At 31.5% G+C, this 57671-nt stretch carries 61 protein-coding genes and 2 tRNA genes (2 of these 63 cut by a window edge); 41 read left to right on the top strand and 22 right to left on the bottom strand.

Annotated features, from left to right (window positions below; translation table 11 throughout):
- Positions 1-797 carry the 3' portion of a GMC family oxidoreductase N-terminal domain-containing protein gene (locus tag MR875_04635; GenBank protein ID MCI6994127.1) on the top strand. It extends 412 nt beyond the left edge of the window, so 797 of the gene's 1209 nt are visible here — the last part of the coding sequence; its start codon lies off the left edge, out of view; it ends in the stop codon at positions 795-797.
- Positions 798-801: 4 nt separating this feature from the next.
- Here MR875_04635 and pyrI read toward each other — a convergent pair whose 3' ends face one another.
- Genes pyrI through hisA form a run of 5 tightly spaced genes read right to left on the bottom strand, consistent with a single transcriptional unit; the run spans position 802 to position 4032 of the window.
- Positions 802-1278: an aspartate carbamoyltransferase regulatory subunit gene (gene pyrI / locus MR875_04630; protein MCI6994126.1), complete on the bottom strand. Its 477-nt coding sequence runs from the start codon at positions 1276-1278 to the stop codon at positions 802-804.
- A 5-nt stretch (positions 1279-1283) separates the two neighbouring features.
- Positions 1284-1778, bottom strand: a complete 495-nt coding sequence (locus MR875_04625; protein MCI6994125.1) for a flavodoxin domain-containing protein — start codon at positions 1776-1778, stop codon at positions 1284-1286.
- Positions 1779-1798: 20 nt separating this feature from the next.
- The gene (argC, locus tag MR875_04620) at positions 1799-2821 is read right to left on the bottom strand and encodes an N-acetyl-gamma-glutamyl-phosphate reductase (protein ID MCI6994124.1); all 1023 of its coding nucleotides are present in this window, start codon (positions 2819-2821) and stop codon (positions 1799-1801) included.
- Between the two features lie 16 nt (positions 2822-2837).
- Positions 2838-3281, bottom strand: coding sequence for an FAD synthase (locus tag MR875_04615; GenBank protein MCI6994123.1), 444 nt, complete (start codon positions 3279-3281; stop codon positions 2838-2840).
- Positions 3282-3294: 13 nt separating this feature from the next.
- Positions 3295-4032 carry a 1-(5-phosphoribosyl)-5-[(5-phosphoribosylamino)methylideneamino]imidazole-4-carboxamide isomerase gene (gene hisA, locus MR875_04610; GenBank protein MCI6994122.1) on the bottom strand — a complete coding sequence of 246 codons (738 nt, stop codon included), beginning with the start codon at positions 4030-4032 and terminating at the stop codon, positions 3295-3297.
- Positions 4033-4176: 144 nt separating this feature from the next.
- On the opposite strand from hisA, the gene MR875_04605 reads away from it, so the two are divergent.
- Positions 4177-4881, top strand: a complete 705-nt coding sequence (locus tag MR875_04605; GenBank protein MCI6994121.1) for an ABC transporter ATP-binding protein — start codon at positions 4177-4179, stop codon at positions 4879-4881.
- Positions 4882-4885: 4 nt separating this feature from the next.
- Positions 4886-7144 (top strand): ABC transporter permease, encoded by a 2259-nt coding sequence (locus MR875_04600; protein ID MCI6994120.1) that lies wholly within the window; start codon positions 4886-4888, stop codon positions 7142-7144.
- A 39-nt stretch (positions 7145-7183) separates the two neighbouring features.
- Here the strand turns inward: MR875_04600 and MR875_04595 are convergent, their stop codons facing one another.
- Positions 7184-7903: a DUF4012 domain-containing protein gene (locus MR875_04595; GenBank protein MCI6994119.1), complete on the bottom strand. Its 720-nt coding sequence runs from the start codon at positions 7901-7903 to the stop codon at positions 7184-7186.
- Between the two features lie 256 nt (positions 7904-8159).
- On the opposite strand from MR875_04595, the gene MR875_04590 reads away from it, so the two are divergent.
- The 3 genes from MR875_04590 to MR875_04580 all read left to right on the top strand — a co-directional run bounded on the left by MR875_04590 (position 8160) and on the right by MR875_04580 (position 12384).
- Positions 8160-8534: a metalloregulator ArsR/SmtB family transcription factor gene (locus MR875_04590; protein ID MCI6994118.1), complete on the top strand. Its 375-nt coding sequence runs from the start codon at positions 8160-8162 to the stop codon at positions 8532-8534.
- An 18-nt stretch (positions 8535-8552) separates the two neighbouring features.
- Positions 8553-10913, top strand: coding sequence for a cadmium-translocating P-type ATPase (gene cadA, locus MR875_04585; protein ID MCI6994117.1), 2361 nt, complete (start codon positions 8553-8555; stop codon positions 10911-10913).
- A gap of 100 nt (positions 10914-11013) precedes the next feature.
- Positions 11014-12384 carry an MATE family efflux transporter gene (locus MR875_04580; protein ID MCI6994116.1) on the top strand — a complete coding sequence of 457 codons (1371 nt, stop codon included), beginning with the start codon at positions 11014-11016 and terminating at the stop codon, positions 12382-12384.
- Here MR875_04580 and MR875_04575 read toward each other — a convergent pair.
- The 5 genes from MR875_04575 to MR875_04555 form a co-directional block, all read right to left on the bottom strand.
- Positions 12381-12995, bottom strand: coding sequence for an ATP-binding cassette domain-containing protein (locus MR875_04575; protein ID MCI6994115.1), 615 nt, complete (start codon positions 12993-12995; stop codon positions 12381-12383). The two genes, MR875_04580 and MR875_04575, sit on opposite strands and share 4 nt — an antisense overlap.
- Entirely contained in the window at positions 12985-13944 is a 960-nt protein-coding gene (locus MR875_04570) for an ABC transporter ATP-binding protein (protein MCI6994114.1), read from the bottom strand. Before MR875_04570 ends, MR875_04575 begins: the two co-directional genes overlap by 11 nt.
- A 9-nt stretch (positions 13945-13953) precedes the next feature.
- Complete coding sequence (locus tag MR875_04565) at positions 13954-14811, bottom strand: ABC transporter permease (GenBank protein ID MCI6994113.1); 858 nt, start codon at positions 14809-14811, stop codon at positions 13954-13956.
- Positions 14804-15796 (bottom strand): ABC transporter permease, encoded by a 993-nt coding sequence (locus tag MR875_04560; protein MCI6994112.1) that lies wholly within the window; start codon positions 15794-15796, stop codon positions 14804-14806. The genes MR875_04565 and MR875_04560 overlap by 8 nt, the downstream gene beginning before the upstream one ends.
- 72 nt (positions 15797-15868) lie before the next feature.
- Positions 15869-17488 carry an ABC transporter substrate-binding protein gene (locus tag MR875_04555; GenBank protein ID MCI6994111.1) on the bottom strand — a complete coding sequence of 540 codons (1620 nt, stop codon included), beginning with the start codon at positions 17486-17488 and terminating at the stop codon, positions 15869-15871.
- A 360-nt stretch (positions 17489-17848) separates the two neighbouring features.
- Between MR875_04555 and MR875_04550 the strand changes: the two genes are divergently transcribed.
- Positions 17849-18409, top strand: a complete 561-nt coding sequence (locus MR875_04550; protein MCI6994110.1) for a GNAT family N-acetyltransferase — start codon at positions 17849-17851, stop codon at positions 18407-18409.
- On the opposite strand, the gene MR875_04545 is transcribed toward MR875_04550, so the two are convergent.
- Positions 18404-19096: a hypothetical protein gene (locus MR875_04545; GenBank protein ID MCI6994109.1), complete on the bottom strand. Its 693-nt coding sequence runs from the start codon at positions 19094-19096 to the stop codon at positions 18404-18406. The two genes, MR875_04550 and MR875_04545, sit on opposite strands and share 6 nt — an antisense overlap.
- Positions 19097-19193: 97 nt before the next feature.
- Here MR875_04545 and truA point away from each other — a divergent pair, with 97 nt between their 5' ends.
- The 4 genes from truA to MR875_04525 all read left to right on the top strand — a co-directional run bounded on the left by truA (position 19194) and on the right by MR875_04525 (position 23581).
- Positions 19194-20063 carry a tRNA pseudouridine(38-40) synthase TruA gene (truA, locus tag MR875_04540; protein MCI6994108.1) on the top strand — a complete coding sequence of 290 codons (870 nt, stop codon included), beginning with the start codon at positions 19194-19196 and terminating at the stop codon, positions 20061-20063.
- A gap of 98 nt (positions 20064-20161) precedes the next feature.
- Positions 20162-21484, top strand: coding sequence for a UDP-N-acetylglucosamine 2-epimerase (non-hydrolyzing) (gene wecB / locus MR875_04535; protein MCI6994107.1), 1323 nt, complete (start codon positions 20162-20164; stop codon positions 21482-21484).
- The gene (locus tag MR875_04530) at positions 21468-22556 is read left to right on the top strand and encodes an ATP-grasp domain-containing protein (GenBank protein ID MCI6994106.1); all 1089 of its coding nucleotides are present in this window, start codon (positions 21468-21470) and stop codon (positions 22554-22556) included. Before wecB ends, MR875_04530 begins: the two co-directional genes overlap by 17 nt.
- Before the next feature lie 2 nt (positions 22557-22558).
- Positions 22559-23581 carry a H4MPT-linked C1 transfer pathway protein gene (locus tag MR875_04525; GenBank protein MCI6994105.1) on the top strand — a complete coding sequence of 341 codons (1023 nt, stop codon included), beginning with the start codon at positions 22559-22561 and terminating at the stop codon, positions 23579-23581.
- A gap of 34 nt (positions 23582-23615) precedes the next feature.
- Here MR875_04525 and MR875_04520 read toward each other — a convergent pair whose 3' ends face one another.
- Positions 23616-24182: a CDP-2,3-bis-(O-geranylgeranyl)-sn-glycerol synthase gene (locus tag MR875_04520; GenBank protein ID MCI6994104.1), complete on the bottom strand. Its 567-nt coding sequence runs from the start codon at positions 24180-24182 to the stop codon at positions 23616-23618.
- A 90-nt stretch (positions 24183-24272) separates the two neighbouring features.
- On the opposite strand from MR875_04520, the gene MR875_04515 reads away from it, so the two are divergent.
- The 8 genes from MR875_04515 to MR875_04480 all read left to right on the top strand — a co-directional run bounded on the left by MR875_04515 (position 24273) and on the right by MR875_04480 (position 30671).
- A complete protein-coding gene (locus MR875_04515) occupies positions 24273-25829 on the top strand; it encodes a radical SAM protein (protein MCI6994103.1) in 1557 nt (518 codons plus the stop codon).
- 87 nt (positions 25830-25916) lie between these two features.
- On the top strand, positions 25917-26402 hold the full coding sequence (gene hacB / locus MR875_04510) for a homoaconitase small subunit (protein MCI6994102.1): 486 nt from the start codon (positions 25917-25919) through the stop codon (positions 26400-26402).
- Between the two features lie 13 nt (positions 26403-26415).
- Positions 26416-27054 (top strand): hypothetical protein, encoded by a 639-nt coding sequence (locus tag MR875_04505; GenBank protein MCI6994101.1) that lies wholly within the window; start codon positions 26416-26418, stop codon positions 27052-27054.
- 1 nt (position 27055) lies between these two features.
- Positions 27056-28333, top strand: coding sequence for a tRNA (N(6)-L-threonylcarbamoyladenosine(37)-C(2))-methylthiotransferase (locus MR875_04500; protein ID MCI6994100.1), 1278 nt, complete (start codon positions 27056-27058; stop codon positions 28331-28333).
- Between the two features lie 199 nt (positions 28334-28532).
- Complete coding sequence (locus tag MR875_04495) at positions 28533-28733, top strand: histone family protein (protein MCI6994099.1); 201 nt, start codon at positions 28533-28535, stop codon at positions 28731-28733.
- Positions 28734-28889: 156 nt separating this feature from the next.
- Positions 28890-28961: transfer RNA gene (locus MR875_04490), tRNA-Val, on the top strand.
- Positions 28962-28964: 3 nt separating this feature from the next.
- Positions 28965-29037: transfer RNA gene (locus tag MR875_04485), tRNA-Phe, on the top strand.
- A 98-nt stretch (positions 29038-29135) separates the two neighbouring features.
- Complete coding sequence (locus tag MR875_04480; GenBank protein ID MCI6994098.1) at positions 29136-30671, top strand: SulP family inorganic anion transporter; 1536 nt, start codon at positions 29136-29138, stop codon at positions 30669-30671.
- Between the two features lie 23 nt (positions 30672-30694).
- Here MR875_04480 and deoC read toward each other — a convergent pair whose 3' ends face one another.
- On the bottom strand, positions 30695-31417 hold the full coding sequence (deoC, locus tag MR875_04475) for a deoxyribose-phosphate aldolase (protein ID MCI6994097.1): 723 nt from the start codon (positions 31415-31417) through the stop codon (positions 30695-30697).
- 54 nt (positions 31418-31471) lie between these two features.
- Entirely contained in the window at positions 31472-33136 is a 1665-nt protein-coding gene (locus MR875_04470) for a tRNA uridine(34) 5-carboxymethylaminomethyl modification radical SAM/GNAT enzyme Elp3 (protein ID MCI6994096.1), read from the bottom strand.
- Between the two features lie 99 nt (positions 33137-33235).
- Here MR875_04470 and MR875_04465 point away from each other — a divergent pair, with 99 nt between their 5' ends.
- Entirely contained in the window at positions 33236-33520 is a 285-nt protein-coding gene (locus MR875_04465; GenBank protein MCI6994095.1) for a PRC-barrel domain-containing protein, read from the top strand.
- Positions 33521-33536: 16 nt separating this feature from the next.
- Positions 33537-33833: a DUF2098 domain-containing protein gene (locus MR875_04460; protein ID MCI6994094.1), complete on the top strand. Its 297-nt coding sequence runs from the start codon at positions 33537-33539 to the stop codon at positions 33831-33833.
- Positions 33834-33845: 12 nt separating this feature from the next.
- Here the strand turns inward: MR875_04460 and MR875_04455 are convergent, their stop codons facing one another.
- Positions 33846-35915, bottom strand: coding sequence for a DEAD/DEAH box helicase (locus MR875_04455; GenBank protein ID MCI6994093.1), 2070 nt, complete (start codon positions 35913-35915; stop codon positions 33846-33848).
- Positions 35916-36053: 138 nt separating this feature from the next.
- On the opposite strand from MR875_04455, the gene MR875_04450 reads away from it, so the two are divergent.
- The 16 genes from MR875_04450 (at position 36054) to MR875_04375 (ending at position 51265) form a co-directional block, all read left to right on the top strand.
- Entirely contained in the window at positions 36054-36317 is a 264-nt protein-coding gene (locus tag MR875_04450; protein ID MCI6994092.1) for a thioredoxin family protein, read from the top strand.
- Between the two features lie 31 nt (positions 36318-36348).
- On the top strand, positions 36349-37425 hold the full coding sequence (gene cbiD / locus MR875_04445) for a cobalt-precorrin-5B (C(1))-methyltransferase CbiD (GenBank protein MCI6994091.1): 1077 nt from the start codon (positions 36349-36351) through the stop codon (positions 37423-37425).
- A 28-nt stretch (positions 37426-37453) separates the two neighbouring features.
- Positions 37454-38536 carry a glycosyltransferase family 4 protein gene (locus MR875_04440; GenBank protein ID MCI6994090.1) on the top strand — a complete coding sequence of 361 codons (1083 nt, stop codon included), beginning with the start codon at positions 37454-37456 and terminating at the stop codon, positions 38534-38536.
- Positions 38536-39402, top strand: coding sequence for a shikimate kinase (locus tag MR875_04435; protein MCI6994089.1), 867 nt, complete (start codon positions 38536-38538; stop codon positions 39400-39402). Before MR875_04440 ends, MR875_04435 begins: the two co-directional genes overlap by 1 nt.
- Positions 39399-40664, top strand: a complete 1266-nt coding sequence (locus MR875_04430) for a succinylglutamate desuccinylase/aspartoacylase family protein (protein MCI6994088.1) — start codon at positions 39399-39401, stop codon at positions 40662-40664. Before MR875_04435 ends, MR875_04430 begins: the two co-directional genes overlap by 4 nt.
- A gap of 109 nt (positions 40665-40773) precedes the next feature.
- A complete protein-coding gene (locus MR875_04425; GenBank protein MCI6994087.1) occupies positions 40774-41067 on the top strand; it encodes a hypothetical protein in 294 nt (97 codons plus the stop codon).
- Positions 41068-41195: 128 nt separating this feature from the next.
- The gene (locus MR875_04420) at positions 41196-42068 is read left to right on the top strand and encodes a succinylglutamate desuccinylase/aspartoacylase family protein (protein MCI6994086.1); all 873 of its coding nucleotides are present in this window, start codon (positions 41196-41198) and stop codon (positions 42066-42068) included.
- A 76-nt stretch (positions 42069-42144) separates the two neighbouring features.
- Positions 42145-42486, top strand: a complete 342-nt coding sequence (locus tag MR875_04415; GenBank protein ID MCI6994085.1) for a chorismate mutase — start codon at positions 42145-42147, stop codon at positions 42484-42486.
- A complete protein-coding gene (locus MR875_04410; protein MCI6994084.1) occupies positions 42473-42670 on the top strand; it encodes a 30S ribosomal protein S17e in 198 nt (65 codons plus the stop codon). The genes MR875_04415 and MR875_04410 overlap by 14 nt, the downstream gene beginning before the upstream one ends.
- Before the next feature lie 176 nt (positions 42671-42846).
- Positions 42847-44067 carry an aspartate kinase gene (locus MR875_04405; protein MCI6994083.1) on the top strand — a complete coding sequence of 407 codons (1221 nt, stop codon included), beginning with the start codon at positions 42847-42849 and terminating at the stop codon, positions 44065-44067.
- Positions 44064-44957: a 4-hydroxy-tetrahydrodipicolinate synthase gene (gene dapA / locus MR875_04400; GenBank protein MCI6994082.1), complete on the top strand. Its 894-nt coding sequence runs from the start codon at positions 44064-44066 to the stop codon at positions 44955-44957. Before MR875_04405 ends, dapA begins: the two co-directional genes overlap by 4 nt.
- A 12-nt stretch (positions 44958-44969) precedes the next feature.
- Positions 44970-45791: a 4-hydroxy-tetrahydrodipicolinate reductase gene (gene dapB, locus MR875_04395; protein MCI6994081.1), complete on the top strand. Its 822-nt coding sequence runs from the start codon at positions 44970-44972 to the stop codon at positions 45789-45791.
- 9 nt (positions 45792-45800) lie between these two features.
- The gene (gene asd, locus MR875_04390) at positions 45801-46850 is read left to right on the top strand and encodes an aspartate-semialdehyde dehydrogenase (protein MCI6994080.1); all 1050 of its coding nucleotides are present in this window, start codon (positions 45801-45803) and stop codon (positions 46848-46850) included.
- Positions 46851-47080: 230 nt separating this feature from the next.
- The gene (locus tag MR875_04385; GenBank protein ID MCI6994079.1) at positions 47081-48331 is read left to right on the top strand and encodes a hypothetical protein; all 1251 of its coding nucleotides are present in this window, start codon (positions 47081-47083) and stop codon (positions 48329-48331) included.
- A 261-nt stretch (positions 48332-48592) separates the two neighbouring features.
- A complete protein-coding gene (locus MR875_04380; protein MCI6994078.1) occupies positions 48593-50203 on the top strand; it encodes a TCP-1/cpn60 chaperonin family protein in 1611 nt (536 codons plus the stop codon).
- 45 nt (positions 50204-50248) lie between these two features.
- Positions 50249-51265 carry an adenosylcobinamide amidohydrolase gene (locus MR875_04375; protein MCI6994077.1) on the top strand — a complete coding sequence of 339 codons (1017 nt, stop codon included), beginning with the start codon at positions 50249-50251 and terminating at the stop codon, positions 51263-51265.
- Here MR875_04375 and MR875_04370 read toward each other — a convergent pair.
- Together MR875_04370 and xseA are read right to left on the bottom strand one after the other, a co-directional pair.
- Entirely contained in the window at positions 51255-51473 is a 219-nt protein-coding gene (locus MR875_04370) for an exodeoxyribonuclease VII small subunit (protein MCI6994076.1), read from the bottom strand. The two genes, MR875_04375 and MR875_04370, sit on opposite strands and share 11 nt — an antisense overlap.
- Positions 51473-52729 carry an exodeoxyribonuclease VII large subunit gene (gene xseA / locus MR875_04365; protein ID MCI6994075.1) on the bottom strand — a complete coding sequence of 419 codons (1257 nt, stop codon included), beginning with the start codon at positions 52727-52729 and terminating at the stop codon, positions 51473-51475. Before xseA ends, MR875_04370 begins: the two co-directional genes overlap by 1 nt.
- A gap of 115 nt (positions 52730-52844) precedes the next feature.
- On the opposite strand from xseA, the gene MR875_04360 reads away from it, so the two are divergent.
- Entirely contained in the window at positions 52845-53075 is a 231-nt protein-coding gene (locus tag MR875_04360) for a PRC-barrel domain-containing protein (GenBank protein MCI6994074.1), read from the top strand.
- A 9-nt stretch (positions 53076-53084) separates the two neighbouring features.
- A complete protein-coding gene (gene pyrE / locus MR875_04355; GenBank protein MCI6994073.1) occupies positions 53085-53609 on the top strand; it encodes an orotate phosphoribosyltransferase in 525 nt (174 codons plus the stop codon).
- Positions 53610-53643: 34 nt separating this feature from the next.
- Here the strand turns inward: pyrE and MR875_04350 are convergent, their stop codons facing one another.
- Genes MR875_04350 through MR875_04335 form a run of 4 tightly spaced genes read right to left on the bottom strand, consistent with a single transcriptional unit; the run spans position 53644 to position 56086 of the window.
- Complete coding sequence (locus MR875_04350; protein MCI6994072.1) at positions 53644-54150, bottom strand: MogA/MoaB family molybdenum cofactor biosynthesis protein; 507 nt, start codon at positions 54148-54150, stop codon at positions 53644-53646.
- Between the two features lie 12 nt (positions 54151-54162).
- Positions 54163-54486, bottom strand: a complete 324-nt coding sequence (locus tag MR875_04345) for a winged helix-turn-helix domain-containing protein (protein MCI6994071.1) — start codon at positions 54484-54486, stop codon at positions 54163-54165.
- A gap of 14 nt (positions 54487-54500) precedes the next feature.
- The gene (locus MR875_04340; protein MCI6994070.1) at positions 54501-55298 is read right to left on the bottom strand and encodes a DUF1724 domain-containing protein; all 798 of its coding nucleotides are present in this window, start codon (positions 55296-55298) and stop codon (positions 54501-54503) included.
- Positions 55295-56086 carry a DUF1724 domain-containing protein gene (locus MR875_04335; protein MCI6994069.1) on the bottom strand — a complete coding sequence of 264 codons (792 nt, stop codon included), beginning with the start codon at positions 56084-56086 and terminating at the stop codon, positions 55295-55297. The genes MR875_04340 and MR875_04335 overlap by 4 nt, the downstream gene beginning before the upstream one ends.
- Positions 56087-56310: 224 nt before the next feature.
- On the opposite strand from MR875_04335, the gene MR875_04330 reads away from it, so the two are divergent.
- Together MR875_04330 and MR875_04325 are read left to right on the top strand one after the other, a co-directional pair.
- Entirely contained in the window at positions 56311-56817 is a 507-nt protein-coding gene (locus MR875_04330; protein MCI6994068.1) for a ribonuclease VapC, read from the top strand.
- Positions 56814-57671, top strand: partial view of a DUF2117 domain-containing protein gene (locus tag MR875_04325; protein ID MCI6994067.1) — the 5' portion only. It continues 261 nt past the right edge of the window; only the first 858 of its 1119 coding nucleotides appear in the window; its start codon is at positions 56814-56816; its stop codon lies off the right edge, out of view. Before MR875_04330 ends, MR875_04325 begins: the two co-directional genes overlap by 4 nt.

Below are 57671 nucleotides of genomic sequence, written 5' to 3'. Positions count from 1 at the left end.
AATGTGGAAAATGTGCATATGGCTGTCCAGTTGATGCTAAAATTTCTGGAAAGGACTTTGTTGATGAAGCAGTTGAAAATGGTGCAACATTGATTTGTGATGCGGAAGTAACTGAAGTTATTTCTGAAGATGGAAAAGTTTCTGGTGTAAAATACATTAAAGATGGTAATGAAGAAACCATAAAAGCGGATAACGTTGTATTATCTGCAGGTGCAATTAATTCTGCTTTAATTTTAAGAAAATCAGGATTCCCTGATGCTGGTAAAGAAATATTCTTTGATCCATTTGTAAGTGTTGGAGGATACATAAAAGACATCAACTTCAATACTGAAGTTCAAATGGCAGGGATTATCGTTGGTAAAAACTTTGTATTGGCACCTCATTATTCATCATTCATCCCAGGTCAAATTGATGATGAAAATGTAACTGAAAATGATATTTTAAGTATCATGGTAAAAACTAGGGATGAATGTAAAGGTTACGTAACTGAAGATGGTGATGTTGTTAAAATCAATACAATTGAAGATATACGATTATTATCTGAAGGAGTAGCTACTGCTGGTTTTGTTTTAGAAAGAGCAGGTGTTGACCCTAATACTATTGGTTCAACTGTGTACAGAGGAGCACATCCTGGTGGAACTGCAAAAATTGGTGAAATTGTAAACAGTAATTTAGAAACAGAAATCGATAATTTATTTGTTTGTGATGCAAGTGTATTGCCAATATCTCCAGGTAAACCTCCAATATTAACAATACTTGCATTATCTAAAAGATTAGCAGATTATTTAAAAAACTAGAAGATTATTCAATTTGTTTGTAAATATCTTCTGTTTTTATTAATTTTTCACAATAGTGGCATCTAACTACTGGAGGATTGTCAGTAACAACATTAAATATTGGAGTTATTGGTTCATTCTCATAGTTAGTAATGCATTTTGGATTTGTACACTTAATGATTGAAGTAATCTTTTTAGGTAGTACAATCTTATTTTTTTTAATAGGTTTAAAATCCCTAATAATATTAATTGTAGCTTCTGGTGCGATTAAAGCAACTTGATTAAGTTCTTCGTGATCTAATTCCCTATTTTCAATTTTTAAAATATCTTTTCTACCAAGCTCTTTTGAAGATACATTCATAGCAACAGTGATATTTTTTGTTTCATTGTCAGGAAGGCCTAAAATTTTAAGAATGTGCAATGTTTTGTTTGCGGTAATGTGGTCAATTACAGTACCATTCTCAATAGCTTTAATTTTTAATTCAGATTTATCGTTAACCATTTAATCTACCTTGTATACATTTTTAAATCTTTCATTTCAATGATTACCTCAGTATCATTAATCAATTTTTCATTGGTTTTGTCTTTAGTAGCAATTGCAAAACTTTCAATCACTCTTGCTCCACGCATTTTTACTTTTTCTTCAAGCCTTTCAATATTTGTTTCACCACGGCTGCTGTCCATGGTAGCAAACAATATGACGTCTTTTCCAGTTAAATTACATCTGTCAATTATTGTTAGAATAGCAGGTGTTGGATTTCCTGCCCAAGTTGGTGTTCCAAAAATGATTGTATCGTAATCGGTCAAATCAACTTTTGCTGGAGCAATGTCTGTTTTACTTTCTCTAAATGCATTAATTGATGCAAAAAGTTTATTTTTAAATCCTTTACGGTTTTTCAAATCTTTAATTCTTAATACATCTGCCCTTAGATTTTTTGCTAAAGTATGAGCTACTAATTCAGTTTTTCCGCTTTGTGAATAATAAATTATTAATGTAGCCATTATATTCGCCTCGATTTATTTTAAGGATGAAGACCTAAGTGTTTTAATCCGGCTTGTTCTTCAAGTCCAAGTATAATATTCATATTTTGAATAGCTTGTCCAGATGCACCTTTTACAAGGTTATCAATACATGATAACATCACGAGTCTGCCAGTATCGTCAATTTCAAATCCGCCAATGTGGACAAAGTTTGATCCTCTAACTGAGCTTAAATGTGGAATTTCTCCTTCATCCATAAGTTTGATAAAGTATTCGTTTCCGTATTCTTTTTCATATAATGCTCTGATTTCATCAGGAGTAGTATCTAAATGTTCTTCTTTTAAGAAACTGTGGCTTGTAGTTTGAATTCCTCTAATAACTGGTATTAAGTGTGGTGTAAAAGATACTTTTACATCATCAAATCCATGTAATTCCTGTTTAATTTCAGATGAATGTCTATGTGCAGAAATTTTATATGGGTTTGAATTGTCTGCAATGTTTGGATAATGTGTAGTTCCGGATGGATTTACTCCCGCTCCACTAACTCCAGTTTTCGAATCAATTACAATTCTTTCAACTAAATCATTTTTAACAAGAGGATATGAAGATAAAATTGCACCAGTTGGGAAACATCCGGGATTTGCTACAAGATCTGCTTTTTTGATTTCATCTCTGTATAATTCAGGAAGTCCAAATGCTCCTTTATGTTCTTTATCAGTGTGTTCCATTCCATACCATTTTTCATAAACTGCGGTATCTCGGTATCTGTAATCTCCACTTAAATCAACGACTTTTGCTCCAGTTTCTAAAAGTTCTGGAACAATCTTCATTGATGCTCCATGGGGTGTTGCAGTAAATACTACATCAGTATCGATGTCTGATGGCTTTTTGTCTTTAAATACAAGTCCAGTGTCCCTAACATGTGGGTGGGTCTTATGGACTGGCTGTCCATCTAGTTTTCTTGATGTGATTTCGGTTACTTCAACATCAGGATGTACACTGAGCATTCTTAAAAGTTCTCCTCCAGTATATCCACTTGCTCCTACAATTGCTACACTTTTCATTTTAATAATCTCCTAATTAGTCTAATTCTCCAGTTTTATCTTTAAAATCTGTATGTTTTATTCTTTTAATAATTTTACAGGTGCTGTCAAGTTCTCCAAACATATAATCGTTAACACGCATTGCTTTAGCGTTTATTCCTCTTTTATCTAATGCTGCTTGCAACTTTAAAACATCGTGGTCCTGGTCTGAACCGATTGCGATAATGTCGGGTTTGATTTCTTCAACAATTTTAAACATATCTCCAACATGCCCCAAATATGCTTCATCAACAGGTTTAAGGCTTTTGATCATTTCTAATCTTTGTTCTTGGGGTATTATAGGTATTCTTTTTCTCTTTTCTACAGTTGAGTCTCTAGCTATTACAACTGCAAGTACAGCATTTTCTCCACCTAATTCTTTAGCTTTTTCGAGGAATAATACATGTCCTGGGTGAAGTATATCGAATGTTCCGGTCGCCATTACTTTCATTAATTTACCTCTTTTGATATTTTAAAGCTTCAGTCAAATCAATTTTATCTTTATAAAGTGCAGAACCAATTACAATTCCATCTACACCACTTTCATTTAATTTTTTAATATCTTCTATTGTTGTAACTCCTCCAGAGTAAACAATAGGTATATCTACTGATTTTTTAAGTTCAACTACTGGGTCTGTGTAAAATCCGCCAAGAAGTCCTTCAACATCAACATTTGTAAACAAGATACTTCCCGCTCCATGCTCTTTAAATTCTGATGAAAGTTCAACAGGACTTTTATCAATTTTTTCTTGCCATCCTTTAATAACTACTTTATTATCTTTACTGTCAAGTGAAATCATTATTCTATCTGATCCATATTCATCAGATAATTTGGTAATAGTTTCGGGGTGTTGGATACCCATTGTTCCAATAATTAATCTTTCAATATCAAGATTAAGTAATTGACGAGCATAATCTAGGCTTCTAATCCCACCACCAAGTTGAATTGGGACACTTACTTCTTTTAGAATTTTTTTAATAATATCAAAACTAGCAACACCATTTATTGTTCCATCTAAATCAATGACATGGATGTTTTTAGCTCCTAAATCTTCCCAATGTTTTGCAACAAGTTCTGGATTTTCAATTTCTACCATTTCACTTCCAGGTTCGCCTTGAACGAGTTGAACACATTTTCCATTCTTAATATCAACTGCAGGCATTATTAACATTTCATCTTTTTTGAATGACATTTACACTTTTCCTGTAATATTTTATTATAATATAATTATGTTTTGAAATCTTTTATAGTTTTGTTTGATATGGTTATTATAATCAATTTTGGTAATTTATATAATACAAGTCGAAGTGATATTATATTGTTGGAAGGTAGTTCTATGAATACAATAATCGAATTTAAAAATGTGAAAAAGGAATATCAATCTGGAGACCACATTTTAAAAGCTATGGATGATGTTAATTTTACTGTTGATGAAGGAGAATTTGTTGTAATTCTCGGGCCGTCTGGTGCGGGTAAATCAACATTATTAAACCTTTTAGGCGGTTTGGATACTGTCACATCAGGTCAGATTATTGTTAATGGAAATCATATAGAATCATTTGATGATGATGAACTAACACAATACCGTGCTAGAAATGTCGGTTTTATTTTTCAGTTTTATAATTTAATCCCAAATTTGACTGCATTGGAAAATGTGGAATTGATGGGAGATATTGTTGATGTGGATATCAATGGTTTGGATGTTCTAGAATCTGTTGGGCTTAGAGAACATGCTAATCAGTTCCCTGCACAGTTGTCTGGTGGTGAACAGCAGAGGGTGTCTATTGCAAGAGCAGTTGCTAAGCAGCCAACTATGCTTTTATGTGATGAACCTACTGGTGCATTAGATTCCAATACGGGTGTTTTAATTTTAAATTTACTTCAAAGCATGAGTAATGATAATAATACTACTGTAGTCATTGTTACTCACAATGCAATTTTGGCTGAAGCTGCGGATAAGGTTATTAGAATTAAAAATGGTCAAATTGAACGTATTGTCATTAATGAAAACCCTAAAAAAGTTGCAGATTTAGAATGGTGATATCATGTCATTATCTAAAAAAATGTTAAGAGATATTAGAATAAATAAAACTCAATTTATTGCAATATTTATGATGGCTTTTTTAGGTATTTTTGCTTATTGTGGGATTTGCGCTGAGTATTATGGTTTGGAACAGACAAGTGCAGATTTTTATAATGAAACAAATCTTGCTGACGGTTGGATTTACAAAACTAATTTTGATGATGTTGATTTGGATAGGATAAAGGGGTTCTCCGAACAATCAGAAAGACAGGCAGTAATTTCGTCAGTTGGTGAATTTGACAATGATCCTGATATAACGTTGCATTTTGTTGAAAATAATGGAATTTCAAAATTTTTAGTCCATGAAGGTAAAGAATTTGATATAAATGATGATTCTGGTGTCTGGTTGGATAAGCGTTTTGCCGATGCAAGAGATTTGAATGTTGGGGATAACATTACTTTCAAATTTAATGGAAAATCTATTGAAAAAGAAATAAGAGGTATTGGTTATTCGCCTGAATATGTTTATGAATCTTCAGCAACTTCAATAACTCCTGATTTTGAGAATGTAGGTTTTGCATATTTATCTTATAAAGCATATCCTGATGATATTGAGTATAATAGGATGCTTGTCAAGTACAATCAATCTGATGATTCATTTAAGGAAAAACTTGACAATTCCATTAGCTATCTATCATTTACAAAACAGGAAGATCAGTCTAGTGTGGCGCAATTCAGTGAAGAGATGGCACAACATAAGATGATGGGGGATATTTTTCCAATTTTATTCATCTTAATTACATTTTTAACACTTCTAACAACAATGACAAGGATTGTGACATATCAAAGAACTCAAATTGGAATTTTGAAGGCTGTAGGATTTAAAGATACTACAATCATATTGCATTATGTATCATATGGTTTTGTCCCGGTTTTGATTGGATCTGTTTTGGGACTTGTCACAGGACCAATGATTATTCCTAGAATGTTTTATCCATCAATGACTACTCGTTATACATTACCAGCATGGAATCCTGGTTTTGACATGATGTTTGTTTATGTTACAGCTGCTCTTGTAATCTCTTCAGTTGTTGTCACTTATTTGACATGTAGGAGTATTTCAAAAGAAAATCCTGCTAACACTATAAGGCCAAAGGCACCTAATGTATCTTCAAATGGCTTTTTTGAAAAGTCAAATCTTTGGAAACATTTAAGTTTTAATTTACGTTGGAATTGGAGAGATGCAAGAAGAAATAAATTCCGTGCATTAATGGCTATTATTGGTGTAATGGGATGTGTTGCATTATTAATCGCAGCATTTGGTATGAATGACAGTATGAATGATTTGGAAACATGGGAATATCATGACATTAATCATTTTGAATCAAAATTAGTGATTTCTAGTAATGCATCTCAGGAAGAATTATATTATGTAATTAATGGAACTAATGGTAGTTTTATAATGCAAATGCCTATGGAAATTAAATCCAACAACCAGGAGAACACGGGTGTACTTTTAGTTTCAAATAACACTGATTTGATATCTTACACGGATAGTAATAAAGATCCAATTGATATTGAAGAAGGTGATGTTTCCATATCAATAAAGTTGGCTCAGGAATTAAATTTGGATATTGGAGATAAAATTAAATGGCATATTGTTGGAAATGATAAATGGGTTAAATCGAAGATTGGTCAAATTCATGCGGAACCGGTTTCACAAGGTTTGATTATGTCTCCAGATACTTTGGAAGATGAAGGTCTAAACTTTACACCAACAAGCATTTTAACTTCTGAAAAATTTGGTGAAAATATAAATTCAATTAAATCAGTATCAACACTGGAAGATATGGAAGAAAGTTGGAATGAAATGACTTCTTCTGTTATGATGATGGTGGATGTAGTTCTTATTGTTGCAAGTCTTTTAGCAATTCTGGTTTTATATAATTTGGGGATATTATCATTTACAGAAATGGAGAGGGAGGTTGCAACTTTAAAGGTTTTAGGTTTTAAGACTAATTTCTTAAGAAGGTTGTTGTTAACTCAGAATTTAATATTCACAGCTATTGGTTTTATATTGGGCATTCCTCTTGGTTTTTATTTTATGACATTGATGCTGGATGCTACAGGTGAATCTTTGTATTATGTTCCAACATTGACTTTGGGAAATATACTTCTTTCAGCAGGAATAACATTTGCCATATCTATTGCTGTCAATTTAATGTTTTCAGATAAAATAAGAGATTTAAATATGGTTGAAGCTCTAAAAGATGTAGAATAAATAAAAAAAGTTCTTTAAAGAATAAAAATTCTTTAAAGATTATGCTATACTTTCAAATCCTTTTGTTGCAAGTAATTTTGTAAATGATCCTTGTGGTTCCATTACAATATTTCCGTTAGAATATTCTTTCAATGCTGTTTGAACCATGGTACTTTTCTTAACTGGGTCTTTAGCAGCATTTGCAAGTGCTTTAGCCAATACCATTACTGCATCAGCTCTGGACATATTACCTTGAACATTATCATTTCCTGCATATCCATTATAAGCATCATTTTGACGAATAATTGATGTTGCAGTTAAATTATCATATGTAACACCATTTACTTCAAGTGGGCTAATTGAATTGATAATGTTGTCCATACTCTCATCATAAACAACAATTACTGCATCAGCATGCATTCCTGTACGAGCTTCTACAATTTCTTTTGCATTTTGCATGCCTTCACTTAGTCCATTCCATAGGCAGTCGTGAAGCATCATTGCACCTTGAAGGTCTCCAGGTGCTGACTTTGTAGGGTGACTCATTCCACCAGGGTAGATTGGAGTATAATTCTTAAGAGAACCGTTCTCTAAGTGAACCATGAATGCCATGTCTACTCCACCATTGGATTGCTCGTATTTGTCAGATGCTAATACTAATATGTTTTTGCTTTCATGGGATAAATCAGGTGTCATAAATAATGTACCTGCAATAAAAGCTATTAATCCTAAAAGAATTACAAGAAGGATTGCAATTATTAGTTTTTTGCTTCTTTTCATTTTTAATTCACGAACCTAAACTTAAATTTAGTATATTTATTTTTAAGATAAGTTTAAAAATAAATCTTATATAAATTATATTTCAATTAAATTATATATATTTTAAGAATATCTATGTCTTTTTTATTATTTTGAATATGGTCTGAAATTTTGTTTTTTGAATAATTTTCAAAAACATATCACAATATCATGATATGACAACATTTAAATACATAAACATATCATAATATGTAAATATATAATATGTGTGATAACTATGGAAAATAATAATCTTGAAAATAAAAATGATGATATGTGTGAAGTATTCAACTCTCATGATGATGTCGTTTGCCGTGTAAAAGAACGTATTCCTGATGAAAATGAATTTAATGAATTATCAGAATTTTTTAAAATATTTGGAAACCCAACAAGATTAAAAATTATTTCCCTACTTAGTATTGAAGATTTATGTGTTTGCGATATATGTGAAGCACTTGATTTGAATCAAACAACTGTTTCAAATCAATTAAGAATATTGCGTGCAAATAATATTGTCAAATACCAAAAAGAAGGTAAAATGGCAAGATATTCTCTTACAGATCTTCATATCGAAATGATTTACAAAGTAGGTTTAGAACATATATTAGAATAATTTTTAATTGGTGATACTATGGTGGATAATAGATGTTATGATGCTGATTGTGAGGAAGAAAATTGCCGCAATCCAGAACATTACAATTACATCTGTTTTGATCCAAATTGTGATGAAATTCAATGTAAAGATTCCAATCACTATGATAAACAGTTATTAAGAGATTATCAGAAAAATACAGATTTAAGCATTCATGACCATAGAGAAGAAATAGATTATGATGAAGATGTTGATATAAGTCTTTGTGGTTGTCCTGATTGTGCAGATGATCATGATCATAGTCACAATGGACATGAGCATCATCATGAGCATGGGCATTCTCATAGTCACGATGATCATGAGCATCATGAAGCGGATTCTTGTTCTGATGAGGACTGCGGGTGTCATGACCATGATCACGATGATATTGATATAAGTCTTTGTGGTTGTCCTGATTGTGCTGATGATGATTCTGGACATGAACATCATCATGATGGTGAATTGCTTGCTGAAGGAAAGCCATTAATTACTAATAGGCCAATTCAAATTATTGTTGCAAGTGGTATATGTTTTGCTGCAGGCCATATCCTTGAATGGATGTCATTTAATCCAACATTAACCACAATAATTTTTATGATTGGTGCTTTGATTGCAGGTTATGAGATAGCTATTTTGGCATACAATTCATTAGTTAAAAGACATACTATTGGTCCAGCAATGTTGATGTGTATTGCATGTGTAGCTTCATTCATCATTGGACATCCTGAAGAAGGTGCTGCTGTAACATTCTTATATTATATTGCAGAATTCTTGGAAGACTATGCTGAACATCGTGCTAAACGTTCAATCAAATCTTTGGTTGAAATTGCTCCTGAAACTGCAAGAGTTAAAGTAAATGATTCAGAAGAGTTAAGAAATGTTGATGATGTTGAAATAGGTGAGATTGTCATTGTAAAACCTGGAGATAAAGTTCCTTTGGATGGTGAAGTTGTTTTGGGTTCATCATCAATCAACCAGGCTTCCATTACTGGGGAAAGTGTTCCGATTTTAAAGGAAGTTGGTGATGAGGTATTCTCTGGTACTGTCAATGAAGATGGATACTTAGAAATTGTTGTAACTAAAAAAGCTAAAGATTCTGTAATATCAAAAATTGTCACATTGGTTAAAAGATCTCAACTCAACAGGTCTGAAACTGAGTCTTTAGTTGAAAAAGTTGCTAAATATTATACTCCAGTCATGATGGTTGCAGCGGCATGTGTTGCATTTATTCCACCATTGTTATTTGGTCAAAACTTGATTGATTGGGTTTATAAGGCGCTTTCATTACTAGTAATTTCTTGTCCGTGTGCATTTTTAATATCAACACCTGTAGGTATGGTATCTGCTATTACTTCTGCTACTAAAAATGGTGTATTGATTAAGGGAAGTACATATGTTGAAGAAATGCGTGGTGTAAAAGCAGTAATCTTTGATAAAACTGGTACTTTGACTGAGGGTAAATTGGTTTTAAGCGAAGTTGAAGTATTGGATGAAAAATATTCAAAAGATGAAATTGTAAAAATTGCAGGATCTTTGGAAAATCAATCTTCACACCCAATTGCACAGGCTATTGTAAACTATGCTTTAGAGAATAATATCTCATTTGAAGAAATTGAAGAATTTAAAAATGTTCCAGGTAAAGGTATTGTTGCAAGTATCAATGGAAAACAGTTCTATGCAGCTAATGAAGCTTTAATTGAGGGTAGTTCATTTGATATTTCAAGAGATGAGATTAACAAATTCTCTGCTGAAGGTAAAACAATAATATTTGTAGGTAATGCTGAAAAGGTATTGGCTATTATTACAGTATCAGATAAAATCAGAGAAAACGCTTCTGAAGTAATTGCTGATTTAAAAGAGCAAGGTGTTCAAACTGTAATGCTTACTGGAGACAATAAGATTGCTGCTAAAAGTGTGGCTGATGAAATTGGAATTGACTACGTGTATTCTAATTTGATGCCGGAAAACAAGTTAAATATCCTTGATACAATCAGAAACAAGTTTGGTGATGTTGCTATGGTTGGTGATGGTATCAATGATGCACCTGCGTTGGCACGTGCAAATATTGGTATTGCGATGGGTGCTGCAGGTTCTGATGTAGCTATTGAAACAGCTGATGTTGCATTGATGCAGGATGATATCTCAAAACTCCCATATTTATTTTCATTGTCTCACAAAACAATGGGAATCATTAAACAGAACATCACTGTAGCTATTGCAGTTAAATTATTGTGTGTAATACTTGCGATTTTAGGTATTATCACATTGATGATGTCTGTAGGTTTTGGAGACTTGGGATTAACAATACTTGTTATTCTAAACTCATTTAGAATTGGAATGGTGAAAGATCCACTATTCTAATTATATTTTTCTTTTTTTTATTTTTGATTGTCACAAATTGAACAATTAGGAAATTTTTAAATAAATAATTTTATATTTTATTAACATTTAATATTTAGTTATGTTAAGTAATGATTTAGTAAATAGTGTAGATATAATGCTTCAAGACCCTAAAAAAGCATTAATAAAAATGTCTATACCTTTGATTATTTCATTGCTTATTACCAGTTTTTACAATTTGATTGATGCTGCATGGGTATCTGGTCTTGGGGCTGATGCACTTGCGGGTGTTGGATTTTTCACACCAATATTTATGATTTTAGTAGGATTTGGAAATGGATTAGGTTCTGGTGCTGCTTTTGCAATATCAAAATATTTGGGTGAAGATAATAAGAAAAAAGCGGATAATGCTTCTGTTCATTCAATCTTTATCGATGTTATTGTTTCATTGATTATAACTGTTTTGGCATTGATTTTCCTAAATCCTATTTTGAATGTGATGGGTGCAGGTCAAACTATTGGTTATGCTACTGATTATGGTGTGATAATCCTTTTAGGATCAATTTTCATTATATTTTCCAATGCATTATATGGTATTTTCAGAGGTGAAGGTGATACTACTCGTCCTATGTATGCAATGATTGCTTCTGCAATATTAAATATGATTTTGGATCCTATTTTCATTTATACTTTGAATTTAGGTGTTAGGGGAGCAGCTATTGCAACAATCATTTCATCAATATTTGTAATCTTAATTTTATTATATTGGTTTTATGCTAAAAAGGACACTTATATTAAACCTAATTTATCCAATTTTGATTTTAAAGGGGATATTTCATTTGATGTGGTTAAAGTTGGAATTCCTGCAAGTATTCAGCTTTTAAACAATGCTTTCTTTGCAGCGGTTTTCTCAGCATTATTGACTTTTGTAGGTTCAACTGATTCAGTTGCTGTCTACTCAACAGGCTGGAGAATCGTGATTATTGGAACAACACCTATACTTGCTATTGGAACAGCTTTAATCAGCGTTATTGCTGCAAACTATGGTGCTCGTAACTATATGAATATCAAAATAGCTCATAGATATGCAATGAAGGTTTCAATTGTTCTTGGAATTGCTGTAGCTATTTTGACTAATGTATTTGCAGGAGATATTGCATCGGTATTCACTTCTTCTGGAAGCAGTGTAAGGATTGCTCCAGAGCTTACAGCATTCCTGGCATGGATTGTAATTTATTATCCGACAATGGGTGTTGGTGTTCCATCAACTTATGTTTTCCAGGGTGTTGGAAAAGGAATCACTGCCATGTTTCAGACAATAATAAGAGAAACAGGTTTTACAATTTTCTTTGCAGTATTGTTTGGTGTCGTATTGGGTTATGGTGTATGGGGAGCTTGGATGGGAATTGTTTTAGGTGAAATTGTTTCAAATAATCTGACTATGGTCTGGGCAGATTATTTAATTAAAAAATTAATAGATATTAAAGGCTAGATGCCATTAATATCTTTTAGATAAATTATTTCATCACAGATTTCTTCTACAAGGGGTATGTCGTGACTTACGAGCAGCATTCCCATTTTTCTTTTTTTGACAATATCAATAACTGAAGTTATGATTTGTACTTGTGTTATTGCATCAAGCATTGTTGTCATTTCATCAGCTATTAAAAATTGTGTTTTTGGGTTTAGTGACCTTAGAACGGAAAATCTTTGAAGTTCTCCTCCAGACAATTCTTGAGGAAACCTTGTAAACCAGGATTTTTGGATACCGAATTCTCTTAATAATTCATCATTAGGCATCCATGATTCTTCTAGAATATTTGTCATTTTCCATTTTGGATTCATTACTTTTTCAGGATGTTGGTAAATCAATTGAACTGGACAGAATTCATTTTTAGGTAATTCCTTACCATCTAATGTGACATTACCTTCAAATTTTTGCACATATCCAGAAAGTATTTTGCATAATGTTGACTTTCCACTACCACTGTCTCCAACTAAAGCAGTGATTTTTGAGTTGTCTATGCATATGTCAATATCTTTTAATATGTATTTGTTAGTTGAAGGGTATTTATATGAAATATTGCTTCCTTTAAGTTCCATCTTCAATACCTCCTTCATATTTAAAACATCTGACTTTTTTATTTCCGAGGTCAATTAATTCTGGTCTTTCTTTCCTACATTTTTCCATACGCATTTCACATCTGTCGTAGTATGGACATCCTACAGGAATTTCTCCATGCAATGGTTGATGTCCTCTAATTAGGTTAAATCCATTTGCAGGCAATGCTTTGTATAATGCTTTTGTGTATGGGTGTAAGAGGTTTTCCCCATCTCCTGAAAAGTCTTCTTTTTTAGCAATTTCAATTACATATCCAGAATAGAAAATTCCGATTCTATCGGCTACTTCTAATGCTGCATGAATGTCGTGTGTAATTAAAAGCACTCCAATTCCATCTTCTTTCATGTGTTTGAAGTGATTAAGGGTTTCTTTGACTGTATTTTGGTCAAGTCCAGGTGTTGGTTCATCCGCCACTACTAATTTTGGATTGGATAGTAATGCAGTTGATACGAGCACTCTTCTGGCCATTCCTCCGGAAAGTTGGAATGGATACATATCATCTACTTCGGGACCAAGATTATAATGTTCAAAGATTGCTCTTTGTTTTTGTTTCTTTTCTTTTTTTTCTTCTTCTGTTTCAGTTTGTCCAATTGCTTGTTCTGAAATTTTCATTAATGGATCTAAGAAGTTCACTGATTGTGGGATAAGTGCAATTTCTCTTCCACGTATTTCTTCTTTATCTTTCTGGGATAGTTCTTTTCCTTGGTATTTGATTATCCCATTTAAATTTGCATTTTCAGGTAGTATTCCAAATATTGCATGTGCAAGTAAACTTTTACCTGATCCACTTGAACCTAAAATTGCTAAAATTTCTCCTTCAGATATATCTAAAGTCAAATCGGTGATAACTTTCAAATCTCTTTGATTCAAACCTTGGGTATATTGAATGAATGAAATTGAAACATTTTTCACGTCTAATAATTTCTCCATATTATCACCTTATTCATTTGCACTTGTAGGATCAAGTATTTTCTTAATATTTTCTCCAGCGATATCAAATAATAATACTAATATCAATAATGATAATCCTGGGAATAATGCTAACCACCAGTTACCTGTTGCAAGATATTTCATTGATTCTGATAAAATAATACCGATTGCTGGTTCGTGTGGGGATAATCCAAAACCTAAGAATGTTACACTTGCTTCATGCATGATTGCATGTGGGAAAATCAAAATTGTTCCAACAATGATTTGTGTAATTACTAAAGGTAGAATGTGTTTTCTTGCAATCCATATTTTTGATTTTCCAAATCTTTCAGATAATTTAACATAGTCTGAAGTTTTGATTTGTTTAATCTCTGCTCTTAAAATTCTTGCAAGGCTTGTCCAATGAGTTACTGCCACTCCTATTGTAACACCAAATGCTCCTCCACCGAGTGCAATAGATATTAAAATAATTAATAAGATATGTGGTACGGATAGGAATAAATCTATTAACCAAGACATGAATGAGTCTAAATATTTATTTAAACTACCTAAAAATGCCATTCCAATAGCAATTAAACTACTTAATATTGAAGCTCCGGCACCAATCTGTACACTTAATCCTAATCCTTTTAAAGTACGAGTAAACATGTCTCTACCCATCCAATCAGTTCCAAATAAATGTTCGAATGATGGTGGACTGTTCATAATGCTGAAGTTAGTTGTAATGTCAGTTGAATTAATAAATAAACTGCAAATTACCACTAGTAATAAAAGGAAAAGTGTTAATCCGATAGTTAATAATGTTTTTGTTCTTAAATTCATTTTTGAAAGTGGATTTAATGTGTTCTTTTTTGTTTTATTAACCATCATCTTCACCTTCTTTTATTCTTGGATCAACAAAATTATATATTATGTCTGCAATTAAGTTACCGCAATATACGAATATTGCACTAAATATTACAATTCCAAGTAATAATGGTACGTCGCTTCTAAGTCCTGCTGAAACTGCAGCTTGTCCGATTCCAGGGTATGTGAAGATTTGTTCTACTAAGACTGCTCCACCAAATAATTCTGAAAATCCTAAAAATTGTAATGTGACTGCTGGAAGTAAAATATTTCTTATTCCATGTCTTTTAATTAAGTTCCATCCATTTTCACCTCTTGCTTTTGCAAACAAGAAGTAATCGCTGTTCATAACTTCAATTAATTTATCTCTAGTAAATAATGCAATTGATGCAACACCGACAATACTTAATGTAACCATAGGTAATATCAATCTGTTTAACCATTCCCAAATTGATACATTTTCACTTAAAGTTCCAATTGGAACTCCTAATCCAGTTGGGAACCAACCAAGGTATACACTGAATATCATAAGTATAATTAATGCAATCCAAAATGTTGGTGCGGATTGCAAAATGTAACAGTAAACTTTTATTGCTTTGTCTATTATTGTGTCTTTTTTGAAACCAGCTATAACTCCTAAAATAAATCCTAAAACTCCTGAAAATATCCATGAACTTAACATCAATACAAGGGATGCAGTGAATCTTTCTTTAATGACGTCAATAACTGGCATTCTAAATATTAATGATGTTCCGAAATCTCCATGAACCATATTTCCAAGCCAATTAATCATTTTGGTTGTAATAGGTTCATTTACACCCCAATAACTTTCTAAAGCAGCTATTTGTTGTTGTGATACAATCATATTGCTTATGTATGATTTAACAGGATTTATTGGGGACATATCTATTAATAAAAAGCTCAATAATATGACAAAAATGAGTAAAATTATAAATCTGACGATTTTTTTTCCTAAAAATTTGAGTAGTTTTTCATGTTTTATCATATAATATAACTCCTGAAAAGAGAAAAAGAGGTGGAGTTAAATAATTTATTTAACTCCTTTGTTTGTTTTTATTTATTCTTCGATGGAAGAGGTACGGGACCAATCATAGATGTTTCCAAAGATATCTCCACCATGAGGTTGTAATAATGCAGTATCATTAGAGATATCTAAGCTTTCATCTACAAAGTATCCGTATTTAATTTCTCCAACCCATAACCATGCAGCATCGCCTTCAGGTGCAATACCATTGCTTCCATCCCAAATTGCGTTAGACCATTCGGAATATGATGAGTTACGGTCAGATTTCATAGCGGTATCAATGTGTTTATCTACAGCACTGTTGTTAACAAGAGCTGGGTTGTTGTTTCCTACTCCTGCTTGATCGCTGTAATATTCAGACCAAATAGTTGATGGGTCAGTTGAACCGAATCCCCATACGATAGGGTCAGTATTTTTAATTGCATCCATTTCATCCCAGTTTGAACCAGTTGCATTAATTTCAATACCAAATTCTTTTGCTTGTTCTGCAACTGTTACTGCAATTGCTTGTCTTTCTGGTGCATTAGATGGGTAATAAAGGTTAATTGATGCTTTTTGTCCATCTTTTTCTACGATTCCGTCACCATCGGTGTCTTCCCATCCACCTTTTTTCAAGATGTCTTTAGCTTTGTCAACATCTGCATCATCAATTGCGGATTCGTTGTTTGCCCAAGGTAATTGGTGAGCAATACCGTCGTAGTTAGGTACTCCTAATCCATTTAATGCTCCTTCAGATATTGAAGTTCTGTTAATGCCGTAGTTCAATGCTTCTCTGATTGATTTGTCTGTAGTAATGTTGTTACCCATTGCATTGCCATCTTCAGTTGTTTCACCAGTGTTGTTTTGTACTGGTAATGAGATTCCTCTTACATCAATGGTGTCCATGAGGTACATTGTGTATCCATCTACAGTTTCATTTGCATAGGTTAATGGTACTGCGGATACATCAACTTCATGATTTTTAGCAGCATTAAATGCAGCTTCATTTTGTGCGAATAAAATAGTTAATTTATCAAATTCTGGTTGTTTTCCATAGTAATCAGGGTTTTTCTCTAAAATTACTTGTTGACCTTTGTCCCATTGTACGAATTTGAATGGTCCTGATCCTACTGGATTTGCACCGTAAGTTTCATTGTTGTATGAGTCGGAAGGTACGATACCAATGTATGCAAATTTATCTACGAAAGTTGAGTCTGGTCTGTTTAATTCAAATTTGATGGTTTGATTGTCGACAGCAGTTACATTTTCCATGCTGCTTAAATCTAAACTTGCTCCACTTTTTTGTGCTTCTTGATAAGTGAATACTATATCATCTGCATCTAATGTGGTGTTGTCTGTGAATTTAACATCGTCCCTGATTTTTACAGTATATTCTGTGTAATCACTGTTAGCTTCCCAGCTGGTTGCTAAATCATTTTCATAATCCATGTCTCTTGTCATTTTTAACAATGTGGATTGGATTAGTGGTTCTGAGTAGTAGTTCCAACCAAGAATTGGGTCAAAACCTGATTCAGGTTCTCCTCCGTGGCTGTAAGCAGCTACTACGAGTTCGTTGTCTGCTCTTTCGGTAGATGATCCTCCCATGAGGATTGCTCCACCTATAATTGCAATTAAAACAACTGCAATTATTCCAATAATGTATTTTTGTTCCATTCTATTTCTCCATAAATTCTAATTGTCATACTATTTTTGAATTACGTAATAATAAAAATAATAACAATCAAATATAATGTATTATTTTAAACATTATTTAAATTTTATTATTTTTTTTTTAAAAAGTATTACTATTTTTTAAGTTATTTAAAAATCTAGTAATACTATTTTATCAAATGTAAAGTTTACTTGACTATTTGGTATTTTTATTGAATTTATGAGGATGTTAGAATACAATAATAAATTTTATATACTATTTTCTACTCAATCTATTATAGTTATGCAAATATTATAAAAAAGTATTACTTATCTATTAAATTTACTTTAATTAGTAATACTTTTATTCTGGGGGTGTTATTTATGGATATTAAAATTGAAGAGTTGGGCAAAAATCTTGATAAAATTCCACATGTTCAAGAATTTTTATTTAAAATGATTAAAAAAGAGTTCGGTTTTGATTATATTCCAAAATGGCATCAGGACATTGTGAATATGGATGAATTTTACATTAATCCCTGTAGGAATAATTTTTTCATTGCTTATACTGAATCTGGTGAAATTATAGCAACTATTGGTATTAGAGATTATGACAAAGATTTCCCACAATTCAGGCATTTATATTCAAAAGAAAATACTTCAAGTATTTGGAGATTGTTTGTTGATGAAAGATTTAGGCGTTGTGGTTTAGCATCTAAAATGTTTTCTATTGCTGAAAATTTTGCAAATGGAATGAATTATGATAGTATTTATTTGCACACTCATAAAACGTTAAATGGTGCTTTGGAATTCTGGACTAAAATGGGTTTTGTTATCACTATTGATTCTGGAGATGAACTTGAAACAGTTCATATGGATAAGAAAATAATTGGGTTGAAAATTAATTATTTATCAAATAACTTTTCACATGCTGTTAAACTATGATTTTTTAATATATTTTTGTGTAAATCTGCATGCATAAATGCATTTTCCACAAATTGTGTATGCAGTTCCTAAATTTTCTTTTGACACTTTAAGTGCATATTTCTCGCATTTTTTATCATCATAAAAGTCATTTCTTTTGAGATTGCAGTTCCATTCTATTCCACTTATTGCTCCACCAAGACATGCATCCATACAATCAGTACATTTTCCACATTTTGATTCAAGTATTGGTTCTCCTATCTCTAATGGTGCATCAGTCAAAACTGAAGACAATCTTAAAGCACATCCATGATTCTTTGTAATGAATAATGCTGATTTTCCTATCCATCCAAGTCCTGCGCGTGTTGCGATTGTTTTGTGTGGCAGTTCAAATGAATTGTTGTCACCAAAGTCAGTTCCAAGTCTTTCTCTTGTCTGCGCATATGCATTATGACCTTTTTTAATTATGAATTCTTCACATTTAATGCTTAATTCGTCTAATTTTGAATTTATATTGTTGTATTCGTTTAAATAATCTAATGTTGGGGCATTCTGCATGTTTTTAATGATTTTCTTTGGATAAGTTATGTAAAAAACGATTCCGGTGTCCAACCCCTCTTTTGTTGTAAAATTGGTGATGTCTGCAAAGCCAACTTCACATGCTCCATTTCTAAGTAAAAATTCGTTTAGTTCTTGAGTTAAATCCATATGGATAATTGTTGTTTTATATTATATATTGGTTGTGTCATATTTTTTTGATTAAATTCCTAAAAATTTATTTTATATTGTGTAAAATATTATATTGATGAAAAGAACAGCACTAAAAATTGGATATATTGGAACTAATTTTCATGGTTTTCAACGTCAACCCGATTTGAGAACTGTTGAAGAGGAATTAATTTACCATTTACGTAAATTAAATTACATTGATGACTTGAAAAAGTCCAGATTTAGAATAGCGGGTAGGACTGATGCGGGTGTTCACAGTTTGGGTAATGTAATTAGTTTCCAGTCTGAAAAGGACGTCAGGGTAAATGAAATTAATAATTCTCTCCCTGATGATATTCAGATTCTTGCAATGGCTCCTGTACGTTATGCATTCAAGCCAAGATATGCACAAATGAGACAATACAGATATACTTTATTCCAGGATTTGGATATTGATAAACTAAGAGAATGTGCTGAAGTCTTTAAAGGAACTCATAACTTTACTAATTTTACAAAAAGGTTCCAAAAAACAACTACCAGAACTATTGCAGATATTAAAATCAATAAAGTTGATTTGGATGATTATCACAAAAAAGAATTCCCGAATCTTCATGAAACAATATCTCCAATCTTTGTTGATATCTATGGGGAATCATTCCTATGGAATATGGTAAGGAAAATGATGAGGGTTTTTGTTGATGTTGCTGTTGGCAAAATGGATTTGGATGAAGTTGAAAGATTGTTGGATCCTGTTGAAGGGGAACCAAGAGCCAATATTAAAGTCATGGAAGCGGAATATTTAATTTTAATGGATATTCAATATGATGGAATCAAATTCAGATATGATGATTATGCCTGTGAGAGATTTAGGCGTGATTTGGCAGATTCTTTAGCAGATTTACAAAAAAGATATGCAATCAGAGAATCCATGATAAAAAGTTTGCAGGATTTGCATAATTTGGAATAGTTATCATAAAATTTTCATAATCAAAATTTTATAATGTGATGTATTATCTTAAAAATTAAAAAGAATTTTTAATGATTATATGTAAATATAATAATATTATGAAAATAGCAACTATTTTGGGAACTAGGCCTGAAATTATTAAAATGGCTCCTATCATTGATGAGATATCCAAAAGGGATATTGATCAAATTGTTTTGCATACTGGTCAACATTATGATAAGGAGATGTCTGATACATTTTTTAAAGATTTGGATATTCAGACTCCGGATTATAATATTCATGTAGGTTCTGGAACACATGGAAAACAAACTGGTTTGATGATGAAAGGCATTGAAGAAGTTCTTCTTGATGAAAAACCAGATATTGTATTAGTTCAAGGAGATACTAATGCTGTTTTAGCGGGTGCTCTTGTTGCATCCAAATTACACATTGCAATAGGTCATGTTGAGGCAGGACTCAGGTCATTTGATATGACAATGCCTGAAGAGGTAAATCGTAGGGCTGCGGATGTATGTTCGACAATGTATTTTATACCAACTATTGAATCAGCTATTAATCTTTTAGCTGAAGGATATTCAAGAAAAAACCTATTTGTCACAGGAAACACCGTTGTTGATGCTTGTTTTAGACATTTGGAAATTGCCAAAAAAAGAGGAATTGAAGAAGAAACTCTTAAAACTTTAAACATTGAAACAATGGAAAATATTCTGACTTTAACAATGCATCGAGCAGAAAATGTTGATGTTAAGGAAAGAGTTGTAAGTATCATCGAAGCATTAAAAGAATTGGATGATATGAATATTATTTTCCCTATTCATCCAAGAACTAAAAACATGCTTGAAAAATTCGAGTTATTCGATGAATTAAATAATCTGGAACATGTTCATATTATAAAACCATTAGGATACTTGGATTTCTTGCAATTGACTTCTGCATCAACTTTAATTTTAACTGATTCTGGAGGTCTCCAGGAAGAGGCAATAACATTGAGTGTTCCTGCATTGACTTTAAGGTATAATACTGAAAGACCAGAAACTGTAACTGCTGGTGGTAACATTCTTGTTGGATCTAATAAAGATGCAATCTTGGAAAATGCACGTAAAATTTTGGATGATAAAGATTTTGCAGATAAAATGAAAAATGCAGTTAATCCATATGGTGATGGAGATTCTGCAAAATTAACTGTTGATGCAATAGAAGAATATTATAATAAAGGATTATTGGATATTGAAGCACCAGAAGACATAATGACTTCATTTTCAAGAAAAATGAAAACAGTAACTGATGATATTTCTGTTAGTGAATTTGAAGGTATGGAAGATGCACTTGTTCATATGGTCTTTGATGGGGAAAATATGAGGTTCCCTACAGATGATTTAAATTTAAATGGTATGGTGGTTAGTTATGACAAAAGAGAATGATTCAATTTTAGTATTTGAATATTTCACTGCTTCTGGTGAAAAAGATAAATGTATTATTTCAGAAGCTGAAGCATTAATATTTGCACTTTTAGATGATTTGAAGGAGTATAATGTGGATTTGGTCATCAATGACTCATACAGTGACATCATAAAAAGGTATGATAATGTTAATCCAATTTTAATTAATCAGGATGTAGTTTCTTGGCTTGAAGTGAATGCAGATAAATTTAATAGTGCTATTTTCATCTCTGCAGAAAACAATAATAATTTATACAACATTGCTAAAATTCTAGAAGAAAATGATGTGAAAATATACAATTCTTCAGCTGAAGCTTGTCTTAAGGCATCTGATAAGTATGAAACTTATGAATCATTACCAATGGAAATTCCTCAACCAAGATCATTTAGATTTAAAATAGATTCAAAAGGGTATTGGAAAAGGGCAATTGAAAACTTGCATGAAAAATGGCAGTCTGCAGATCCATTAACTCCACTTAAATTAATTATTAAGCCATTAATGGGTGTAGACTGTGAAGATATTGTTGTAATAGAAAAAATCGAAGATTTGACTTTGGATTTGGATAAAATATTCAAGCCGGGTTCACGTGTTCTTGTTCAAGAATTTATCGAAGGAACTGATATTAGTGTCAGTTTAATTTCCGATGGTAAAAAAGCTATTCCGATAAGTCTAAACAGACAATATGTTGAATTAAAAGATGATAAAGGAACATATCTCGGAGGTAAATTACCTTTTGAAAGTGAATTTAAAGAAGAGGCTTTTGAAATTGCAAAAAATGCTGTTGAAGCAATTGAAGGTATGAAAGGTTTTGTTGGTGTTGATATGTTAATCAATGCTGATGAAAAAGATGTTTATTCAGTTTATTTATTAGAAATAAACTCCAGATTTACAACACCTTATGTTGGATTAAGCAAAATTGCTAATTTCAACATTGGAAAAACAATTATTGACTTAGTGGATGGTAATGTTAATATTGATGAATTGGATGTTTCATTAGATGGTGAAATTGAATTTAAGAAATCTGGAGATTCATTAGAAATTAGGAGACTATAATTATGAAAGTAGCAGGATTTGATATTGGTGGAGCAAACACTGATTTGGCAATCATTGACTTTGATGGAGAAGATATTAAAAATATTGAAGTTGATTTTGCATACCTCCCAATGTGGAGTAATAATGATGATTTATCAAGAGTTTTAATTGAGTTGATTGAAAAAATCTGCCCAGTGTCTGAAATTGATGCTGTAGGTATTTCAATGACTGCAGAACTTGTTGATGCTTATGACACTAAAAAAGATGGAGTCTTGGATGTAGTTAAAAAATGTGAAGAAACCTTTGATTGTCCAATAGCTTATGTTGGTATTGATGGGATGTTGTCTAAAGAAGAAATTGAAAAAACTCCTCTTAAAGCTGCTGCTGCTAATTGGATTGCTACAGCTCAAATTGCAACATTGATTTCTGATAACTGTATATTCATTGATACTGGAAGTACCACAACTGATATTATTCCAATCAAGGATGGAAAAGAATGTGCAATAGGTAAATCTGACTTTGATAGGTCTGCTACTGGTGAATTGGTATATACTGGTACTTTAAGAACAAACCTTGCAAGTTTCCTTGATAATGTGGAATTAAATGGAAAAGAATATCGTGTAGCTAGTGAATTATTTGCACAGACTGCAGATGTTTATACAGTTTTGGACTTAATCACTGAAGAAGACTATGTCTGCGATACTTTTGACGGTGAAAGCAAATCAAAAATAGACTGTGCTAAAAGAATAGCTCGTGTAGTATGTGCTGATTTGGAAATGTTGACAATGGATGAAATTATTGAAATGTCTAAATTTATCCATCAAAAACAAGTTGAACAAATTGCTGACGGATTAAAACAAGTTGTTGAAACTCAAAAATTAGATTTAATCGTTACAACTGGTCTTGGAAAAGATATTCTAGATAAAAAAGCAGCTGAACTCTTAGGTTTGGAAGTTAAATCTATGGGTGATATATTAACTGATGAAGAATGTGTTGTTGCACCAGCTGTTGGAACTAGTGTAATGATGAATAAGTATTTAAATTAAAAGATTTCCATCTTTTAATCTCTTTTTTTTAAAATTAGTACCAGACATCTTTTAGACCAAGTAAATAAGCACCAGTATTTGCTATTAAATGAATAACTAATGTTAATACTATAGCGATTGCAATAAATAATAAATTGATTTTTACAACCAATGAAACTAAAACTAATGCAATTATTAGGAAGTCTAATTGATCTAAAATAGGAGCAGGTTTTCCACGGCCAATTCCAATTCTTCTTTTTAAGAAACTTCCTAATGCATCACCAAGAAGTGCTCCAAAACCAAGTAAAAAACCTATTAATATTCCATTCGGAATGTCTGTTACAATGGGAGTTATTATTACTTGTCCATATGTAGAAATTATGTATGGTGCAAGATATCCTTGAATAATTCCAGTTATAATCCCAATAACTGTTCCTGCAATTAATCCTCTCCATGTTACTCCATCTCCAATCCAACGAATACCATTTTTATCAGATTTTCCAAAATCTACAGGTACTCCTCCACCGAACAGTAGTCCAGCACCATTTGAAAAGTATGATGGGAGTATAAAGTATAGTGTTGTAACACATGCAATTAGTAATATTTGAATATCAATGGCCATTTATTTGTCTCCACGTTATTTTTTTGTAAAAACTACTATATATTAATTAAGTTTAAATATTACCTTAATTTAAATATAATAATAATATATATGATAGTCCATTATTCAAATTATGGATTATATTTGAGGGTGATTTTTTTGAAAATTAAAAGTACTAAAAGTTTATGCCCAGTTTGTAATAAACCATTAGATGCGGAAGTTTATGAAGAAGATGGTAAAGTATTCATTAAAAAGACTTGCGATGAACATGGTGAGTTTATTAACACTTATTGGGGTAATGATGAGTTGTATCATAGAGCTGATAACTATGTTGCAGCTGTATCCTCTGTTGAAAATCCTTGCGTTGAAGATACTGCAAGTTGTCCAAGTAATTGTGGATTATGCTCTAAACATGAATCTTCCACTGTATTGGGATTAATTGATGTAACTAATAGGTGTAACTTAAGATGTCCTGTTTGTTTTGCTAATGCTGCTGTTGCAGGATACTTATTTGAGCCTACTCAGGATGAAATTAGACAAATGCTTAAAAACTTGAGAAACTTAAAACCTAATCCAACCCCTGCTATTCAATATGCTGGTGGGGAACCTACTGTAAGAAAAGACATTGTTGAACTTGTTGCAATGGCAAAAGAGGAAGGTTTCACTCACGTTCAAATAGCTACTAATGGTATTAGATTAGCTAAAAGGGAAAACTTGGCAAAAGATTTGAAAGCAGCTGGATTAAACACAGTTTACCTTGCTTTTGATGGTGTAACTCCTGAACCTTATATTAACAATAGAGGCAAAGACTTACTTCCATTTAAATTAGAAGCTATTGAAAACTGTAGAAAAGCAGGTTTAGGTATTGTTCTTGTACCTACTTTAATCAAAGGTATTAACGACCACCAAATCGGAGATATTATTAAGTTTGCATTTGACAATAACGATATTATTTATGGAGTTAATTTCCAACCAGTTTCATTCTCTGGAAGAACTCCTGCTGATCAAGTTGAAGCTCAAAGAATTACTATTCCTGATTTTGTTAACATTATTGAAGAACAAACTAAAGGTCAAGTTAAAACAAATGATTTCTATCCACCATCTGCTGTTGAACCAATCGCAAGATTCATTTCAGCTCTTGATGGTGAAGACAAACCTTCAGTTAACTTAAACTGTCACCAACACTGTGGTGTAGGTACTTATGTATTCAGAGAAAAAACTGAAGGACCTGGAAGAGATAATTTAATTCCGATTACAAACTTTATTGATGTTGAAGAGTTATTTAAAAAATTAGATGAATATGCAGATAAACTCATTGAAGGTAAATTTGGTGCTCGTCAAAAAGTTATTGCAAGTATGACTAAAAACCTTCCAAAATTAATTCATCCAAGCAAAACTCCTGATTACTTAGATATTAAAAAGATTTTTGTAGATGTGTTTACTAGAAGGTCTTACAGTGCATTAGGTGACTTTTCTAAAGATGCAATGCTTATTTCATGTATGCATTTTATGGATCCATTTAACTTTGATGAAGATAGAGTTAAAAAATGTGTTATCCATTATGCAACTCCTGACGGTAGAATCATTCCATTCTGTACTATGAATTCAATGTATCGTCAAGATGTTGAACAGAAGTTTGCAAAACCTTTGAAACAAAAAAAAGAATAATTTAATTTTTTAAATAGCCTTAACTTATTTTGTATTTGGGTAAATCCCAGATACTTATTTTTTTAATTTATTTTTATTGTGATATTTATGGATATTATTAAAGGAAAAACATGGACTTTTGGGGAAAATATTGATACTGATGTTATCATCCCTGGAAGATATTTAAGAACATTTAATCCTCAAGATTTAGCAGATCATGTATTGGAAGGAGAAAGGCCAGATTTCACAGCTAATGTTCAAAAAGGAGATATTATTGTTGCTGATGAAAACTTTGGTTGCGGATCCTCAAGAGAACAGGCACCTGTAGCTATTAAAACTGCTGGTGTTAGTGCAATTGTTGCAAAATCATTTGCAAGAATTTTCTATAGGAATGCAATCAATATTGGATTGCCGGTTATTGTTAGTGATATTGAAGCTAAAGACGGAGACATAATTAGCATTGATTTATCAGAAGGTACATTAGTTAATGAGACCACTGGTGATAGTGAAACTTTTGAACCGTTTAAAGAGTTCATGTTAAGTATATTGGAAGATGGTGGATTAGTTAACCATTATCTTAATGAAACTGATTAAGGAGGCATAAAAAATGGAATGTCCGATTTGTGGTTCTGATAATGTTGAAATTTTAAATGCAAAACAGAAATCATCTAAAACAAAAATCATGGAAGAGTACTTATTAAGATGTGAAGATTGTAATCATGTCTTTAGAGATGTCTTTTCTGCAAAAAAACCTAAACCTTACAGATTAATTATTTCTGAACACGACAAATCTCACAATACTACAATTGATTTATCTCCAAGTGATGAATTGAAAAGTGGTGATGTGTTGCTTTCTGATTTAGGTCAAGTTGAAGTAACTAGTATTGAAGTTGGAGATAAAAGAGTAAACAAATCAAAAATTGAAAATATCAATACTATATGGGCTACATCCACGGAAATTCCTGCACGTATTGGTTTTTCAGTTGATTTGCATGGTGAAGTCGATTCCTATAAATTAGATTTGGATAGGGATTTTGAAATCGCTCCTGGTGATGTAGTCAAAATAGACAAACACATTGTTAAAGTTCATGTTATTAAAACTAGGGATAGAAAATTAACTTCTGGATTTGCAAAAGCTCATGTTATTAAAAGAGTTTATTCAAAACCAGTTAGATTTAATAATTTTGATTATGATTTAACTAAAAATATATTTAAGAAAACTAAAAAACCTTCTAGAGTAGAATAAAATGAAAGTATATATTGAATCTTACGGTTGTACATTTAATAAAGCTGATGGACAGATTATTGCAGGTAATCTTCAGGAAAACAACATGGATATTGTGGATTCCATGGAAGAGGCAGATGTTATTATTGTAAATACCTGTTATGTTAAATTACCTACTGAAAACAAGGTCACTTATAGAATTCAAAAGCTTCAAAAGGAATTCCCAGATAAAAAAATCATTGTTGGAGGATGTATGGTTGAAATAGATCCTGAAAAATTAGATAAAGTAGCTCCTAATGCTTCATGGATTGGACCTCATCAATTAAATAAATCTGCAGATGTCGTTGAAGCTACATACTGTGGCGATGTCGTTCGTGAATCTGGATTTTCAAAAGAACCTAAAGTAAATGTTCCTAAAGTTATGGATGATAGTTTAGTTCATATTATCCAAATCTGTGAAGGTTGTTTGGGGGCATGCACATTTTGCTGCACTCGTTTTGCTCGTGGACCATTAAACAGTTACCCAATTGAGGACATTAAGCAAGAAGCGAAAAGAGCTATTGAAAATGGTGCTTGTGAAATTCAGCTCACTGCACAGGATACTGCAGCATTTGGTCGGGACAGTGGTGAAAAGCTATCAGATTTAATTAAAGAAGTGGCTAATTTAGATGGTGATTTCCGTATTCGTGTTGGAATGATGCATCCTAAAAATATTTTAAATGATGTTGATGAGATAATTGATGCTATGAAACATCCTAAGGTATATAATTTCATTCATTTACCTATTCAAAGTGGAAGTGATAAAGTTTTATCTGAAATGAGAAGAGGTCATACTATTGATCAATATCTTGATATTGTCTCAAAGTTTAAAAATGAAATTCCTGATTTGACCTTGGCTGTGGATATTATTGTTGGTTATCCTACTGAAACTGATGATGATTTCAATCAGACTGTTGAATTGCTTGAAACAATAAAACCAAGTTTAATTCATTTATCAAAATATCAGCATAGGAAAGGTGCAATTTCTTCATCTCTTAAAGAAATTCCTCATGAAGTCATGAAGAAAAGATCAAAATTCTTATCTGAGATTAAATCAAAAATTACTGAAGAAGAAAATAAAGAATTAGTCAATTCCAATCAAAAAGTGTTAGTTATTGAAAAAGGTTCCAAAGGTGGATTTGTTGCAAAAACAGATTCCTATATTCCAGTTATTGTTGATGATGCAGAATTAGGATCCTTTGTTAATGTTAAAATAACTGATGCGACTGCTACTTATCTCAAAAGTGAATTGATAAAATAATTTTTTTATTTTTTTATTTATCTTATTTTTCATATTAATGTTAATTTTTTCCTTAATTTTTTTGTAATGCTCATAATATTTTCTTAAATTTAAAAGTATATTCTAATAGGTGATAAGTTATAATATAAGCGAGAAATAGCCATTATTACCGATACCTTTATATACTATTGTGTACTATCTTTTAATTGGAGGTGTAATTATGAGTGAATTACCAATCGCACCAGTCGGTCGTATCTTAAAAAATGCTGGCGCACAAAGAATTAGTGACGATGCAAAAATTGCATTAGCTGAAGCATTAGAAGAAAAAGGTGACGATATAGCTAAAAAAGCTGTAAATTTCGCACGCCACGCTGGTAGAAAAACTGTTAAAGCTGAAGATATCAAATTAGCAATCAAATAGATTTTCTAATTAGTTATTTTTAAAAAGCTTTTAATAATAAAATCTATTGGCCATTTTTCTGGTCAATTTTTTTTATTTTTTAAAATTTTGCTACCTGTTCTGCATGATTTAGAAAACTTTATATACTTCTTAATACAAACTATAGTATGTTGTGTAGGACCGGTGGTCTAGGGGTATGATTCCTCTTTGACGTGGAGGAGATCACGAGTTCGAATCTCGTTCGGTCCATATGCCATGGTAGTTCAGATGGGAGAACGCTAGACTGAAGATCTAGATGTCGCTGGTTCAAGTCCGGCCCATGGCATTTACTTTTCTAACTATTTTTATTGTTATTTTTTATTTACATATTTATTTTAGGTTTATTTATTTTAATTGATATTTTAATATTTTGGAGAGATTTTTTTGTTTAATTTCAATGATAATTTTAAAGATTATGATTCAGTAACTATAAAAAATGAACTGCTTGCAGGATTAACAACATCTCTGGCATTAATGCCTGAATGTATTGCATTTGCGATTGTTGCTCATTTATCTCCTTTGGTGGGATTGTATACAGCAGCAATTATCTGTTTGATTACTGCAATTTTGGGTGGTCGTCCTGGATTGATAAGTGGTGCTGCAGGAAGTGTTGCTGTAGTTAGTGTTGCTTTAGTAGTAAATTATGGTGTTGAATATTTATTTTTAGCTGTTATTTTAATGGGAATTATCCAGATTCTAGTTGGTTATTTTAAACTGGCAAAATTTATTCGTTTAGTTCCTCAGCCTGTTGTTTATGGTTTTTTAAATGGGTTGGCAATAATAATTTTTTTATCTCAATTCAATCAGTTTAAAACAGCTGCAGGAGCATGGTTAAGTGGAACTCTTCTTATAATTATGTTAATCTTAGTAGGAATTAGTGCTGCAATAATGTATTTTTTACCAAGATTTACAAATAAAGTTCCAAGTGGTCTTGTAGCTATTGTTGTCGTTGCTGTTATTAATTTTGTTTTTATGTTAAACACTAAAACTATTGGGGATATTGCAAGTATCTCTTCAGGTCTTCCTAGTTTTCATATTCCTATGGTTCCTTTAACTTTTGAATCATTGGCTATTGTTTTACCTTATGCGATATTAATGGCATCTGTAGGGTTAATTGAAACATTACTGACAGTTAATGTTGTTGATGAAATGACAAATACTCGTGGTCGTGCAAATCGTGAAAGTATTGGTCAGGGTGTTGCAAACCTGTTATGTGGATTTTTCCAAGGAATGGGTGGATGTGCAATGGTTGGTCAAACAATGGTTAATTTGGAGTCTGGAGGTTTAAAACGTTTAAGTGGGGTTATTGCAGGTATTTCAATATTCGTAATAATTATTTTTGGTTCTTCAATTGTAGACATTATTCCTATGGCAGCATTGGTTGGTGTTATGTTTATTGTTGCAATTAACACATTTAAATGGTCAAGTTGGAGAATGCTGAAACATGTTCCTCGTGTTGATCAAGCAGTAATGGTTATTGTAACTGTAGTTACTGTTGTTTTGAATAACTTGGCCATTGCTGTTTTGATTGGTGTAATAATATCTGCATTAAACATGGCTTGGGAAGGTTCTAAAAGAGTAAGTGTTGTACCTTCTTTTGATGAGAAAAATAATGTGCAATACTATGAAATTAAGGGACCACTGTTCTTTGCAAGTACGGCTAATTTCAAGTTAGCATTTGATTTTAATTTAAATGCTGATGTTGTTGTTATTAACTTTTTAAATTCAAGAATTGTTGACCAGTCTGCAATTGTTGCAATTGATGAAGTTTCAAATAGATATCGTGAAAAGGGAATTAAGGTTTTATTAAGTCATTTAAGTTCAGACTGCTATGAACTTTTGGATGGTGCAAACGAGTTTATGGAAGTTGATATCCTAGAAAATCCTTATTATAGGATTCCCTCCAATGAATTAGATTAAAAATGGTGATGGTATTTTTTAATCTATAAAGTGATTGGTTTTGGTTTTACCTGTGTGTTTTCTCTTAAATCTTTATATCTTTTGACAATTTCATAGCCATGATCACTACTGATTTTGTCTGCTCCGCCAGTTAAAATTTGGTTAGCAAATTTATATTGGGTAATTCCACCACTTATTTCAATTTTGACTGTAGGAGCATATTTTTGAATAATGTTTATATCATTGACATGTTCAAAAATGTGACTTGGGGACAAAAAGCCGGTTGCAGTTTTTACAACATCTGCTCCACCTTTTTCAGCAGCTTTTGCAGCATTAGCTTTTTGATAGTCTTCCAATGCTTTTGTTTCAATGATTACTTTTAAAATTTTGTCTCCGATTGTTTCTTTTATTTGTTTGATTTCATTTTCAAGTAGTTTGTAGTTTTCATCTTTTAAATGACTTAAATTAATAACTACTTCAAATTCGTCAACGCCTTTGTCCAATAATGATTTTGCTTCAGCTACTTTTCCATTAGTATCTTCAAAACCTAATGGGAAACCGATAACACTTCCAACTTTGATATTGGTATCTTTTAAGGTTTCTTTTGCAAGTGTAACATAGGTAGGGGAAACAACAACAGAATTGAAGTTGCATTCTTTTGCTTTTTCAAGGAACTCCACCATTTCACTTTCAGTAATCATGTTATTTAAATTAGTGTAATTTATTAGACTTGCTAATTCTTTTGAGTTTTTTATATTGTATGCCATATTATCACTCTCTTAATTAGTTTGTATTTGTACGAACATTGTATTTAAATGTTGTTATATTATTCTTTTCTTCATGTATGGTCCGACTTTTTCATAACCGAATTTACGATAATAATTTCTTGTTCCAATTCCACTGATTATTGCTATTTCTTCTTTTCCATTGTCAATAGCTAAATTTTCAGCTTCTTTTAGAAGTCTTTCTCCAAATCCAGTATGTTGGCCTATTTGAGGATTTTTATTCCCTATTTTTATCATGTTTCCATAAACATGCAATTCCCTTACGAGTGCTGTTTTATCAGTAATTTCTTCTCTGAAATGATCTGCAGAGGGGAAACGTAATCTTAAGAATCCAGCAATACTTTCCTCATTAATGTCCTCTATGGACAGGAAGTTCTCGACTCCTCCACATGCATTATAATTCTCTTTAAATAATTCAAAGTCATCCAATCCATATTGTTTTGATGTTTTTTTATGTCCAATTTCACGACAGCGGATGCATTGACAGTTTATGTGTTCTTTGTCTAATCTGTTGTAGACAAGTTCTCCTAAATTTGATTTTTTAACACCTGCCTCAATCAATGTTGAAGGGATGTCTCTTTGAATTCTCATTGTTCTGACCCATTTCGGAAGAATCTTTTTAATTTTAACAATTAATTCAACGGCTTCTTCATCGGTATATGGTGCGTATTTCCCTTCGGCCCATAAGTCATATAATTCACTGTCTTTAGTAACAAGACAAGGATAAATCTTCAACATGTCTGGTTTAAAATTATCATCGGTGAACAACTGTTTAAACATTTTTAAATCTTGTTTTTCATCTGAAAATAAACCAGGCATCATATGCATTGCAACTTTGATTGCAGAATCTCTTAAAAGCTGATTCGCTTCAACAACATCTGCAATTTTATGTCCCCTTTTTATCTTTGTGTATAATTCATCAGATAATGTCTGGACACCAAGTTCAACTCTTGTAACACCAAAATCAAGCATTCTGTTGATATGGTCTTTTTTACAATAATCTGGGCGTGTTTCAAAGGTCATTCCAACACATCTTACTTTGGAATTTTCATTAGCCTTTTGAACATCATCTATTAAAACATAATCATTTGGAGCATAAGTTTTCAAAACACCTTTCTCAAATGACCTTATCTCATCATAGTCTAAATTGTAGTCATAATTTGTCGGTTTATTTTCAATTATTAAACCAAAATCAGTCATTGCTTTAAGGCATTGTGATACAAACCATTCTTGATAACATAAATCCCTTGAAGGAAATGTTCCGCCCATTATGATTAATTCAACTTTATCAATGGGATGTCCAATCTTTTTTAGCTGTTTTAATCTATTGAAACACTGAACATATGGATGAAATTCATACATTCTTCCCCTAAGTGCAGCAGGCTCTTCACCAGTATAGCTTGGAGGTGCTATGTCACTTTCAGGACAGTAAAAACATCTTCCATGAGGACATTTATGTGGATGGCACATCACAGCAACAATTGCAACACCGGACATGGTTCTTGTTGGTTTTTTCTTTAATATTCCAGAAACAAGCTCTTTTTCTTCAGGTTTTGCAAATTCCAAAATGTCTGCATTACTCATGAACCTGGATAATTTTAAATCACGGCAAAGTTGCCTTTTTTCAACTTCAAGATCACGGCGTGTGGCAATTTTACCATTAAGAATGTCATTTATTATTGTTCGACATGCTTTTTCCATTATTTCTTACCTCATTTATTAATAGTTAATTTTATATTATGATTGTATTTAAATATTTGATGATTTAAATATAATAGTATAAATTTCTTAGGTGAAACTATGCAAATTAAAGAATTTTTAGGTTCTGTTGTTTTAGATAAAAACGCATACGAAGTTGGTAAAGTAAGTAATGTTGAATTTGATCCAGCAACTGGTAAAATTGATGAAGTTACTTTAACTTTACAAAAAAATATCTTTTCTAAAGATGAACTTGTAATTAGTTTTGAAGATATTCAAACTATCGGTGCTTATGTTATCTTAAACAAAGAAATTCCAAAAGAAGCAGAAGAAGCTGAAGAAGTAGAAGCTGAAGCTGTTGAAGTTGAAATAGAAGAAGACGAATAAACATAAGGTTTTCAAAATGGTTTTAGATGCAAGAGATATAGAAATTCCTTTAAATTCTCATGTAAGGTATGTTGATACTGGAACCATGGGTGAAGTTGTTGATGCAAAAACAACTGATGGCATTGGTTGGGTTAAAATCAGTAAAACTGGTTTATGGTATAAATCTAGCCATGTTGAATTATTAGAGGAAAAAGATATCAAAAAGAGTTCTTGGGGCGCTGGTAGAGATCTTGATGTTGAAGATTTAAAAGAAAAATCAATGGGCTTCGAAGAACTTGAATTATCCAGTGATGCTGGTAATGGTGGAGGTTAAATCCACCTTTTTTTAATTTTTTACAAATAACTTTATTTTTTCAGCAAGTTTCGGTCCTATGCCATCAATTTTTTGCAACTCTTTTTCAGAAACATTACTTAAATCATTTCCAAATATTTTTACAAGATTTCTAGCTCTTTTTCTACCGAGTCTTTTTACTCCAATCACTAATGGGATAATATCTGGTTTAACTCCATAGTATAATCTAGCGGAAAGAATATCGTATTCTTTTAGATTAGAATAGTCGCCCAATACTTCAGAAGTATTTTTTGCGAATTTCACAAGGCGTGATGCTTCATAAGCAGACCTTCTGGTTGAAGCTGAATAAACATTGTACTTGTTTTCTATATCAAATTCACTTCTTTCATTAATCCATTCAATCAATGAAACTGTTGTTGCTTCAATGTTTCCAAGGTCAACAGCAAATAATCCACATTCAGATAATTTTTCCTGTACGGGGTCTTTTGATTTTCTTCCTTTGAATGTGATTAATGGCAAGTCGGGAGTTTCAGCTAATGCATAAATGAATTCTTCTACATTAATTTCACTAATATCTGAAACATATTCTTTAATTTTAACTGCTGTTTCTACTGCATAATTTGATTTAGCAATTAAGTTACCGAATTCAGTTGTTTTAAGTCCTTCTGGTGTTGCCCTTATAATTCCATTTTGAAGTAAAAAACTTAATGCATTTTCAAGTTCATATTTTAGACTGTCTGCTGCAAAAAATGCCATTGATGGATTGTTGTTCATTTGATAGCCATAAAGTGTTTTTCCAAAGAACTCAGTAAGTTCATCTAGATTTTTAGAAAGGGAAGATGCTATCTGTGCAATTATCTGTTTGTAAATTGCATCTTTATTGTCAACCAATTTGGAATTTGTTTGCTCAATCTCTCCTTCAACATAATATTCTTCTAGATTCTGGGCTTCATCCATTGTTTTTGCAATAAGATAAGAGTATCCAACATCATCGTATTGTGGCCTACCGGCCCTTCCAGACATCTGTTCATAATCAAAAACAGGTATTGGTTGTGGGCCTTGGCTAGTCCAACGTGTATGGTCTCTTATTACAACAGTCTTAGAAGGTAAATTCACACCATACATTAAACTAGGTGTGGCAGTAATCATTAAAATGTTCCCATTTCTAAATTCATCTTCAATTATCTCTTTCTGTTCATTAAAAAGCCCTGCATGGTGGAATGCAACTCCTTTCTCAACAGATTCAGCTAATTTCACACAGGTGCTTGTTGGAAGTGATCCTTTTTTTTCAGGAACTGCCAATAACTTTTCTGCAACTTCCTTGAATCTTTGCTTTTGATCTTTGCTGAGTTTTTTATTAATTTTCTTAGCAACATATGTGGCTAAGCTCTCTGTAAATCTTCTTGTAGAAACGAATGCTAATGCCTGTGAGTTATCGTTCATTGCCTTTTCTGCAATTTTGACGATAACATCATTTTTATTTTTTGTATTAAACATCTCAGCATCCAGTACTTCCTTATGTAATGGTACTGGTCTGTAATCGTGTTCTACACATGTTCCTTCAAGCCATCCTTCAATTTCTTCAATATTTTTTAGGGTAGCTGAAAGTGCGATTATCCTCATGCCGGGATTAATTATTTTAGCTCTTGTAATGGCTGCTTCAAGTGTTGGTCCTCTTGAATATTCTCCAATCATATGGAATTCATCAATAATTAATGTATCAACATCTCTAAGTACATTCCAGGAAAATCTAGTAAGTGCATCAAATGACTCAAAAACCATGACTGATAAATCTGCGCTAGATGGATGTTTTCCTACATTGATTCCATGTTCTTCAAATGCTTTAAATTCTTTGACTTTTTCATTTTGAATTGAAAGAAGTGGTGCTGCATAGACTGCTTTTCCACCATTTAATATGGTTTTTAAAGCAGGTAATACTCCTAAAACTGTTTTACCACTTGCAGTAGGTATTGAAATTATATAATTGGATTTGTCATCTAAATATCCGGATTCAATCACTGCTTTTTGAGCAGGATTAAAATCTTTAATGTAGGGATATGCGCTATTGATTATTTTTTTAATATCAGTATCTAAATTTTCCATTTTAATCAATTTATTTTTATTTTTCTTATGTATATTAAACATTTGTAGAGAGCATTTGAAATCTATTGTAAATAGGTAACAATTATATATTACTAATTTATAAAGTTACAAATAATTAATAATTAGGAGAGATTTATTATGGCAATTAAAGTAGAAGTATTTTCAACCAATTCCTGCCCACACTGTCCTGCAGCTATCGAAGCTGCTCAAAATGCAAAAGATAAATTAGGCGATGCAATTGATGTAGAATCTATTAAAATCGATGAAAACATTGATAATAGACAAAGAGCTATGGATTATCAAATCATGGCTGTACCTACTATTGTAATTGATGGTGCGGTCACTTTTGTTGGTGCACCTACCGAAACAGAACTTATTGAAAAATTAGAATCTATGTTATAGATTCTCTCTTTTTTTATTCTTTTTTTATAAAATGACAAATGATAATTATACTGGTGTAACAACAGGTACTGTAGCAACTGCATGCTCTCTTGCAGCATTGGATGCTATCTTAGATACTCCAGATATTGCTTGTGTTAAAGTTGAAACTCCAAAAAAATATTTAGATATACTAATTGATGAATGTAAATTAATTTCTTCTTCCAAATCATATGCTGTGGCTCATAAAAATCCATATAATGACCCGGATGTTACTGTAAATTTAGATATCGTGTCTACAGTTGAACTGTTTGATAAAAATGATGAAAAATGTAATGTCCTCATAACTGGGGGTGAGGGTGTTGGAATAATTACAAAACCTGGTCTTCAAATACCTATTGGGGATTATGCAATTAGTCCGGTGCCTCGTCGAATGATTATCAAGAATTTATCAAGTAAAGTTCCAGAAGGTAAAATTGCTAAAGTAACTATTTCTATTCCTGAAGGTAAAAAAATAGCTAAAAAAACCATGAATCCTAAATTGGGTATTATTGATGGAATCTCAGTTCTAGGGACTACTGGAATAGCAAGATCAATGTCTAGTGATGCATATAAGAATTCAATTGTAAAACAGATTGATGTTGCTGTTGCATCAAATATTGAAAATTTAATCTTTGTTCCAGGTAATATTGGTGAAAAATTGGCATTGAAACAATTGGACATTAGAAAAGAACAAATTATTCAAACTGGTAATTTTGTCGGGTTCATGTTTGAAGAAGCAGTTAAACGGGGAATTACAAAATTCACTTTCTTCGGTCATATGGGTAAATTAATCAAAGTTGCGGGGGGTATTTTTGACACTAAGCATGCTGTTGCTGATGGCAGACGTGAAATAATGGTTACTCATGCAGCATTATGTGGTGTGGACCAAATGCATCTCCAAAAGTTATTTGATTCAAAAACAACTGATGGTATGATGTCTATTTTGGATGAACTTGAAATTTCAGTTGAGGTTTCAAATAGTATTGCATCTGCAATTCATGATAGATGTATGCAACGTTTTGAATTGGATTTAAATGTTATATTAGTGGATATGGAAGGTAATTATTTAAACAATAATTTCATTATATAATATTAGTGATTAATTGGAGTTTTGTTTTATGAAAATAGCTATGGTAGGTCAATTTCCACCGCATGTAGGTGGTGTTGGTGTTCATATTCATACCTTATCAAAGAAATTAGTTGAAGAAGGTCATGAAGTTTATGTGATTACTTATCCTCACAAAGAAATTAAAGATATTGATGGAATTCATGTTATTGGAACTAAAGGGCTTAATATTCCTGGTGTCAGGGGATTAATGTTTAAGATGAATGCTAAAAAAGCATTGGAAGAACTTTTAGAAAAAGAAGATATTGATATTATTCATGGTCATTATTTATTCCCGGCAGGTGCAGCTGCCGTTGAAGTGGGTAAAGAACATGGGATTAAAACATATGTTACAGCACATGGTTCTGACATGTTTGAATTATATAAAAAACAGCCATTTATGAGATCTCCAGTTAAAAAAGTTTTAAGAGATGCTGATGGTGTTTTTGCAGTAAGTAATGCATTAAAACATGAGATTATTGCAACTGGAGTCACTGGCATAGCCAATAAAACAAAATTGTCCTGGAATTCTGTAGATATCAATAAGTTTTCATCAAAAGCAAATGATTCATTTAAAAAAGAAAATAAACTTGAAGATAAACCAATAGTGCTTTTTGTTGGTAATTTAATTAAAAGGAAAAATGTTGAATCATTATTGGAAGCTAAAAAAGTATCTCAAAGCGATTATTATTTAGTGATTGTTGGTGATGGTCCACTATTTAAAAAATTAAGCAAAAAAGTTGAAGAAGAAAATATTCATGATGTAATATTTACAGGTTCTAGAAATGATGTCGAAAATATCATTCCAAGTTGTGATGTGCTAGTTTTACCATCATATTCAGAAAGCTTTGGTTTAGTTTTAATTGAAGCGTTAGCATGTGGAAAGCCAGTTATTGGAAGTGATGTTGGTGGTATCACTGAAATTATCAATAATGATGTTGGTTTACTTGTAAATCCAAATAAGGTGTCTTCTATTGCTAAGGCAATTGATACTATAATTGGAGATGATGATTTTAGATTAATTTTATCACTTAATGCTCGTAATAGGGCAATTGATTTTTCAGAAGTGACAATCCCCTATGATGAGGTTAACTAATGAAACAAACTGTTAGATCTCCAGGTTCTGCAACAATTATCAATGCAATTGCAACAGGTTTCGGTTCAGCTTTTGGTATTGGTTTGGACATAAAATGTAATGCTAAAACAATTAGTGAGGGAATAATCTGTTCTAATGATGTTGGTGCAGGCACTGGTTTAATGGAATTATGTGCTCAAAGGGTGTTTAATCATTATGATATTGATAGTTCTGAATTTGGTATTGACTTGAAAACAAAATCCAATTTACCTATGGCGTCAGGATTGTCTAGTAGCAGTGCTTCATCCAACGCTATTGTTAAAGTTGTCTCTTCAATCATATCTGAGGAATTTAATTTAAAACCTCTTGATAATTTGGAAGTAATTAATATGGCAATTGATGCATCACTTGAAGCAGGAGTTACTATTACAGGTTCATTTGATGATGCAACTGCATCTTACTTTGGTGGTGTTGTTGTAACTGATAATAAAAATAGGGAGTTTATTATTCGCGAAGAGATGGAAGATTATCCAGTATTAGTTTATATGCCTAATTATTATTCTAAATCCGGTGATTCAAATCCTGATAGGATGAAATTATTAGCGCCATTAGTTGAAACAGCGTTTGACTTTGCTAGAAATAAAGATTATTTCAAAGCATTGAATTTGAATGGATTATTGTATTCTGCAACTTTAGGGTTCAATTCATCAATTGCTATTGATGCACTTGAATCTGGAGCGATAGCTTCTGGTTTATCTGGAACTGGTTCATCTTTTGTTGCAGTTGCAAGTGAAGATAAAATCGATAATATTAAATATTCATGGGAGAAATATGAAGGTACAGTACTAGAAACAAAAACTGATAACGTAGGTTGTAAGATATTATGAAAAAAATATATTTTGTGCTGCTGCTAATCGTTGTGCTGAGTAGCATCTCATTAGTTTCAGCAGCTGAAAATGTATCTACTTCGGATAATCTATTGGGAGTGGATAATGTAGATACATTATCTAAAAATATTGATGCTGTTTCTAATGTTTCACCAGTATCGAATGATGTTGTAGCTTCAGAAAATTCTTCAAATGATGGAGGACCTTCTGTAAATGGTACTGATGATTCAATTAATCAAACTAATTCATCAAATAATTCAAGTTCAGATGATGATGTTAAGGAAAAGCCTGTCGTGACTAAAGTTGTAACAAAAGATGTTTCATCAACATATGGGACTATTATGAATTATAATGTCAAAGTTCTTGATCAATTTGGTCAACCTATGGCAGGTAAGTCTGTTGCAGTGACTATTGGCAAAAAAACAGTTACAAAGGTCACTGATGATAGTGGGATGGTTACATTCACACTTAATTGTCAAGCAGGTAAATATGTAATTAAATATAAAGTGGATGCAATAAGTGGTTCTAATTCATATAATGTTAAGAATAAAATCACAATGTCTACTTTGAATTGGGGTATTAAAGGTGATGTTTCTAAAGTTAGTTTAATTAAAAAGAACATGCCTAATAATGCTTGGGTTAAAAAGGCTGTTGCAGCAACTAAAAATGGTATTCCTTTATTGAAATTTGTTGGAGGTAAAGGAAAGATTGTTTTCATGACTGCTGGTGTTCATGGTAATGAGTTGTCTTCTCAGGTTGCTGCAATGAAAATGATTGACTATTTAACTAAAAATCCAATTAGTGGAACTGTTTACATAATGCCTTTTGTTAATGTAAAAGCAATTGCTAAAAAAGTAAGATATACTGATAACGATTATAATCGTATAGCTTCTAAATCTGGAACTATACCTAATAAAATTGTCAACTTGGTTGTTAAGTATAAATGTAATGCATATGGTGACTTCCACACTACAAAACCGGGAGGTGCTCCTGGAAAAGATATTGTGATGGCATCCAAGAATTCTAAATGTAAAAGTGCAGATCTTGCAGCATATATTGCTAAATATTCTAAAGTAAGTAAGAAGATTTACAGTTATACTGGTCAGAAATATCCTGGTGCATTGTTTGAATGTGTTGCTAAAAAGGGTATAACTGGAGTTATTTGTGAAGTTGCACTTCCACATAATACTGTAACAACAAAAACAGTTACTACATCATTTAACATGATGAAATACTTCTTGAAATATAATTCAATTATATGAGTGGTGTCATGAAGAGAATTTATTCAATTTTCATCATTTTCTTTTTTTATTTTTAATTTCTGCAGTCAGTGCTAATGATAATGCTACTTTTGAAAATTCAACGGCATCTGTGGAGTCTAATGATTTAGATATTAATCTGAATTCTAGTTTTGAAGTTAATGCTACATCAAATGCAATTGTTCCTTCTAAAATAGAAACTAATGATTTGGTTAAATATTATGGAAATGGTTCTCAGTTTCATTTTCGTGTATTGGACAAGGACAACAATCCAGTCTCTGGTTTAAATGTTGTATTGAAACTTAATGGGAAAGAGTATGTTAAATCTACAGATAAAAACGGTTCTGGATATCTTGTAGTTAATAAGATTCTTCTGGAAATATACTATTTCAACATCCTGCAATAATTTGTCTGTTAAAAAATACAATTAATATACTTTCAAGAGTTTCTACAAAGGATGTATTTTCTACTTATGGTACTAAAACAAAATTTTCTCTCACTCTTCTGGATAAACAAGGTAAATTGATGAATGGGATGTTAGTTAAATTTACTGTAAATGGCAAGACATATAATAGATACACAAATAGTTATGGTGTTGCAAATCTTGCTCTTAATCTGCCTGCCGGGACTTACACTATCAGGTATTCTGCTGATGGTATTTCTGGAAAGAATAATTATGTTGTAAAGAATTATTATAAGATCACTACATACAAATGGAACTCAGGTGCAGATATTACAAAGAATAAAAGAATTAAAAGCAATATTCCTAATTCTGCGTTAGTTAAAAAAGTAGTTAAAGCAGCAAAATCAGGCACTCCTGTAATTAAATTTAAGGGAGGTAATGGAAAAGTTGTTTTCATGACTGCTGGTGTTCATGGTAATGAGTTGTCTTCTCAGGTTGCAGCAATGCAGATGATTCAATACTTGGAGAAACATCCGATAAAAGGTACTGTTTATATCATGCCGTTTATGAATCCTAAAGGAACTGCAGCTAATGTTCGGGATTATCATGGAATTCATTTGAATAAAAAAGCAAATGTTAAAGGAACTATTTCATATAAAACAGTGCAATTGATTGTAAAGTTCAAATGCAAGGCATATGGAGATTTTCATTGTTCAAAGCCTGGTGGAAAGCCTGGTTGTGATGTGGCTATGGGAACTTACAAGCCAACTCTTAAAAGTGCAACTCTTGCAAAATATATTGCTAAACATAGTAAAGTAAAATATATTATTTATAAAAAAGCAGGTGCGGAATATCCTGGTGCTTTAGAAGATGTTGTTAGCTTAAAACATATTCCTGCTGTTACATGTGAAGTCAAAACTCCTCATGGTGCTATTGTGAAGGGATCAGTTCCAAAATCACTATCTATGATGAAATCATTCCTTAAATTTAATTCATTGATTTGAGGATTAATCATATAGTTTATATACTATGATAATAATAAATTATATTATTATCATTATTATCAATTTGGTGATTTTTTTGAATGGAAGTTATGAAATAAAATCTTTTAAAAACGAAAAAGAAGCTGAGGAACTTCTTAATGTGTCAAGGAAATCTATTGATGAAATTGATAATCAATTAGTTGATTTAATTTCTCAGAGAACCGCTCTTGCAATAGATATAGCTAGTTCTAAAGAATATTTGAAAATGGAAGTTTTAGATAAATCTAGGGAACAAGTTGTTCACGATAAAATTAGACGATTAGCTGAGAAAAAAGGTCTTGATGTTGATATTATTAATCAAATAGTAGATATGTTGACTATTTTAAATAAAAATGCGCAAAAAGAAATTTTAAGGAGGAATGTTGATGGGAAATATTAGAACTTCATTTGTTAAACGTTTAGCTAAAGAACTTATCGAAACTCACAATGGTGTTTTCACTACTGATTTTGACGAAAACAAAAAATTAGTACAAGAATACTCTACTGTAAGTACTAAACATTTAAGAAATAAAATTGCAGGATATGTAACTAGGCTTGTAAGGTTAGAACAAACCAGAGAATAAGCTTTTTTTCATATTTTTTATTACTCTTTTTTTATTTAATTATTTTTAATTTTAAACTTTTTTTTACCGTATTTATTTTATAAAGTTTATTAATATGGTCATATAAAAATATATACGGATATTTTGTTTGATATTATAACAAAATTTCATGAATTTTTAAGAAATAGGTGAACTTAATGGATTTAATAGTAGTAAAATTCGGTGGAACCTCGGTGGGTAATGGTTCCAGGATTAAAAAAGCGGCGCAGTCCGTAGTAAATGAGTATATGAAAGGCAGTCAAGTAGTAGTTGTTGTCTCAGCTGTTAACAAGACTACTGATGACCTCATCGGATTATCTGATGAAGCTATTGGTACAAGTTTAACTGACAAGCAGAAGGCAGAAATTATGGCTATGGGTGAATTAACTAGCGCTAGATTATTCTCAGCAACTATTGAATCATTAGGTGTAAAATCTGAATTTATTGATCCTTATAATAAATTATGGCCAATTGTCACTGATTCCAATTCTTTAGAAGCTAAAATTGATTTAAATACTACTAGCATGAATGCTGAAGGAATCAAACAACTTGTCAATCAAGGTGTTATACCTGTTATATGTGGATTCTTAGGAAAAGGACCTAGTGGAGAAATTACTACCTTAGGGAGAGGTGGAAGTGATATCACAGCATTTTTAATGGGACATTGCTTAGATGCTAATGAAGTTGTTATTGTTACTGATGTAGATGGTGTAATGTCAACTGATCCTAATAAAATTGAGGATGCAGAATTGTTAGATACAATTTCTGTTGAGGAATTAAGAGATTTGGCTACTCATGGAGCACAAGTTTTACATCCTAATGCATTAAAATATAAAGATCCATTAATAAGTGCAAAAATAATTAATTTCGCAAACGGTGATTTAACTTCAAAGGGTACCCGTATTGTAGGACCTTTTGAAGGAGAAATGTTAAAATGTGTTACCATTTATAAAGATCCTATTTCACTTATAGCTATTGTTGGAGAAGCTATGCTTAAAAAAGTTGGTTTAATGGCTAAATTAACCACTGCTCTTGCAAATGAAGGTATTAATATCTTTGGTATGTCTGCTGGTCAAAATTCAATCACTGTATTTGTAAACAAATCTGACTCTAACAAAGCATATCTCTTATTACATCAGTTGGTTATTGATACTGATGTGTTAAGTTCATTATCACTTGGAAGAGATACTGCAATGATAACTTTTGTCAGTCCTGATATTATTGAGACTCCGGGAATTATCTCAGATATTACAGAGCCGCTTAGAAAAAATAACATTAACATTTTAGAAATTACTTCCTCACAAACTGCTGTTGTATTGTTTGTTGATTGGGAAGATGGTGAAAAAGCACATAAATTAATTACAGAGGTTTTAGAATGAATTTTGAAGGAACATATGTTGCTATGGTCACTCCATTTACCAAAGAAGGAACTTTCTATGAAGAAGGTTTCAGGTCAAATATTAATTATTTAATCGACCAGGGAGTAAATGGTTTAGTAGGTGCAGGAACTACTGGTGAATCCGCTACTATGACTCATGATGAACATCATAAAGTCATTGAAGTTTTAGTAGATGAGGTTGATGGTAGAGTTGATACAGTTGCTGGAACTGGAAGTAACTCCACATCAGAAGCATTATCTCTTACTAAGTTTGCTTACGATGCTGGTGCTGATGCAGCTTTATTAATTACTCCGTACTACAACAAGCCACAACAACATGCTTTAGTACAACATTATGGTACTATTGCAGAAAATTGCGACCTTCCAATTATTGCTTATAATGTACCTTCACGTACTGGAAGCAATATTGAAGTTGAAACCGCTGTTGAATTAGCTAAAATTGATGGTATTGATGCTATTAAAGAAGCTAGTGGAAGTGTTGATAAAGTATCTGACATTTACAGAGCACTCATGCATGAAGGATTGGAAGATGATTTCAATATTCTCTCCGGTGAAGATTCATTAACTTTACCTCTCATGTCTGTTGGAGCAACTGGTGTAATTAGTGCATCTGCAAATATTGATGCTAAAAGAATGGTTTTAATGGTCGACAGTATTTTAAATGATGATTATACAAGAGCATTAGAACTTCACTATGAAATGGTTGAATTAATTAGGGCAATCTTTGTTGAAAGTAATCCTGTACCTGTTAAAACGGCAATGAACTTAATGGGAATGCCTTCAGGTCCTTTAAGAGCACCATTATGTGATATGAAAGAAGAAAACTTGGAAATCCTTAAAAAAGCATTAAAAGATTCTAATTTAATTTAAGTTGGTAATATTATGATTAAAGTAGCAGTAACTGGGGCTGCTGGAAGAATGGGCTCCGGTATTATTAAAAAAATTACAGAACAAGACGGTATGGAAGTAGTTGCAGCTATTGAAATGCCAAACACTCCTCTTGCAGGTAAAGATGCAGGTCTTCAAGCAGGTGTTGGGGAACTTGGTGTTGAAATTGTTGGATCTGAAAAACTAGAAGAAACATTAAAAGCATCTGGTGCAGAAGTATTAGTTGATTTCACTATTGCTCCTGCAGCTGTGGAAACAATTAAAATAGCTACTGCATGTGGAGTAAATGTTGTTGTTGGTACTACTGGATTTACTGATGAACAAATGGCTTCCAACATTAAAAATGTCGAAGATAACAATGTTGGAGCAGTTATTTCATCAAATATGGCAATAGGTGTTAATGTATTTTTCAACACCTTGAAAAAATTAGCTCCACTTTTATATGATTTTGATATTGAGATTATTGAAGCACACCATAATCAGAAAAAAGATGCTCCATCAGGAACTGCTATGACTGCATTTGAAGTAATTGCTGATGCATTGGAAAGAGATCCTGAAGAAGTTGGAGTATTTGGAAGAAAAGGTTTAGTTGGAAAAAGAACTCCTGAAGAAATTGGTGTTCATGCTATCCGTGGTGGGGATATTGTTGGAGATCACACTGTAATGTTTGTTGGTGACGGCGAAAGATTTGAAGTTAAACATCAAGCTCACACTAGAGAAGTATTCATTGCTGGTGTAATCAGAGCTGTGAGATATGTACCTACTGCACAAAAAGGTGTTGTAAGTAGCATGAATGATGTTTTAGGTTTAGAATAGGTGAGTAATATGGTAAAAGTAGGTGTACTCGGTGCAACTGGGATGGTTGGTCAAAGATTCATTCAATTATTAGATAATCATCCTGATTTTGAAGTTACAGCATTAGCAGCATCTTCCCGTTCTGCAGGTAAAAGATATGAGGATGCTACCACATGGTATTTGGATAGTGAGATGCCTGAGTCTGTAAAAGACATTGTTGTCTGTGAAACTAATCCTGATGATATGGATAATGATGTAGATATTGTATTTTCATCTCTTCCAACAGAATTTGCAGCAAAAGTTGAAAAAGAATTTGCTCAAGATTATGTTGTTGCAAGTAATGCTAGTGCACACAGAATGAAGAAAAATATCCCATTAGTAATTCCTGAAGTCAATCCGGAATACTTAGACATGATTGATGCTCAACAAAAGGAAAATGGTTGGGATGGATTCATTGTAACCAATCCAAACTGTTCCACTATTGCATTAACTTTAACATTAAAACCTATTGTTGATAATTTCAATGTAAACTCAATTAGAGTATCAACCATGCAAGCTGTATCTGGTGCAGGTTATAATGGAGTTCCATCAATGGCTATTGTTGATAATCTTGTTCCTTACATTGGTAATGAAGAAGAAAAAATGGAAAGTGAAACTCTTCATTTGTTAGGTTCTTACGATGGAAATGCTGTAACCAATGCAGATTTCAAATTGAGTGCATCTTGTCATAGGGTACCGGTTATTGATGGTCATACTGAGGCAGTGTTTGTTGAGTTGGATGATGACTTTGACATTGTTGATGTTAAAGATAAAATGGCAAACTTTAAAGCATTGCCACAAAAATTAAATTTATTCTCCGCTCCTGAAAATCCTGTAATTGTCAAAGAAGAAAATGACAGACCACAACCTCGTATGGATAGAAATGCGGGTAATGGTATGGCTGTTACTGTTGGTAGGATGAGAAAAGACCAAGCATTTGATAATAGTTTTAAATATGTTCTTGTTGGACATAATACTATTCGTGGTGCTGCTGGAGCATCTATATTGAATGCTGAATTAATCAATGATAAAATACTCTAATTTTATCAATTTATTTTTTCTATTTTTTTTTAAATTTTCTATTTTTTCGAATGGTTTTCTTACAGGTTCTATTTTTATTTTTAAGTTCATTTAAGGGTTTAATTTAAATAGTATAAAAGAAATATGATATATCAAGGAATTATATTGTACAATATATCAGAATTTTCAAATTCATTAAGGGTTAGTAATTTGAATTCGATATTGGGATAAAATTTAAACTAAGGGATAAAATGGAATTAGGAATGGATGTTGAAAAAGATACTTTACAATCTTTAATTCGATCTTGTTTATTAGAGCTCAATAACTTAAAATATGATTTAACTGAACTTGAAGTGGAAAGGGCTAATGATAACACTCCACAACGAATTAAAGAGTTAGAAAAAGACATTATTGATAAAGAAAAAGAAGTATCTGTTATTAAATTTAAAGCGGAAGATGAAATTAATCTTTTGAAAAAACAACTTGATGAAAAAGATAGTTTAATTAAAAATCAGGAAGACAGAATCTATGAATTGGATTATGTCAACAATTCTCTTGATGAAATTAAAGAATATTTTGCTGAACAGTTAAGAGATTACAAGAAAAAGGAATTAGCTGATGTAAATGAAAGATTAACAGATTCTTTCAAAAGCATTGCAGAAAAAGAAGCTACCATTAACACTCTTTCAAGAACTATCGATGATTATAAAATTAAAGTTATTAAACTTGAAAATAATGTTGAATCTCAAGCTCAAATTTTAGAACTTGAAAAACAATTGGAACTTAAAGAAAATGAGATTCGTATAAAAGATAGTGAACTCACTAAAAGAGATGGTGAATTGGATACTTTAAAACAGCAAACTATTCCTAAGGATGAATACATTACTCTTCAATCTAGATTTGAGTCTGAAATTAATGCAATGGATGCTGAAATAACTAACTTAAAACAAGAAACTATCCCTAAAAAAGATTATGAAGATCTTCAATCTAAATTTGATGTTGAAATCAAGAATTTAGATGATCAACTTAATAATTTAAAACAAAATACCATCCCTAAGGATGAATATCTCAATCTTCAAACAAGATTTGATAATGAATTGTCTGCTCGTAATAGTGAGTTAGAATATTTAAAAGAGAGATCTGTCCCTAAAGATGAATATATTACTCTTCAAACCAGACTTGAAAACGAATTGTCTGCTCGTAATAGTGAGTTAGAATATTTGAAAGAAAGATCTGTTTCTAAAGAAGAGTATTTAACTCTTCAATCCCAGTTAAATGGTGAACTCAGTGCAAAAGATAATGAACTTCGCTTCTTAAAAGAACAAACTGTTCCTCGTGAAGATTATCTAAAACTTCAAAATGAGTTAACTAAAATGGAAGGTAAAATTAAAAGATTGGAGGAAATTAACGCTTTCTTTAATGAGCTTCAAGAAGAACAAGAAGCTTATGAAACTCAGGAAATTACTCCTCCATTCAGATTAGAAAAAAAACAAGGTAGATAAATCTACCTATTTTTAACCTTTTTAATCCATTTTCCTAATTCCTATTAACACTATTTTTATTAACATTCATCCAATTTTTATGATGTATTTAATGTTGTTTGTCTTTTTCTTACCTTAATTTATTTTATACCATAAAGTATTTATATAACCTTAAACTCATTAATTATGTAGAAAGGTTTATTCAACAATATAACTTATTTTCTCATGTTGATTTTTAAACTGATCTAATTATTTTATAAAATAAATTAAAAGGTGATTATTATGGCACAAGGACAACCTATCTTCATTTTACCTGAAGGTACTAACAGAGCTGTCGGCAGAGATGCACAAAGAAATAACATTTTAGCTGGAAAAGTATTAGCTGAAACTGTAAGAACCACATTAGGTCCAAAAGGAATGGACAAAATGTTAGTCGACGGACTTGGTGATATTGTAGTAACCAACGACGGTGTTACAATCTTAAAAGAAATGGATATTGAACATCCTGCAGCAAAAATGCTCGTAGAAGTAGCAAAAACCCAAGAAGACGAAGTTGGAGATGGAACTACTACTGCAGTTATCATTGCTGGAGAATTATTAAAAAAATCTGAAAACTTACTTGATTCTGACATTCACCCAACTATCATCGCTATGGGATACAGAAAAGCTGCTGAAAAAGCACAAGAAATCTTAGATGAAATCGCAATCGATGATGTTGACACTGAAACTTTAATGAAAGTAGCTATGACTGCTATGACTGGTAAAGGAACCGAAGCAGCACGTGAACCATTAGCAAAATTAATCGTTGATGCTGTAGAAGCAGTTGCTGAAGATGGTGAAGTTGATACTGATAACATCAAAATCGAGAAAAAAGATGGAGCTGTTGTTGAAGAGTCTAACTTAGTTGAAGGTGTAATTGTAGATAAAGAAAGAGTACACCCAGGTATGCCTGCTGAAATCAAAGATGCTAAAATTGCATTAATCAATGCTCCTTTAGAAGTAAAAGAAACTGAAGTTGACGCTGAAATCAGAATTACTGACCCTGCTCAAATGCAAGCTTTCATTGAACAAGAAGAAAAAATGGTTAAAGATATGGTTGACCAAATTGTTGATGCTGGTGCAAATGTATTATTCGCACAAAAAGGTATCGATGACTTAGCACAACACTACTTATCCAAAGCTGGCGTTTTAGCTGTAAGAAGAGTTAAAAAATCTGACATTCAAAAATTATCCAGAGCAACCGGCGCTAACGTTATCACTAACTTAGATGACTTAACCGAAGAAGACTTAGGTAAAGCTGGCATTGTTGAAGAAAGAAAAGTCTCTGGTGAAGAAATGATCTTCGTAGAAGAATGTAGTGGAGCTAAATCTGTAACCTTATTCGTAAGAGGAAGTACCAAACACATTGTTGATGAAATTGTAAGAGCAATTGAAGATGCAATCGGTGTAGTAGCTGCTACTGTAGTAGATGATAAAGTTGTTGCTGGTGGAGGAGCTCCAGAAATCGCAATGGCTAAAAAACTCAAAGATTATGCAGAATCCATCTCTGGAAGAGAACAATTAGCTGTAAATGCATTTGCAGAAGCTTTAGAAGTAGTACCAAAAACCTTAGCTGAAAACGCAGGTTTAGACAGTATTGATTCTTTAGTAGATTTAAGAGCAGCTCAAGAAGATTCATTCTACATGGGATTAGATGTATTTACTGGTGAAGTAGCAGATATGAAAGAAGCTGGTGTAATTGAACCTAAACGTGTCAAAAAACAAGCTATCCAATCTGCATCCGAAGCAGCTGAAATGATCTTAAGAATCGATGATGTAATTGCATCCACTAAAGGTCCAGAAGACATGGGTATGGATCCTTCCGCAATGGGCGGAATGCCTCCTATGATGTAAGTATAAAGAAATTTTTATAATTTCTTTTCTTTTTTTATTTTTTTTATGTATTCACATAGACTTATTTTTAGAACATCATCTGATGATGAAATTTTTTATTTAAAAAATACAATTTTAATTAATTTTAAACATAATCGCAATGGGGTATCTACATCAGAACTTAATGGTGGAACTTGCGAGTTATACAAATCTGTTTTTAACCAACATTTGTCCCAGGATAAAATTGATTATCTTGAAACTCATGATGTTAGGGACTATCTAATAAATGAATGTAGTCTTATGGATATTGATTCAAATTTTTCAACTGGTTTAATTACATTAGCTGAAATGGATAATTTGAGTATTGTATCAAAATCATATAAAAATGTTGAAGTTACAGCTATATCAACTGCAGGTGTTAGGACAAATGCTTCAAAAGCAGGTGATTCTGCATCATACTGGCAGAAAAATGGTGAGTTTCATTTCGGAACAATCAATATAATATTGCTAATTAATGTTAATCTGTCTAAATCAACATTGATGGATGCGTTCATGACTGCTACCGAAGCTAAAACGGTTGCTTTGAATAATTTAAAAATTCCCTCTCAATATTCTAATGGATATGCAACAGGAACTGGTACTGATGGTTTGTGCATATTTTCCAATACTGATTCTGAAGATGTTATAACTAATGCAGGAAAACATTCAAAGCTTGGAGAGCTCATTGGCCTTGCCGTTATAGAATCTGTAACAAAAGCTATTGCAAAACAAGTTTGGATTACAAATAAATCTCAATCAAATGTTTTAGTTAGATTAAATAGGTATGCATTGGATATTAATGATTTTTATGATAATCTTGATTGTGATAAAGATCAATTTATTCGTAAATTACAAAAGGAAATGAAAAAACAGGATAATGTTGCTATTACAACTTCTGTTTTAAATTTAATTGATGAAGTAAACTGTGATTTAATTAAAAAAGAGGATGCTTCTGTTCTGGCTAAAAAAATAGTAAAAGAAAATTGCAATAGTTATCCAATAATTGTGTTATTGGAATATTGGATTAACTATTTTATTCAATAGGATTGAATTCTACAACTTCTCCATTTTCTTTAACGATTTTTGCAATAGATTCTTCAGCAGCAGTCAATTTGTCATTACATAATTTAACTAGTTTCATTGCGTTGCTGAATTCATCAATTGCATCATCTAATGGCACATCTCCATTCTCTAATTTGTTAACGATTTCTTCTAATTTTTCTAAACTTTCTTCAAAACTTAAATTTTCCATTATATCACCTTTGTATTTACAATTCCGTCATCAAATTCAATGTCAATTTGATCTCCTGTTTCAACATCTTTTGCTGATGAAATGACTTTATCATTACTTTTTGCTAATGTATAGCCTCTTTTCAATGTTTTAAGAGGGTTTAATACTTCTAACTTTTCAAAATTCTTTAAGAATATTTCTCTTTTAGAGTGTGTTATCTCTGTAGGGTTTTTTAGAACAATTGAGTTTTCTAATCTGAATAATTTTGTTTTATTCTCATTGATTATGTTTTTAGATGCAAAATTTAACTTGTCCATTAGACTATCTAAATCCATTCCTTTGATTTCATAAATTGATTTTGGATTTTTTAAAATTTGCTTTTCAGAAATATGTTTTAATGTAGTTTTATTTTGACTAATCTTGTCTGAAATGATCTTATTAATATTGTCTGAAAGTTGGTTTATGTTGTTTTTAACTTCAGTTATGTCGGGTACTGCAAGCACTGCACCACCTGTAGGTGTAGGTGCTCTTTTATCTGCTACGAAGTCAGATATTGCATAATCAATTTCATGCCCTACTGCACTAATGACTGGTATTTTACAGTTATAAATTGCATGTGCAACAATTTCTTCATTGAATGGCCATAAATCTTCAATACTTCCTCCACCTCTACCAACAATCAGTGTATCTAAATCATATTCTTGTGCATGGTTAATTTGGCTTACAATTTCTGCTGCTGCCTGGTCTCCCTGCACTAATGTTGAAAAGACTAAAATTTCACAAATGGGATATCTTTTCTTTATTGTTGTTATGATGTCTCTAATTGCAGCACCTGTTTGTGCTGTGACAACACCAATGCGTTTAGGATATTTTGGTATCTCTTTTTTATGCGCATCGTCAAATAATCCTTCCTTATTGAGCTTTTTCTTTAGTTGCTCATAAGCAATATGCAAATTCCCCATCCCGTCTTCGGTCATTTTGGTGGCATATAATTGATATTTTCCATTTTTCACATAAACTTCAATTTTTCCTTTAATGATAACTTTCATACCATTTTCTGGTTCAAAATTTAGAAATTTATCTTTAAAACCTTTAAACATTACTCCTGAGATTTGTGAGTTTTCATCTTTTAGAGTAAAATAACTATGTCCGCTAGGATAAGATTTGTAATTGGAAAGTTCACCTTTAATGTAAATATTTTTCAAATTAGGATCCATTTTCAATTTTCTATTGATGTAAGAATTAATTTCGGATACTGTGAATGTTTTCTCTTCCATAAATTCACCTTAAAATCAATATTGTTATTATGTTGTTTATATTAAATACAATTTTTCATATAGGGTAATATATTTTAAATTGAAAATACAATACATAAGAATAAGGTGTTTTTTTATGAGAATTAAAGATGAATTATTTGGTAAAGAAGTTCTCGATGCTGAAATTCAAATCGTTGGAAAAGTCTCTGATGTTCTTTTTGATAAAGATACATTTGAACTTACAGATTTAGTAATTAAAAAAACAGGATTATCAGAACAAATTAAAGCTAGTGAAAACGTCATTCCAATAGAATTAGTGAAAGTTATTGGTGATAAAATTTTACTCAAAGGCGAAGATGATATTTAATTGATTTACATGGTTTCTAAAGAATATTTAATTAATTTATTAAAAGATAATGATGTGTTTCTTGAAGGTGATTTCACATTATCTTCTGGAAAGAAAAGTAATTATTACATTAACATGAAAAAAGCTATTACTGAACCTGAAATTCTTTCTACTATTTCAAAATTAATTACTTCAAAGCTTGATTTAAAAGAAGTTGATAAAGTTGCAGGTCCCGCATTGGGTGCAGTTCCAATTGCTACTGCGGTTTCCTTAGAATCAAAACTTCCTTTATTGATGATCCGTAAAGAAAAGAAAGGTTACGGTACCTCCAAGTTAATTGAAGGTGAATTAAACGAAGGCGACAATGTTATTGTTGTTGAAGATGTTTCAACTACTGGGGGTTCACTTTTAAAAGCTATTAAAGCTATTAATGAAAATGGTGGTAATGTAACAAGAGCATTTGTTGTTGTTGATCGTGAAGAAGGTGCTATTGAAGCATTTGAAAAAGAAGGTATTAAATTAGAACCTTTGATAAGTGTTAATGAATTTTTTTAATTAAAAAAAGAATTAATGATGAAATTTAATTTCATCATTTTTTAACATGATGGACAAAATGAGGAAGTTCATCAATTATTATGCTAAATGCAGTTTTAACTGCATTTGGAGAACCCGGCATAGAAAATATAACTGTTTTTTTGTATATTCCTGCTGTTGCTCTTGAAAGTAATGCTGCAGCACCAATTTCATCATAAGATTTTGCTCTAAACATTTCTCCAAATCCATCGAGTTTTTTCTCAAAGAGTGATTCTACTGTTTCAACTGTTATGTCACGAGGATCAAGACCTGTTCCTCCAGTTGTTAAGATAACATCAATATTGTCATCAATCATGGTTTCAATAGCATCAATCAAATCTTCTTTTTCATCTGGAATCAAGCTTCTAGATTTTAAACTGTATCTGGATTCAATTTCTTCTGCCATATACTGGCCAGATAAATCAGCTTTTTTTGATTTTCTACTGTCACTTAATGTGATTACACCACAAGTAATGTCTTTTGAGGACATTTTTTGATGTTCGCTTGCTGTTTTACTTTTCATTTTTTATACCTATTAATATTCAATTTTAAGAAAATTCCTTATTAGACTATATTCTTCTATGCAATTATATAATTTTTTACTTGGATAATAAATGTAATTCTGTGTAATCTTTTCTTTTTCCACATATTCATGGTCGATCATGAGGTTTAAGTGATATGTTATTGTTTTATAATCTAAGTGTAATATTCTAGATAATTGATTTGCATTATGAGGTTGCTGTAGTATTTGATCTGTTATTTTAATAGTTGTTATTCCTCCTTTTCTACCAATTAATAAATTAGAAAGTTCTTTATCTTTAATTTTGCTCATTTTGGTTATTGTTATCTCATTGAACATAATCACCTCTTTTTTTAGTTTGTAAAACATTGAATTAAATTTAAAGCCCATTTTAGAGCATTTTTATCTTTTCCAATCAATATTTGGGAATCATCATAATGCCCATCTTTTAAAAACAATGTCAATGACATGAAGTTGTCTGAACATGTTAAAAATAGCTTTAAATCTTGTTCAATGCATTTAACTGTCACGTTTTCATTTTCTAGTAATGATTTCTCTAGATTTTGATTTTGTTTTATTGAATTTAGAATTTTTTCATTAACTATCAATTCTAGTTTTGATGGTTTATTTTCATTTAAAAAATCAATAATATATTTAAAATGGTTTTCAGAGTATATTGGGAGAATTATTTTCAATTCTGTTGAATTTAAGAGTAATTGGATATATTTATTGAATGCATTTGATAAATCGCTTGTAGTCGAAGTTTCGTATTCAACATCTTTTAATAAATAAATATCTTTTAGTATTTCTTCAGGAATATCTGATAAGTCATGGCTGTTCCAGAACTGTTTGCTTTTGTTTATTGAATACCAATTTTCAATTAATTTTATCATATTTGTTGTGAGGATGTATCCATTTGAAGTTAATTCATAATATTTCTGAATTTTATGAATCAAATTTTTATTTTCTAACTCTTTAAGTCCATGCAATATTGTTGCGGAGGGCTTCTTTAAATCTTTCCTTATGTCTTCTAATTTTTTGGAATGTTCATAAAGCACTAAAAGTAATTTTGTGCGCATGCTTGAGGTTAAAATATATTTAACGTTTTGATATTCGTCATTTAATTCTTTCTTGGTTTGAATATTGGTCATTTTATCACGTCATATTTGATATTTTCAAATAAATTTTCCACCCATTTTTTTGATTTGTCTCTGTCTGAAATCAATATCCTATTTTGATCAAAACTTTTGTCTGTCTTGAATAATCCTAAACTCATTGATTCGTCACATATTGTTAGATATATGTTCAAATCATCTTCAACTGGATAAATTATTAATCTTTTCTCGGATAATGCTTTTTGTTTTACTTTAACATTGATTTTTGATGTTATTGCATTGTAAATGGCTTTTGGTATTATCAATTCAACTTTTCCATTATCATTTAGGATTTTTTCAATTAGTTGAGGATATTCTGGATGTAAATATGGAAAAATTGCTTTAAGAGATTTTGAGTCTAATATTTGACTTTTGATGGTGTTATGAGTTTTATAAATATCAAGTGGTGTTGTTTCAATTAATTCGGAGTCTTTTAGGTTTGTGATATTTTTCATTGATTCGATATTTATTTGTTTTAGGTTATGTTTGTCCCAAAATTCGCTGTATTTGTTAATTACTTCAACACTTTGCTTGAAGTCTAGCAATGTGTGAAAATATATTTTAGTCATGGGGTTTAGATAATATTTTGATTTTATTTTTTTGATGTAGTTATTCTGCTCTAATTTGGTAATATTGCTTGATACGGAACTATAAGTTATTTTAGTCTTTTTAACAAGTTCATGTACGCTATATGGACTATTGTGTAGTTCACTTAATATTTTCAATCGTATTTCTGATTTTGCAAGAAATTTGATATCTTTATTGATTTCATTATGGATATCCATTTTCATATTCCTCCAATTTTTTGGTTAATATCAAATTTTTCAATTTAAATTTAAATAGATTTTTCCAATTCTTTCCCAAATTCATTCCAAAACTCTTCCAATGCCTTCCCATTGTTATTCCAAAGATTTATAAGTATATTCTAAGTTTTTTGACGAAATTTCCTTTTCTACAATCTTTTTTTAATTACTAAACTTTATTAATTTATAAAATTTAATATAATTACATGGAAATTTGTTATATATTAGATGCATCTGCTTTTATTAATGGATTCAAATTAACTTCTAATAACAATTTCACAGTTCCAGAAATCACTGCTGAAATTAAGGATTTTGAATCTAGACTAACATTTGACATGGCTATTGATGAGTGTAAATTAACTATACAAGATGTGCCAGATGAGTATACAAATTGTGTTAATAAAATTATATCTGAATCAGGTGATATTTTAAGGTTATCATTACCTGATAAAAAATTAATTTCACTTGCATATATGTTCTCAAAAGAAGGTCGCAATGTAAAAGTTATCAGTGATGATTATACTATTCAAAATACTCTAAAAATAATGGAAATTCCTTATTCTGGAATAATAACTCAGGGAATTAAAGGTGTTTACAACTGGAAGAAAGTCTGTGAAGGTTGTAAAAAGGAATATGGTGATGATTATCCATTTGATGATTGTGAAATCTGTGGATCAAAAATATATAAAAAAAGGATTAAGGTGAACAAATGAAAATAGGTATTGTTGTTCATGGTCCAAATATTATTGATTCCGGTTATGCTTTAAAACTCATAGAGTTACTTAAAAATTATGGAGATGTTTCAGTAAGGCTTGGCGGTACAATGGGTCGTACTGCAGTTATTGATGCCTGTTTAGAGGGCATAATTGATATATCACGTAAATTGGTTCCAAGTGACTCTCTAAAAATATTTTATGATGATGATGATGTTGATTTGATTTTTTTACTTAATTATGGAAAGTCTGATGTTACTGGTCAAGTTTTTGGATATAAGGTTTATAATCATTTTGTTGATAAAATAGCTGAAAACAATATTCCCGTAATTCAAATTGAAAGGCCGGGCGAGGAAAATGGGAGTATAATTCCATGGAATATTAATTTGGATATTGTAGAGGAGTTATCTCAAAAGTTAAATCTTTCCATTGTATCTCCTGATGAAGTTTATGAAAATCATATTAGGCAGGATGATGCTGATTTTAATCAAAGAATTGTGCATGGGGTAAGTCCTGGTGAAAACATCATGGTCAACAGTGTTGTCATTGGTAAAACAGATTCAGATAAACTGACGTTAATCGCTCGAGATAATCATATTGTTGATATTGTTGGTGGTGAGCTAAAACCTCATGGTCTTGAAAAGTTGGGTGAAGTTGATTTGGAATCTGCAATCATTAAAACTGGTCTTTTAAGACATGCAAAAGTTACACCAAGAGTTATTTCACATGATAAACCTAATGATTTTAAAATTACCTTTTTGGACCATGCAGGTGAGGATGTATACAAATTTAGGGATTCATCTGTTGTAATCACTGTTGGTGATGATACAACTTTGATATCTTCGGATATTTTG

It is taken from the genome of Methanobrevibacter sp. (assembly GCA_022775905.1).
Lineage (GTDB): Archaea > Methanobacteriota > Methanobacteria > Methanobacteriales > Methanobacteriaceae > Methanocatella.
The sequence above is the reverse complement of the archived record's forward strand: the minus strand, read 5'-3'. Positions and strand labels throughout refer to the sequence as shown.

What these genes read in the sequence shown, in the direction of transcription:
- pyrI (MCI6994126.1), bottom strand. Translation starts at nt 1,278, where the DNA reads ATGGTTAACGATAAATCTGAATTAAAAATTAAAGCTATTGAGAATGGT.
- MR875_04625 (MCI6994125.1), bottom strand. Translation starts at nt 1,778, where the DNA reads ATGGCTACATTAATAATTTATTATTCACAAAGCGGAAAAACTGAATTA.
- argC (MCI6994124.1), bottom strand. Translation starts at nt 2,821, where the DNA reads ATGAAAAGTGTAGCAATTGTAGGAGCAAGTGGATATACTGGAGGAGAA.
- MR875_04615 (MCI6994123.1), bottom strand. Translation starts at nt 3,281, where the DNA reads ATGGCGACCGGAACATTCGATATACTTCACCCAGGACATGTATTATTC.
- hisA (MCI6994122.1), bottom strand. Translation starts at nt 4,032, where the DNA reads ATGTCATTCAAAAAAGATGAAATGTTAATAATGCCTGCAGTTGATATT.
- MR875_04605 (MCI6994121.1), top strand. Translation starts at nt 4,177, where the DNA reads ATGAATACAATAATCGAATTTAAAAATGTGAAAAAGGAATATCAATCT.
- MR875_04600 (MCI6994120.1), top strand. Translation starts at nt 4,886, where the DNA reads ATGTCATTATCTAAAAAAATGTTAAGAGATATTAGAATAAATAAAACT.
- MR875_04595 (MCI6994119.1), bottom strand. Translation starts at nt 7,903, where the DNA reads ATGAAAAGAAGCAAAAAACTAATAATTGCAATCCTTCTTGTAATTCTT.
- MR875_04590 (MCI6994118.1), top strand. Translation starts at nt 8,160, where the DNA reads ATGGAAAATAATAATCTTGAAAATAAAAATGATGATATGTGTGAAGTA.
- cadA (MCI6994117.1), top strand. Translation starts at nt 8,553, where the DNA reads ATGGTGGATAATAGATGTTATGATGCTGATTGTGAGGAAGAAAATTGC.
- MR875_04580 (MCI6994116.1), top strand. Translation starts at nt 11,014, where the DNA reads ATGTTAAGTAATGATTTAGTAAATAGTGTAGATATAATGCTTCAAGAC.
- MR875_04575 (MCI6994115.1), bottom strand. Translation starts at nt 12,995, where the DNA reads ATGGAACTTAAAGGAAGCAATATTTCATATAAATACCCTTCAACTAAC.
- MR875_04570 (MCI6994114.1), bottom strand. Translation starts at nt 13,944, where the DNA reads ATGGAGAAATTATTAGACGTGAAAAATGTTTCAATTTCATTCATTCAA.
- MR875_04565 (MCI6994113.1), bottom strand. Translation starts at nt 14,811, where the DNA reads ATGGTTAATAAAACAAAAAAGAACACATTAAATCCACTTTCAAAAATG.
- MR875_04560 (MCI6994112.1), bottom strand. Translation starts at nt 15,796, where the DNA reads ATGATAAAACATGAAAAACTACTCAAATTTTTAGGAAAAAAAATCGTC.
- MR875_04555 (MCI6994111.1), bottom strand. Translation starts at nt 17,488, where the DNA reads ATGGAACAAAAATACATTATTGGAATAATTGCAGTTGTTTTAATTGCA.
- MR875_04550 (MCI6994110.1), top strand. Translation starts at nt 17,849, where the DNA reads ATGGATATTAAAATTGAAGAGTTGGGCAAAAATCTTGATAAAATTCCA.
- MR875_04545 (MCI6994109.1), bottom strand. Translation starts at nt 19,096, where the DNA reads ATGGATTTAACTCAAGAACTAAACGAATTTTTACTTAGAAATGGAGCA.
- truA (MCI6994108.1), top strand. Translation starts at nt 19,194, where the DNA reads ATGAAAAGAACAGCACTAAAAATTGGATATATTGGAACTAATTTTCAT.
- wecB (MCI6994107.1), top strand. Translation starts at nt 20,162, where the DNA reads ATGAAAATAGCAACTATTTTGGGAACTAGGCCTGAAATTATTAAAATG.
- MR875_04530 (MCI6994106.1), top strand. Translation starts at nt 21,468, where the DNA reads ATGACAAAAGAGAATGATTCAATTTTAGTATTTGAATATTTCACTGCT.
- MR875_04525 (MCI6994105.1), top strand. Translation starts at nt 22,559, where the DNA reads ATGAAAGTAGCAGGATTTGATATTGGTGGAGCAAACACTGATTTGGCA.
- MR875_04520 (MCI6994104.1), bottom strand. Translation starts at nt 24,182, where the DNA reads ATGGCCATTGATATTCAAATATTACTAATTGCATGTGTTACAACACTA.
- MR875_04515 (MCI6994103.1), top strand. Translation starts at nt 24,273, where the DNA reads ATGATAGTCCATTATTCAAATTATGGATTATATTTGAGGGTGATTTTT.
- hacB (MCI6994102.1), top strand. Translation starts at nt 25,917, where the DNA reads ATGGATATTATTAAAGGAAAAACATGGACTTTTGGGGAAAATATTGAT.
- MR875_04505 (MCI6994101.1), top strand. Translation starts at nt 26,416, where the DNA reads ATGGAATGTCCGATTTGTGGTTCTGATAATGTTGAAATTTTAAATGCA.
- MR875_04500 (MCI6994100.1), top strand. Translation starts at nt 27,056, where the DNA reads ATGAAAGTATATATTGAATCTTACGGTTGTACATTTAATAAAGCTGAT.
- MR875_04495 (MCI6994099.1), top strand. Translation starts at nt 28,533, where the DNA reads ATGAGTGAATTACCAATCGCACCAGTCGGTCGTATCTTAAAAAATGCT.
- deoC (MCI6994097.1), bottom strand. Translation starts at nt 31,417, where the DNA reads ATGGCATACAATATAAAAAACTCAAAAGAATTAGCAAGTCTAATAAAT.
- MR875_04470 (MCI6994096.1), bottom strand. Translation starts at nt 33,136, where the DNA reads ATGGAAAAAGCATGTCGAACAATAATAAATGACATTCTTAATGGTAAA.
- MR875_04465 (MCI6994095.1), top strand. Translation starts at nt 33,236, where the DNA reads ATGCAAATTAAAGAATTTTTAGGTTCTGTTGTTTTAGATAAAAACGCA.
- MR875_04460 (MCI6994094.1), top strand. Translation starts at nt 33,537, where the DNA reads ATGGTTTTAGATGCAAGAGATATAGAAATTCCTTTAAATTCTCATGTA.
- MR875_04455 (MCI6994093.1), bottom strand. Translation starts at nt 35,915, where the DNA reads ATGGAAAATTTAGATACTGATATTAAAAAAATAATCAATAGCGCATAT.
- MR875_04450 (MCI6994092.1), top strand. Translation starts at nt 36,054, where the DNA reads ATGGCAATTAAAGTAGAAGTATTTTCAACCAATTCCTGCCCACACTGT.
- cbiD (MCI6994091.1), top strand. Translation starts at nt 36,349, where the DNA reads ATGACAAATGATAATTATACTGGTGTAACAACAGGTACTGTAGCAACT.
- MR875_04440 (MCI6994090.1), top strand. Translation starts at nt 37,454, where the DNA reads ATGAAAATAGCTATGGTAGGTCAATTTCCACCGCATGTAGGTGGTGTT.
- MR875_04435 (MCI6994089.1), top strand. Translation starts at nt 38,536, where the DNA reads ATGAAACAAACTGTTAGATCTCCAGGTTCTGCAACAATTATCAATGCA.
- MR875_04430 (MCI6994088.1), top strand. Translation starts at nt 39,399, where the DNA reads ATGAAAAAAATATATTTTGTGCTGCTGCTAATCGTTGTGCTGAGTAGC.
- MR875_04420 (MCI6994086.1), top strand. Translation starts at nt 41,196, where the DNA reads ATGTTAGTTAAATTTACTGTAAATGGCAAGACATATAATAGATACACA.
- MR875_04410 (MCI6994084.1), top strand. Translation starts at nt 42,473, where the DNA reads ATGGGAAATATTAGAACTTCATTTGTTAAACGTTTAGCTAAAGAACTT.
- MR875_04405 (MCI6994083.1), top strand. Translation starts at nt 42,847, where the DNA reads ATGGATTTAATAGTAGTAAAATTCGGTGGAACCTCGGTGGGTAATGGT.
- dapA (MCI6994082.1), top strand. Translation starts at nt 44,064, where the DNA reads ATGAATTTTGAAGGAACATATGTTGCTATGGTCACTCCATTTACCAAA.
- dapB (MCI6994081.1), top strand. Translation starts at nt 44,970, where the DNA reads ATGATTAAAGTAGCAGTAACTGGGGCTGCTGGAAGAATGGGCTCCGGT.
- asd (MCI6994080.1), top strand. Translation starts at nt 45,801, where the DNA reads ATGGTAAAAGTAGGTGTACTCGGTGCAACTGGGATGGTTGGTCAAAGA.
- MR875_04385 (MCI6994079.1), top strand. Translation starts at nt 47,081, where the DNA reads ATGGAATTAGGAATGGATGTTGAAAAAGATACTTTACAATCTTTAATT.
- MR875_04380 (MCI6994078.1), top strand. Translation starts at nt 48,593, where the DNA reads ATGGCACAAGGACAACCTATCTTCATTTTACCTGAAGGTACTAACAGA.
- MR875_04375 (MCI6994077.1), top strand. Translation starts at nt 50,249, where the DNA reads ATGTATTCACATAGACTTATTTTTAGAACATCATCTGATGATGAAATT.
- MR875_04370 (MCI6994076.1), bottom strand. Translation starts at nt 51,473, where the DNA reads ATGGAAAATTTAAGTTTTGAAGAAAGTTTAGAAAAATTAGAAGAAATC.
- xseA (MCI6994075.1), bottom strand. Translation starts at nt 52,729, where the DNA reads ATGGAAGAGAAAACATTCACAGTATCCGAAATTAATTCTTACATCAAT.
- MR875_04360 (MCI6994074.1), top strand. Translation starts at nt 52,845, where the DNA reads ATGAGAATTAAAGATGAATTATTTGGTAAAGAAGTTCTCGATGCTGAA.
- pyrE (MCI6994073.1), top strand. Translation starts at nt 53,085, where the DNA reads ATGGTTTCTAAAGAATATTTAATTAATTTATTAAAAGATAATGATGTG.
- MR875_04350 (MCI6994072.1), bottom strand. Translation starts at nt 54,150, where the DNA reads ATGAAAAGTAAAACAGCAAGCGAACATCAAAAAATGTCCTCAAAAGAC.
- MR875_04345 (MCI6994071.1), bottom strand. Translation starts at nt 54,486, where the DNA reads ATGTTCAATGAGATAACAATAACCAAAATGAGCAAAATTAAAGATAAA.
- MR875_04340 (MCI6994070.1), bottom strand. Translation starts at nt 55,298, where the DNA reads ATGACCAATATTCAAACCAAGAAAGAATTAAATGACGAATATCAAAAC.
- MR875_04335 (MCI6994069.1), bottom strand. Translation starts at nt 56,086, where the DNA reads ATGGATATCCATAATGAAATCAATAAAGATATCAAATTTCTTGCAAAA.
- MR875_04330 (MCI6994068.1), top strand. Translation starts at nt 56,311, where the DNA reads ATGGAAATTTGTTATATATTAGATGCATCTGCTTTTATTAATGGATTC.